The 57671-nt window shown below is 43.2% G+C and carries 46 protein-coding genes and 1 tRNA gene (2 of these 47 running past the window's edge); 37 read left to right on the top strand and 10 right to left on the bottom strand.

The window, feature by feature from the left end; genetic code table 11:
• Positions 1-1847, top strand: partial view of a monovalent cation:proton antiporter-2 (CPA2) family protein gene (locus tag AAEO56_RS07735; protein ID WP_341696455.1) — the 3' portion only. It extends 28 nt beyond the left edge of the window; only the last 1847 of its 1875 coding nucleotides appear in the window; its start codon lies off the left edge, out of view; the stop codon is at positions 1845-1847.
• Between the two features lie 64 nt (positions 1848-1911).
• Here the strand turns inward: AAEO56_RS07735 and AAEO56_RS07730 are convergent, their stop codons facing one another.
• Together AAEO56_RS07730 and AAEO56_RS07725 are read right to left on the bottom strand one after the other, a co-directional pair.
• The gene (locus AAEO56_RS07730; RefSeq protein WP_341696454.1) at positions 1912-2385 is read right to left on the bottom strand and encodes a GyrI-like domain-containing protein; all 474 of its coding nucleotides are present in this window, start codon (positions 2383-2385) and stop codon (positions 1912-1914) included.
• A gap of 64 nt (positions 2386-2449) precedes the next feature.
• Positions 2450-4405, bottom strand: coding sequence for an amino acid permease (locus AAEO56_RS07725; protein ID WP_341696453.1), 1956 nt, complete (start codon positions 4403-4405; stop codon positions 2450-2452).
• Between the two features lie 237 nt (positions 4406-4642).
• Here AAEO56_RS07725 and AAEO56_RS07720 point away from each other — a divergent pair, with 237 nt between their 5' ends.
• The 14 genes from AAEO56_RS07720 to AAEO56_RS07655 all read left to right on the top strand — a co-directional run bounded on the left by AAEO56_RS07720 (position 4643) and on the right by AAEO56_RS07655 (position 15766).
• On the top strand, positions 4643-5281 hold the full coding sequence (locus AAEO56_RS07720) for a peroxiredoxin (RefSeq protein WP_341696452.1): 639 nt from the start codon (positions 4643-4645) through the stop codon (positions 5279-5281).
• Between the two features lie 34 nt (positions 5282-5315).
• Positions 5316-5630: a thioredoxin family protein gene (locus tag AAEO56_RS07715; protein ID WP_341696451.1), complete on the top strand. Its 315-nt coding sequence runs from the start codon at positions 5316-5318 to the stop codon at positions 5628-5630.
• Positions 5611-5871, top strand: coding sequence for a DUF6952 family protein (locus AAEO56_RS07710; RefSeq protein WP_341696450.1), 261 nt, complete (start codon positions 5611-5613; stop codon positions 5869-5871). The genes AAEO56_RS07715 and AAEO56_RS07710 overlap by 20 nt, the downstream gene beginning before the upstream one ends.
• Positions 5872-5993: 122 nt before the next feature.
• Positions 5994-6329 (top strand): hypothetical protein, encoded by a 336-nt coding sequence (locus AAEO56_RS07705; protein ID WP_341696449.1) that lies wholly within the window; start codon positions 5994-5996, stop codon positions 6327-6329.
• 129 nt (positions 6330-6458) lie between these two features.
• Complete coding sequence (locus tag AAEO56_RS07700) at positions 6459-7280, top strand: alpha/beta hydrolase (RefSeq protein ID WP_341696448.1); 822 nt, start codon at positions 6459-6461, stop codon at positions 7278-7280.
• The gene (locus tag AAEO56_RS07695; protein ID WP_341696447.1) at positions 7280-7840 is read left to right on the top strand and encodes a helix-turn-helix domain-containing protein; all 561 of its coding nucleotides are present in this window, start codon (positions 7280-7282) and stop codon (positions 7838-7840) included. The genes AAEO56_RS07700 and AAEO56_RS07695 overlap by 1 nt, the downstream gene beginning before the upstream one ends.
• A gap of 82 nt (positions 7841-7922) precedes the next feature.
• Positions 7923-8669 (top strand): heavy-metal-associated domain-containing protein, encoded by a 747-nt coding sequence (locus tag AAEO56_RS07690; RefSeq protein ID WP_341696446.1) that lies wholly within the window; start codon positions 7923-7925, stop codon positions 8667-8669.
• Positions 8670-8837: 168 nt separating this feature from the next.
• Positions 8838-9338, top strand: coding sequence for a thiol peroxidase (tpx, locus tag AAEO56_RS07685; RefSeq protein WP_341696445.1), 501 nt, complete (start codon positions 8838-8840; stop codon positions 9336-9338).
• The gene (locus tag AAEO56_RS07680) at positions 9339-9713 is read left to right on the top strand and encodes a diacylglycerol kinase (protein ID WP_341696444.1); all 375 of its coding nucleotides are present in this window, start codon (positions 9339-9341) and stop codon (positions 9711-9713) included. It abuts the gene before it with no gap.
• Between the two features lie 35 nt (positions 9714-9748).
• Positions 9749-12262 carry a DNA translocase FtsK gene (locus AAEO56_RS07675; RefSeq protein WP_341696443.1) on the top strand — a complete coding sequence of 838 codons (2514 nt, stop codon included), beginning with the start codon at positions 9749-9751 and terminating at the stop codon, positions 12260-12262.
• Positions 12243-12914, top strand: a complete 672-nt coding sequence (locus AAEO56_RS07670; RefSeq protein ID WP_341696442.1) for a LolA family protein — start codon at positions 12243-12245, stop codon at positions 12912-12914. Before AAEO56_RS07675 ends, AAEO56_RS07670 begins: the two co-directional genes overlap by 20 nt.
• A gap of 6 nt (positions 12915-12920) precedes the next feature.
• Positions 12921-14396 carry an LptF/LptG family permease gene (locus AAEO56_RS07665; protein ID WP_341696441.1) on the top strand — a complete coding sequence of 492 codons (1476 nt, stop codon included), beginning with the start codon at positions 12921-12923 and terminating at the stop codon, positions 14394-14396.
• Position 14397: 1 nt separating this feature from the next.
• Positions 14398-15534, top strand: coding sequence for a 3,4-dihydroxy-2-butanone-4-phosphate synthase (gene ribB / locus AAEO56_RS07660; protein WP_341696440.1), 1137 nt, complete (start codon positions 14398-14400; stop codon positions 15532-15534).
• Positions 15535-15681: 147 nt separating this feature from the next.
• Positions 15682-15766: transfer RNA gene (locus AAEO56_RS07655), tRNA-Ser, on the top strand.
• Between the two features lie 198 nt (positions 15767-15964).
• Here the strand turns inward: AAEO56_RS07655 and AAEO56_RS07650 are convergent.
• From AAEO56_RS07650 to AAEO56_RS07620, 7 genes are all read right to left on the bottom strand, one after another.
• Positions 15965-17452 (bottom strand): zinc-dependent metalloprotease, encoded by a 1488-nt coding sequence (locus tag AAEO56_RS07650; protein WP_341696439.1) that lies wholly within the window; start codon positions 17450-17452, stop codon positions 15965-15967.
• A gap of 29 nt (positions 17453-17481) precedes the next feature.
• Positions 17482-18435 (bottom strand): hypothetical protein, encoded by a 954-nt coding sequence (locus tag AAEO56_RS07645; protein ID WP_341696438.1) that lies wholly within the window; start codon positions 18433-18435, stop codon positions 17482-17484.
• Positions 18436-18582: 147 nt separating this feature from the next.
• Positions 18583-19854 carry an O-antigen translocase gene (locus AAEO56_RS07640; RefSeq protein ID WP_341696437.1) on the bottom strand — a complete coding sequence of 424 codons (1272 nt, stop codon included), beginning with the start codon at positions 19852-19854 and terminating at the stop codon, positions 18583-18585.
• Between the two features lie 10 nt (positions 19855-19864).
• Complete coding sequence (locus AAEO56_RS07635; protein ID WP_341696436.1) at positions 19865-20806, bottom strand: FemAB family protein; 942 nt, start codon at positions 20804-20806, stop codon at positions 19865-19867.
• A gap of 3 nt (positions 20807-20809) precedes the next feature.
• Positions 20810-22279 (bottom strand): sulfatase-like hydrolase/transferase, encoded by a 1470-nt coding sequence (locus AAEO56_RS07630; protein WP_341696435.1) that lies wholly within the window; start codon positions 22277-22279, stop codon positions 20810-20812.
• Position 22280: 1 nt separating this feature from the next.
• The gene (locus AAEO56_RS07625; protein WP_341696434.1) at positions 22281-23663 is read right to left on the bottom strand and encodes a methyltransferase domain-containing protein; all 1383 of its coding nucleotides are present in this window, start codon (positions 23661-23663) and stop codon (positions 22281-22283) included.
• Positions 23644-23844 (bottom strand): hypothetical protein, encoded by a 201-nt coding sequence (locus AAEO56_RS07620; protein WP_341696433.1) that lies wholly within the window; start codon positions 23842-23844, stop codon positions 23644-23646. The genes AAEO56_RS07625 and AAEO56_RS07620 overlap by 20 nt, the downstream gene beginning before the upstream one ends.
• A 155-nt stretch (positions 23845-23999) precedes the next feature.
• On the opposite strand from AAEO56_RS07620, the gene AAEO56_RS07615 reads away from it, so the two are divergent.
• The 5 genes from AAEO56_RS07615 to AAEO56_RS07595 are packed head-to-tail and all read left to right on the top strand — an operon-like array spanning position 24000 to position 30013.
• A complete protein-coding gene (locus AAEO56_RS07615) occupies positions 24000-27668 on the top strand; it encodes a CARDB domain-containing protein (RefSeq protein WP_341696432.1) in 3669 nt (1222 codons plus the stop codon).
• 26 nt (positions 27669-27694) lie between these two features.
• Positions 27695-28117: an SMI1/KNR4 family protein gene (locus AAEO56_RS07610; RefSeq protein WP_341696431.1), complete on the top strand. Its 423-nt coding sequence runs from the start codon at positions 27695-27697 to the stop codon at positions 28115-28117.
• A 13-nt stretch (positions 28118-28130) separates the two neighbouring features.
• The gene (locus tag AAEO56_RS07605; protein ID WP_341696430.1) at positions 28131-28625 is read left to right on the top strand and encodes a hypothetical protein; all 495 of its coding nucleotides are present in this window, start codon (positions 28131-28133) and stop codon (positions 28623-28625) included.
• A 13-nt stretch (positions 28626-28638) separates the two neighbouring features.
• Positions 28639-29562 (top strand): hypothetical protein, encoded by a 924-nt coding sequence (locus AAEO56_RS07600; protein WP_341696429.1) that lies wholly within the window; start codon positions 28639-28641, stop codon positions 29560-29562.
• A 46-nt stretch (positions 29563-29608) separates the two neighbouring features.
• The gene (locus AAEO56_RS07595; RefSeq protein WP_341696428.1) at positions 29609-30013 is read left to right on the top strand and encodes a hypothetical protein; all 405 of its coding nucleotides are present in this window, start codon (positions 29609-29611) and stop codon (positions 30011-30013) included.
• A 26-nt stretch (positions 30014-30039) separates the two neighbouring features.
• Here AAEO56_RS07595 and AAEO56_RS07590 read toward each other — a convergent pair whose 3' ends face one another.
• Positions 30040-32193 (bottom strand): TonB-dependent receptor, encoded by a 2154-nt coding sequence (locus AAEO56_RS07590; protein ID WP_341696427.1) that lies wholly within the window; start codon positions 32191-32193, stop codon positions 30040-30042.
• 196 nt (positions 32194-32389) lie between these two features.
• Here AAEO56_RS07590 and AAEO56_RS07585 point away from each other — a divergent pair, with 196 nt between their 5' ends.
• The 17 genes from AAEO56_RS07585 to AAEO56_RS07505 all read left to right on the top strand — a co-directional run.
• Positions 32390-33562, top strand: a complete 1173-nt coding sequence (locus tag AAEO56_RS07585) for a hypothetical protein (protein ID WP_341696426.1) — start codon at positions 32390-32392, stop codon at positions 33560-33562.
• Between the two features lie 7 nt (positions 33563-33569).
• Complete coding sequence (locus tag AAEO56_RS07580) at positions 33570-34787, top strand: outer membrane beta-barrel protein (RefSeq protein WP_341696425.1); 1218 nt, start codon at positions 33570-33572, stop codon at positions 34785-34787.
• A 14-nt stretch (positions 34788-34801) separates the two neighbouring features.
• The gene (locus AAEO56_RS07575; protein ID WP_341696424.1) at positions 34802-35977 is read left to right on the top strand and encodes a hypothetical protein; all 1176 of its coding nucleotides are present in this window, start codon (positions 34802-34804) and stop codon (positions 35975-35977) included.
• A gap of 191 nt (positions 35978-36168) precedes the next feature.
• Entirely contained in the window at positions 36169-36543 is a 375-nt protein-coding gene (locus AAEO56_RS07570) for a VOC family protein (RefSeq protein WP_341696423.1), read from the top strand.
• A gap of 3 nt (positions 36544-36546) precedes the next feature.
• Positions 36547-36945 carry an SMU1112c/YaeR family gloxylase I-like metalloprotein gene (gene gloA2, locus AAEO56_RS07565; protein WP_341696422.1) on the top strand — a complete coding sequence of 133 codons (399 nt, stop codon included), beginning with the start codon at positions 36547-36549 and terminating at the stop codon, positions 36943-36945.
• A gap of 294 nt (positions 36946-37239) precedes the next feature.
• Positions 37240-37713, top strand: a complete 474-nt coding sequence (locus AAEO56_RS07560) for a hypothetical protein (RefSeq protein WP_341696421.1) — start codon at positions 37240-37242, stop codon at positions 37711-37713.
• 232 nt (positions 37714-37945) lie between these two features.
• Positions 37946-38491, top strand: a complete 546-nt coding sequence (locus tag AAEO56_RS07555; protein ID WP_341696420.1) for an IS1096 element passenger TnpR family protein — start codon at positions 37946-37948, stop codon at positions 38489-38491.
• A gap of 141 nt (positions 38492-38632) precedes the next feature.
• A complete protein-coding gene (locus tag AAEO56_RS07550) occupies positions 38633-39691 on the top strand; it encodes a nucleoid-associated protein (protein ID WP_341696419.1) in 1059 nt (352 codons plus the stop codon).
• A 144-nt stretch (positions 39692-39835) separates the two neighbouring features.
• Entirely contained in the window at positions 39836-41698 is a 1863-nt protein-coding gene (locus AAEO56_RS07545) for a BamA/TamA family outer membrane protein (RefSeq protein ID WP_341696418.1), read from the top strand.
• 150 nt (positions 41699-41848) lie between these two features.
• Positions 41849-42754 (top strand): ABC transporter ATP-binding protein, encoded by a 906-nt coding sequence (locus AAEO56_RS07540; RefSeq protein WP_341696417.1) that lies wholly within the window; start codon positions 41849-41851, stop codon positions 42752-42754.
• An 8-nt stretch (positions 42755-42762) separates the two neighbouring features.
• A complete protein-coding gene (locus tag AAEO56_RS07535) occupies positions 42763-43599 on the top strand; it encodes an ABC transporter permease (protein ID WP_341696416.1) in 837 nt (278 codons plus the stop codon).
• 19 nt (positions 43600-43618) lie between these two features.
• A complete protein-coding gene (locus AAEO56_RS07530; RefSeq protein WP_341696415.1) occupies positions 43619-45928 on the top strand; it encodes a choice-of-anchor L domain-containing protein in 2310 nt (769 codons plus the stop codon).
• 37 nt (positions 45929-45965) lie between these two features.
• A complete protein-coding gene (locus AAEO56_RS07525) occupies positions 45966-48287 on the top strand; it encodes a choice-of-anchor L domain-containing protein (RefSeq protein WP_341696414.1) in 2322 nt (773 codons plus the stop codon).
• Positions 48288-48306: 19 nt separating this feature from the next.
• Positions 48307-48813 carry a hypothetical protein gene (locus AAEO56_RS07520; RefSeq protein ID WP_341696413.1) on the top strand — a complete coding sequence of 169 codons (507 nt, stop codon included), beginning with the start codon at positions 48307-48309 and terminating at the stop codon, positions 48811-48813.
• A gap of 418 nt (positions 48814-49231) precedes the next feature.
• Complete coding sequence (locus AAEO56_RS07515) at positions 49232-50836, top strand: T9SS type B sorting domain-containing protein (RefSeq protein ID WP_341696412.1); 1605 nt, start codon at positions 49232-49234, stop codon at positions 50834-50836.
• 39 nt (positions 50837-50875) lie between these two features.
• On the top strand, positions 50876-54304 hold the full coding sequence (locus AAEO56_RS07510; RefSeq protein ID WP_341696411.1) for a T9SS type B sorting domain-containing protein: 3429 nt from the start codon (positions 50876-50878) through the stop codon (positions 54302-54304).
• 34 nt (positions 54305-54338) lie between these two features.
• Positions 54339-57671, top strand: partial view of a T9SS type B sorting domain-containing protein gene (locus tag AAEO56_RS07505; protein WP_341696410.1) — the 5' portion only. Its footprint extends 27 nt past the window's final position; only the first 3333 of its 3360 coding nucleotides appear in the window; its start codon is at positions 54339-54341; its stop codon lies off the right edge, out of view.

Here is a 57671-nt window from a genome sequence, read left to right as displayed (position 1 = left end):
TCATTTACCTTGCTTCGGCTGTAATCTGTGTTCCCATAGCCAAAAAGCTGGGGCTTAGTTCGATACTGGGCTACCTGTTTGCCGGCATTATTATCGGGCCCTATGTTTTAGGGCTTATCGGTCAGGAAGGCCAGGACATCATGCACTTTGCCGAATTCGGCGTGGTAATGATGCTGTTCCTTATCGGCCTCGAACTCGACCCACATAAATTTTGGCGCATGCGACGCATTATTGTTGGAATGGGTACCTTGCAGGTGGTGGGCACAACAGCCGTATTATTCATTGCCTGTTCGTTTGTGCTGCGTTGGGAATGGCAGGCTACACTCGCCATATCCTTAGCCCTTACACTTTCGTCTACGGCTATCGTAATGCAGACCATGAAAGAAAAGGGTCTCACAAAAACATCGATGGGGCGGTCTTCTTTTGCCATATTGCTGTTTCAGGATATTGCCGTAATCCCGATTATGGCTATCCTGCCGCTTCTTGCAGCCGGAGGAATAAAGAATGAGAACGTAAGTCAATCCCTCATTTCTAATCTGGACGGTTGGCTTCAGGCTCCTATTGTATTGGGTACTATAGGAATGGTTTACCTTGGCGGACGATTTATAATCATACCACTGTTGCACGTTGTGGCGCGCACCAGGCTACAGGAGCTTTTTACGGCATCTGCATTGTTGCTTGTCATGAGCGTTTCCTTCATGATGCAGCTGGTAGGCCTCAGCCCAGCCCTTGGCGCTTTCCTTGCCGGATTGGTATTGGCCAATAGCGAATTCCGCCATGAGCTCGAAGGAGATATAGCGCCGTTTAAGGGCCTGTTACTGGGGCTCTTCTTCATTGGAGTGGGTGCCTCCATCAATTTCCAGCTCATAATGGCCGACCCTGCCTTTATAATTATTTTCTGTACGATATTCAATATTATCAAATTCTTTGTGCTTCTGGCGGTTGGAAAAATCTATAAGAAAAGTTCCGACCAAAACATATTATTTGCCTTTGCCCTGAGCCAGGCAGGGGAATTTGGCTTTGTGATACTGGCATTTGCCACACAGCTCAACCTGATGGCTACCGCACTTGCCGACCAGATGATGGCGGTAATAGCACTAAGTATGATAGGGACACCATTCCTGCTGCTCATCAATGAAAAATGGATAGATCCCTTCTTTGGTGTAAAAGAGAAGCAGCCGAAAAACAATTATGATTCCATCGACGAGAAAAACGATGTCATTATTGCCGGGTTCGGAAACTTTGGGAGTACCATAGGCCGCCTGCTGAAGACCAACGGCATTCCGGCAACAGTTCTTGACATGGACAGTGACCGTGTGGACTCACTACGGAAAATGGGATTTAAAGTGTATTATGGCGATGCGTCACGACTGGAGCTGCTTAAAGCAGCGGGTTGTGAAACCGCTAAGCTTTTCATTGCCGCGATTGACAACCCAAGGGTAAACCTACAGGTTGTAGAAATGATCAAAAAGCACTTCCCTAACCTGAAAATACTTGCCCGGGCACGCAACCGCAGCGATGCTTTCGAGCTTGTGGATATGGGCGTGAATGATTTTTACCGCGAAAATATGTATAGTGCTGTGCACCTGGGTGTCGATGCGCTGGTGGAACTTGGGCACAGGCGGTATACAGCAACAAGGCAGGGCCAGCGTTTTATAAAGTATGATGAGCAGGCTATATTCCGACTGGCAGAAAAACGCCACGACAAGAAAGCCTTCCTGATGACCGCTATGGAAGAGATTGAAATGCAGGAGCAATTGCTTAAAAATGACCTCTATGCACAGCTTGGTGCCAATGACCATGCCTGGCAGAGCGCGGATTTACGGAAAGAGGCGGAGGAAGAGTAGTTTTCAGTCACAGTCGCAGTTTTCAGGTTTTAGTTCGGACTGCGACTGTGACTGAAAACTGAGACTATTTTACCGGTATCCATATCTCCTCTTCGGAATCCGGGTCTCCGTACGTATATTTCTCTCCTAAAATCTCAAAATGCGGACGGATATCCAGTACATATCCTGAAGCAGGCAGCCATTCCCTGAAAATGTAATTATAGGTTTCCGGCGCATCTTCAGCAGTGCCTTTATAATTGAAAACGGCATACTTTCCGCCATTTAATATAAATGCTTCCATCCCATCGGGAATAGCATCAAAATCAGTAACTTCCATTAATGCCCACTTCTCAAACTCAGCTTCCGGATTAAAATTGCTGAAAAAACCTGCACTGTAAATCTGCAATGAAAACATATCCGTACCGACAGCATTGGTTATCTCTTTACGGTGCGGCATAAAACTGCTCCAAAGCCGGAATGTAGTGTTTTTGGAAAAGGACATAGTGAGACGTTTGCCTAAAAGCTTTTTGGAAGGGATTATTTTTATTTCCGGTGTCATTATTTTTTAGCCACGAATTTCACGAATTTAACAAATTAGCCAGTTATGAAAACTGCGCCTGTGACTAAATTAAACTTGACTTATTAAGCTTGCTGTTCTTCCTGCTAAAGCCAAAGTAAATGGAAAGGCCTATAAGCAACCAGATCGTAAAATAAATCCAGTTCCACACGCTAAGCTGCGCCATCATGTAAAGGCAGCAGATAAGGCCAAGCAACGGTATGAGCGAAAGGTTTTTACGGAATGTCCATACCGACAGGAATACTAATGAAATAAGGAATATATACATTGGTATCTTATGTTTGAAAAGGTCGAAGCCGCTTTCGTATTTAAGCTCGTCGGCAATCGGAAGTTCGTCTACCAATCTTTGATAAGCAGCATCATCGTGCTCATACGTCCCCAGTATCTGCTCAAGGTCCTGGGATCCGGTCGCAACATCGCGTGCCAACAGAGAGTTGTATACTTCGGTAGTTTGCTCTTTGGTTAACGAGGTCACAATAGTCGACGGCGTATTAATCTCTTTCTCATTAGCAAGAAAAGCCATTGTTGCCTCTTTGTTGTAGGTAAAAGAAAATATAACACCGGCAATAAGCACTACCGGCATAATGAATTTGGCATTCACATAAGGCGTTTTAAATTTTCCCCTTGGCACATCGGGGCGATTCTGTAATACAAGTACACCGGCACATACAAGGACAAACGCAAACAATGTCCCTATACTGCACAGGTCAGTAACCATGGTTAGGTTCAGGAATAATGCCGGAACCGCTACTACAAATCCCGTTACTATTGTTGCGTAAGACGGTGTCTTAAACTTAGGGTGCACCCTGGAAAACTTTTTGGGTAAAAGCCCGTCACGGCTCATGCTCATCCAGATTCGGGGCTGCCCCATCTGAAATACCAACAATACGCTGGCCATGGCAATTACTGCACTTACGGCTATAATACCGCTCATCCATTTAAGATCGAGCTTTTCGAAAACAAACGCCAGCGGGTCACCAACATTGAGTTCGTTATAACGTACCATACCTGTAAGCACGAGGGCAATTATTACATATAATACCGTACAGATTATAATAGCCCACATCATTCCTTTCGGCAGGTCGCGCTGCGGGTTCTTGCATTCTTCGGCAGTAGTCGAGATAGCATCAAATCCTATATAAGCAAAAAATACCGCCGACACGCCTTTAAGCACCCCTGCTGCTCCGTTCGGTGCAAACGGGTCCCAATTGGCGGTATCTACATAGAACACGCCGACAGCGATAACAAGCAGGATAATGCACAGTTTTACAACCACCATCAGGTTGCTGGCGTTACGCGATTCTTTCATTCCTCGGTACACAAGGGCGGTAATGATTATGATTATGAATAATGCTGGAAGGTCGGCTACAAAATGGAATGAGCCGATAGTTGGTGCTGTCATCCAGGCGTTGTAAGCCTGCTGTAATCCGGCATCGAGGTTTGCGAAGCTCTTGCCGCCCTGCATCAGCGCGGTGGCATTGTCAAAGCCGTTTGATGCAGTGAGGTAATCCATTTGCACCCAGTCGGCCAGCGTGCCCAGGTGCCAGTCGTATCTTGAATTGAGCGTCGTGACGATGCCATCGAGCAGCCCTGTAAAATAATCGCTCCATGATATAGCAACGGTTATATTACCAATTGCATATTCCATTATCAGGGCCCAGCCTATTATCCAGGCGACAATTTCGCCGAAAGCCACATACGAATAGGTATAAGCGCTCCCGGAAACAGGCACCATAGAGGCGAATTCGGCATACGCAAAAGCTGCAAAACCACAGGCAAGGGCGGTAAAAAGAAACAGGAAGATAACTGCGGGGCCACCATCGGCACTTGCTTTGCCTATTGTACTGAAGATACCGGCGCCTATTATGGCGGCAATTCCGAAAGCGGCTAAATCCTTAACGGTAAGGTGCCTTCCTAACGAATCATGCCCATGCTCATTGCTTTCAACCTGCTTTAAAATGTCCTGTACGTTCTTTTTACGAAATAAGCTGTTTAACGCCATTGTTTTTATTTAAAATTCAAAATCCCTGCTATTTGCAGTAATAACAAATATAAAAACTAAATTGAAAAAAAATTGACAGCAATTTGGTTATTTCTTAAAATATTCTTAATTTAAATTTATATAAGAATTTTCTATACAACTATAGGCAATAACAATCAATATTGCCTATAGTTAAAACCTATTAATTCTATTTTTGTGATGTAAAAAATTAATCATTTAATCACTAAAATATAAATTATGTCATTAGTAGGAAAGAAATTCCCAAACATTGCTGTCGATGCTATCTCTGAAATGGGAGATAACCTGAGCATCAATATTTATGAAGAAGCGGTAAACAATAACAAGAAAGTGTTGTTGTTCTGGTATCCGAAAGATTTTACATTTGTTTGCCCTACAGAGCTTCACGCATTTCAGGCTGCCCTTGGCGAGTTCGAAAAAAGAAACACTATGGTAATTGGGGCTTCATGCGATACTAACGAAGTGCACTTTGCATGGCTTAACACCGCAAAAGACAATGGTGGTATAGAAGGCGTTACCTACCCTATCCTTGCCGATACGAACAGGAACCTTTCTAACATCCTTGGAATACTTGATATCGAGTCTACAGAATACAGCGAAGAGACTGACTCTGTAATCCTTACCGGATCTAATGTTACCTACAGGGCGACTTACCTTGTTGACGAAACAGGTAAAATTTTCCACGAGAGCGTAAACGATATGCCGCTTGGCCGTAATGTACACGAATACCTGAGGCTGATTGACGCTTATACCCACGTTCAGGTGAAAGGCGAAGTTTGCCCGGCTAACTGGGAAGAAGGAAAAGAAGCCATGACTGCCGACCGTAAAGGCGTTGCTTCCTACCTTGCTTCAAACTAATTAATTATTAACACCTTACTTACACATACTACCCATGTTACAGGAACTTGAGACAGATAATTTAGCGGAGATCGTTGCCGGAGAACCGGTGGTTGTGGTACAATACTCTGCCGGATGGTGTGGTAACTGCCGCATCATGAAGCCAAAATTTAAAAAAATGGCATCGGAACACGAGAATGTAACCTTTGTGATTGCTGATGCTGAAAATTTCCCCGAGTCGAGGAAACTGGCGAAAGTGGATAACCTGCCAACCTTTGCCACCTTCAGGAACGGCCAACTGGTAAACCAGGTACAGACGAATAAAGTAGAAATCTTAACCGACTTAGTCAATGAAGTTACCAGTAATTAAGCACCTTACCCAGTTTATTGAGGACAACGACCAGGATTATATTATAGAAACCCTGGAAGTACTCGAAGCGCTTACCGAAGTGCCTTCTCTTAAAGATGAAGAACTGGATGTAGTGGGAGAACTTATCTCCAACATGTATGGTGCGCTTGAAGTAAATAAAATGATAAAGGACGGTATGACCAAAAAGGAAGCGCTCAACAGTTTTATGATGCGTGTACTTGGCGCGATAGATAAAGAATAGTTTTTCATAATCAGGTTAATAGGAACGCTCCCGGAAACGGGGGCGTTTTTTTTGTTATCTATTCAAAAAATAGCTCATACTAAAAGCTTCGTACCTTTGCATCCTAACTAAAACTATTTATTATGGGACAGGCAAAGAAAATGCTAATGGAACAAGAAGAGCAAGAATTGACGCAAAATGAATTTACAGAATTTTTTGAAAGATTGCTTGTTAGAGAATATATTACTAATCTTAATATTAGCGGGATAGCTAAGCATTTAACCACAAAAGGTTATGATAGTCTATCAAAGGATCAATTAAGAGTACTACAGGATTTTACTGCTCAATTCAGAGAGAAGTATGAGTGTAGTCAATGCTATGGAACTCATATGTCGGGATTATTAGATTATCTTGAAGTCTTAGAGACAGGTTATTGTACAATTTGTGAAATTGATAGAGAAAATTATTTAAGAGACTGATTCTTCCATCTAACCCTATAATATTTTTACTTATAAGAAGAGCCGCTATGGTATTGCTAGTGGCTCTTCGCATAAGTTCTCCAACTAATTTACCTAAATTAGCTTAACTTCGTCGCTTTATAATTCAATATGAAAAACATATTCCTTGCAACAATAACATTTATCGCCTTTACTGCCAATTGCCTTGCCCAGCAGGATTTCATCAACCTTGCTTATGGAAAAGACAAACAGCAGACGCTTGATCTTTTCCTGCCTAAAGTGGTATCCGAAAAGATTCCTGTAGTCATTATGATACACGGCGGCGCATGGATGATGGGCGGCAAGGAGTATACCGACAAACGGGCCAAAGACCTGCGTGACCGCGGATTTGTAGTTGCCAATATCGATTACCGCTATGTGAGCGAAACGGTACATTGCAAAGAGCTTCTGGAAGATGTCGACAGTGCCGTTGACTATGTTCAGAAAGAAGGCAAAAAATATGGCTATACTACCAAACAGGTCCACATGGCCGGAATAAGCGCCGGTGCGCATTTGGCGTTGCTGTATGGGTATACTACAAAAAGGAAAGTAAAATCTATCAATGCGATATGCCCTCCGGTGCTGTTTGACAGCAGTGCACCATTTGGCAATATGAATGATCCGCTCATGAAAAATATTGAGCTGCTGGCTAATGCAAAATACACGAATAAACATACTCAAAGCGAAGAATTTAGGGATATTAGCCCTGCCCACCATATTAAAGACATTCCTACCCTGTTGATACATGGTGATAAAGACCATTTGGTGCCTTGGTGGCATTCCCAATTCCTGTTCAGCGAGCTGCAGGAAAAGAAAATTGACTCAAAATTCCTTACAATGAAAGGCAAAGATCATGATGCCGGGCTTAATGACCCTGACACTGAAAAACAGGCATATGATACAATATTGGGTTGGATCAATTCGCATAACTAATGCACCTCTTTATAAAGAACATGGTATGCCCGCGGTGTATTACCGCAGTGCGCAGCGAACTGGAGAAAGCCGGCATCAATGTGCTTTCTGTAGAATTGGGCGAAGCGGAGATAAAAAACGAACTCTCGCCCGAAGAGCTTCAGCATGTAGACAGATCATTACAGGCACTGGGATTTGAACTTATAAACGACCGCAAAAGCAGGATTATTGAGCAGATAAAAAACGGTATTGTGTACCTGGTACACCACTCTAACGAAACACTGAATACCAACCTCTCTGCCTGGCTGGCCGATAAACTGCATTACGACTATACTTACCTGAGCAACCTCTTCTCCGAAGTTGAAGGCACAACTATAGAAAAATACTACATTGCCCAGCGTATCGAGAAAGTAAAGGAGCTGCTGGTATATGATGAGCTTTCGTTGGCAGAAATTGCCGATGCCCTGGGTTACAGTAGCGCTGCCTACCTTTCGGGCCAGTTCAAAAAAGTGACGGGCCTCACTCCTACTTTTTATAAATCGATCAAAGAGAACAAGCGCCGGAAAATTGACGAACTGTAAAAGTCATAGTTATTCCTAAAGATTGCATAAGCGGTTATGATTTATAATGCTGAACTTTGCACTTCAAATTAATACAAAGACAATGCATCATATATATACTGTTTCCGGAATGACCTGTGATGGCTGTTCCGCCAAAGTGAGTTTTCTGCTTAAAAAAATACCCGGCGTAACTGATGTAGCTATTGACCTTGAAAAAGGTACAGCCGCTGTTACTATGGAAAACCATGAGCCTGTTGCCAAGCTCCAGGAGGCATTGAAGGATTACCCCAAATACCAATTATCGGAACAGGGACACCCCGATATGCCACCTGTAAATGTATTTGGAGAACAGGCCGAAGATAAAAAAAGCTGGGCAGCAACATACAAACCCATACTATTGATATTTGGCTATATAAGCGTGATTTCTCTGGTCACGGCCTCATCAGGAAACACATTTAGCATAATGGTATTTATGCGGGTTTTTATGGCGGGTTTCTTTCTTACTTTTTCGTTTTTTAAAATGCTCGACCTGAAAGGCTTTGCCGATAGCTACGCCATGTATGATGTGGTTGCCATGAAATTTAAAACCTGGGGATATATCTACGCCTTTACAGAGCTGTCGCTCGGACTCGCTTTTGCACTGGACTTTGAACCTGTGATTACCAATGCCGTTACTGCAGTCTTAATGACAGTGAGCCTTATTGGTGTATTGCAGAGTGTCCTAAATAAAAAGAAGATACAATGTGCGTGCCTCGGGGCGGTATTCAACCTGCCGATGAGTACGGTCACAATTATCGAGGATGGTTTGATGATCGCCATGAGTGTGGGTATGCTGGCGATGTATGTGTGATTTTTTTGCCACGAATTACACAAATTTCAAAAATTATTCCAGGCAACATATAACCTACTGCTTTATTGCATCACAAATCTTTAATGTAATTTGTGCAATTCGTGGCAAAAATCTTCATTGTTTTACATTGATAAATCCTTACTTTTGTTTTTATCTAAAAAAACACAAATGGCGAATATAAAATTAGGCGGAAACCCTGTTACAACTGTAGGCGAACTGCCGCAAACAGGAACTAAGGCCCCGGACTTTACCCTTGTAAAAGGAGACTTATCAAAAGCATCATTATCTGACTTTAAAGGTACCCGTTTGGTTCTGAATATCTTCCCAAGCATCGATACCGGTACGTGCGCCACGTCTGTAAGGAAATTTAACGAGCAGGCAAGTGATCTTGAAAACACAAAAGTGCTATGCATATCCCGCGATTTACCTTTTGCGCTTACCCGTTTTTGTGGTGCAGAAGGCCTTAGCAATGTAGTTACACTTTCGGACTTTAAAGATGGCAGCTTTGGTAAAGCGTATGGGCTTACCATAACTTCAGGTCCGCTTGATGGCTTGCTTTCGAGATCGGTAATAGTGCTTGACGAAGAAGGAAACGTAACATATACAGAACAGGTACCAGATATCAAAGACGAACCTGACTATGATAAAGCCCTCGCAGCCCTTAACTAAATGAAAGACAACCGATTTGTAAAAGGCAGGCTGAAAAGCACCGTATATTCCGTTAAAGGCGCATACAAACTCATAACGAGCGAGCACAGCATCATGGTGCAGTTCTTTATAGCTATCGCCATAACTATTGCAGGATTTTATTTTGAAATATCGGCAACGGAATGGATGCTGCAGACATTTGCCATAGGCCTGGTACTTGCCATTGAAGGCGCCAATACTGCCGTGGAAAAGATATGCGATTTTATCCATCCTGATTTCCATGAAAAGATTGGCTTTATAAAAGATATCGCGTCCGGGGCTGTGTGCTTTGCAGCCCTGGCAGCAATGGTTGTCGGCATTATAATTTATTATCCTAAAGTAGCATTGCTTTTTTAAATTTATTGATATTTTTACAGTCAAGAAATATGTAAATGGCAAGAAGCAAAAAAGAAACTACAGGTACGACAGAAAAACCGGCAGGAGAGAAGAAAAAATGGGGCTTATCACGCCAGCATAAAGTTTTGCTCGGGGTTTTGTTTTTCCTGTTTTCAGTAGCCCTGCTCCTTTCGTTCATTTCCTATTTCCTGTATTGGGAATATGACCAGAGCGAACTTTCGGCTTTTGGCGACCGCCAGCAACCGGTGCAAAACTGGCTGGGGAAATTAGGCGCTTTTTTAGCCGACCTGTTCCTATACCATGGGTTTGGCGTTGCCTCTTTTATACTGATACGCTTTTTCTTTTTAACAGGCGCTTACCTTGTACTGGACCTGCCTGTACGAAAACTCAAAAAAACATTATTCTGGGATCTGTACCTGGTTGTAATCGTTTCGATACTTTTCGGGTTCTTCAATACCTACCTTCCGGAGCTCGGAGGTGTAATAGGCTATGAAATGAACCTATTCATGCAGGACTACCTGGCAAGTACGGGTACACTCCTGATCCTTATTTTCGGACTATTTGTATTCCTTATATTCAGGGTAAAAATGTCTCCGGACGCTATCAAGCTGTTTTTTGAAAAAAGGCGGAAGGAAATCGAAGAAGTAATGGAATCAGATCCGGAGCAGGAGCAGGCACCCGATGCGGCTAGTATACCTGCACCTGCACCAGTATCCTATTCGGTAACAGCTACCGCTGCACCTGCATATATTGATAAGGAAGAGGAAGATGAGGAAGAGCCTGAACTAATACTAAGAACCGTAACACCTCCCCCTCCCGTTTCGCAGTTCGAAATCAACCGTGAGGCACTAAAGCCAACTATTGAACATTCGTCAGAAATAAACCTCGAGCCCGCAATAAAGACGAAACCGGCAGAATATACGCCTCCTGTACACGAGATCATTGAAACAGATGATGAGAGTTTTGTTATTGAGAAATTTGCCGAGGAAGATGTGGTTGAGGAAAACCTGGCAGCGAGGCTTGTAAAGGATTTTGGCGAATTTGACCCTACACTGGATCTTTCTAACTACAAATTCCCTTCGATAGAACTGCTTAAAGATTACTCGTCAGGCGGTATAACCATCAACCAGGAAGAGCTTGAAGAGAATAAAAATAAGATCGTTGAAACGCTTCGTAATTACAAGATCGACATTGCCCAGATAAAAGCGACTGTAGGGCCAAGTGTTACATTATACGAAATTGTGCCCCAGGCAGGTGTCCGCATTTCCAGGATCAAAAGCCTTGAAGATGATATTGCGCTTTCGCTTGCAGCCTTAGGCATCCGTATTATTGCGCCTATTCCCGGCAAGGGTACTATTGGTATTGAGGTGCCTAACCAAAACCCCACTACCGTTTCGATGAAGTCTGTTATAGGCTCGCCGAAATTCCAGGCTGCCGAAATGGAGCTCCCTATCGCTTTGGGCAAAACTATATCCAACGAAACATTTGTGGTCGACCTTGCCAAGATGCCCCACTTGCTGATGGCAGGAGCTACAGGACAGGGTAAATCGGTTGGGTTGAATGCAGTGCTTACCTCACTGCTTTACAAAAAGCACCCGGCTGAAGTAAAATTTGTTTTGGTTGACCCTAAGAAAGTAGAGCTGACCCTTTTCAACAAAATAGAAAGGCATTACCTCGCCAAACTGCCCGATGGCGGCGATGCGATCATTACAGATAATAATAAGGTTATCAATACACTCAACTCCCTGTGTGTTGAGATGGATAACCGCTATAACCTGCTCAAGGACGCATCCGTACGGAATATTAAAGAATATAACGATAAATTCCGCCAAAGGAAGCTGAACCCTGAGAACGGACACCGTTTCCTTCCTTACATTGTTTTGGTTGTGGACGAATTTGCCGACCTTATCATGACGGCCGGCAAAGAGGTTGAAACACCTATTGCACGTTTAGCCCAGTTGGCAAGGGCCATCGGTATCCACCTTATCATTGCTACACAAAGGCCTTCGGTTAACGTTATTACCGGTATTATCAAAGCTAACTTCCCTGCAAGGATAGCGTTCAGGGTAACATCCAAAATAGATTCGCGCACCATTCTTGATAGCCAGGGTGCCGACCAGCTTATAGGCCGTGGTGATATGCTTTATACACAGGGCAATGACCTTGTGCGGGTACAGTGTGCTTTTGTCGACACGCCTGAAGTTGAAAAAATAACCGAATTCATTGGCGCCCAGAAAGGATATCCGGATGCGTACCTGCTACCGGAATACTATGGTGAGGAAAGTGGCATTAATCTTGATATAGATATATCCGAAAGAGATTCAATGTTCAGGGAAGCTGCAGAAGTGATCGTAACCGCCCAGCAAGGGTCGGCATCACTGCTACAGCGAAAACTAAAATTGGGCTACAACCGCGCCGGAAGGCTCATCGACCAGTTGGAGGCAGCAGGTATCGTTGGCCCGTTTGAAGGCAGTAAAGCCCGTAATGTAATTATTCCCGATCTTGTTTCCCTTGAGCAATTTTTCAAAAATGAAGAAAACAACTTTTAGCATGCAACGGATTATCAGGATCATTACACTTTTTATCATAACCATCAGCTTACCGGGACAGGCACAGGAATCGGCAAAAGCAAAGGCGTTGCTCGACCAGGTGAGCGCCAAGGTAAAAAGCTACGAAAATATCTCAATAGACTTTAAATATTCTGTAAGCAATCCAAAGCAAAACCTGAACCAGGAAAGTAAAGGTACCGTTGTGCAGAAAGGCAACCAGTATGTGCTGAACTTTATGGGCATGACCCGTATATTTGACGGGAAGAAAGTGTACAATATTGTTCCTGAAGATGAAGAAATAACCATTTCCAAATATGATGACCAAAAATCGGATGAGCTCACGCCTTCAAAGATGCTCACCTTTTTCAATTCGGGATATAAATACTCGTGGGACATCCTTCAAAACATCAAGGGACGGAAAATCCAGTACATTAAACTAAACCCTTTGAGCGCTAAAGACGCCACCAAGGAAATACTTATAGGTATCGATACGCAGACGAAACACATTTTTAACTACATAAGGACCGAAAAGGATGGCACTAAAATGGTAATAACCATAAATTCTTTCAAAACAAACCAACCTTTGTCAAAAAATCACTTTACCTTTACCGAAAGTAAATATCCTAATTATTACATTAATAGATTAGATTAATTTCCGGTGAAAATTCTAGACCGTTACATCCTTACCTCTTTCATAAAGACGTTCGCGTCGGTATTTGTTATCCTGTTCTTCATCTTTATTTTGCAGGCGATATGGCTATTTATAGCAGAGCTTGCCGGTAAAGACCTGGACGCGGGTATCATTATGAAATTCCTTATATTTTACGCTCCTAAAGTGGTACCACTGGTACTCCCGCTCTCCATATTGCTGGCCTCTATCATGACTTTTGGTGACTTTGCCGAGAACTATGAATTTGCTGCCATGAAATCGTCCGGCATATCCCTTAGCAGGGCTATGAGAAGCCTTACTATATTTATATTCGGGCTTAGCATTGTTGCCTTTTTCTTTGCAAATGACATCATCCCAAAAGCGGAATATAAATTTATAAACCTTAGAGCCAATATTATTAAGCGAAAACCGGCGATGGCAATTGTGGAAGGTCAGTTTAATTCGATAGGTTCTTATAATATCAAGGTCGATAAAAAATCGGGCGAAAACGGAGAACACCTAACCGGTGTGACTATTCATAAACGGATGCCGGGAAACTCTAACGCGACAATAATCAGGTCTAAAAAAGGCCTTTTAAAAAGCAGCGAATCATCAAACCTGTTACAACTTGAACTTTATGATGGCTATTATTATGAAGATGTGACTACTAAAAATCCCATTGAACGTAAAAAACAGCCGTTCGCGAAAAGCAGCTTTACCAGGCAGATAATGAACATCGACCTGAGTATGCTCAACAACTCAAATACCGATGAAGAACAGATAGCGCAGACCAACAATATGCTTAACCTGAGCGAACTTAATTATACCCTGGATTCACTACAAGGCAATTATAATAAAGAGGCGAAAAATATTGCCCTTAACGTCGCGCAAAGGCCTAATATGGTTTTGACGGCTCCAAGGCCTTTACTGAACCTCCCCGGAAAGGACACATTAAAAGTGGTCACGAGAGACAGTATACCTAAAAAGCTAATTGAGATCATAACATCCAAAGATGATAAGAGAAAAATACTTGAAATTGCAACCAACAGCATTACCAGTGCCGAAAGCACAATCACTTCGGGTAAAGCAGGCCTGTTTGAAAGGCTAAAACTAATTAACAACCACTGGTTGGCGTTTTACGATAAATTTGTAATTGCCTATGCCTGCCTGCTTATGTTTTTTATAGGCGCGCCGCTTGGTGCCATCATCCGAAAGGGCGGACTTGGCTTACCCATCGTATTTGCCGTACTCATATTTATTATATTTCACTTTATCAATACTTTTGGAAAAAAGCTGGCACAGGAAAACGCTATCCTACCTTTTGTTGGTTCATGGATGTCTGCTTTTGTATTAACCCCTTTGGCCATTTTCCTGACCTATAGGGCGACCAATGATATGAATGTGACCATCAACTGGGACCCATTGATAGTGCCTTTGCAAAAAGTATTCAATAAAGTATTCAAAATAAAACCAAAAGATACTTAAAATGCAAGTTGAAGAACGCATACAGCTCAATACCATAGAGGAAGCTATTGAAGATATTCGCCAGGGTAAAGTGATTATAGTAGTAGATGACGAAGACCGCGAAAATGAAGGCGATTTTCTTGCTGCTGCCGACAAAGTTTCTCCCGAAATGATCAACTTCATGGCTACCCATGGCCGGGGCCTTATTTGTACTCCATTGACAGAAAAACGGTGTAAGGAACTTGATCTTCATGTTATGGTAACCCGCAATACCGACTCCATGCAGACCGCGTTTACAGTATCGGTAGATCTTTTGGGCAATGGAGTTACCACAGGTATCTCTGCGCATGACAGATCAAAGACCGTAGAGGCGCTAATGAATCCGGATTTGAAACCGGCAGACCTTGCACGGCCGGGCCATATATTCCCGCTTATAGCCAAAGAAGGCGGTGTTTTAAGGCGTACAGGCCATACAGAGGCAGCAATAGATTTTGCAAGGCTTGCAGGCTTTAAGCCCGCAGGTGTTATTTGTGAGATCATGAATGAGGATGGCAGCATGGCACGGCTTCCTGAACTATATGAGGTAGCTAAAAAGTTTGACCTGAAGCTGGTTTCAATTGAAGACCTCGTGGCATACAGGATGCAGCACGACAGCCTTATCCAAAAGAAAGAAGACTTTGAGATGGAAACCCGTTTTGGCAACTTCAGGCTGAGGGCCTATGTGCAGACAACCAACAAGCAGGTACATATAGCGCTCACAAAAGGAAGCTGGAACATAGGTGAACCCGTATTGACTAGGATTAACTCTACACAAGTAAATAATGATATCCTGGGGACACTTACCAACGATGCCGACAGGAAGCTTGACAATATGTTTAAACGCATTAATGAAGAGGGCAAGGGAGCTATTATCTTCATCAACCAGGAGATCTCCCCTTCAGAGCTGCTTACAAGAATTAAAGAACTGAAAGAACTACAACCGCAAGGCCTTTGCAAAGCGCCGCAGATAAAAATGGATGAAAGGGATTTCGGTATCGGTGCACAGATCCTGCATGATATAGATATTTGTAAAATTCGCCTGCTAACCAATTCAGGCCAGACAAAGCGCGTAGGAATGATTGGTTACGGATTGGAAATAACAGAATATGTAGAGTTTTAAGAGTGTTGTATTTTTCTTAATATTCGGACAATGAAATGTTTAAAAAGCACCCTTAAATAAATTAGATTTTTTACTGCAAATGTATTTGGAAAACCGAAAAAGGTTATTATATTTGCAACCGCAATGAGATAATCATTGTGACATACTGGAGAAATGGCAGAGTGGTCGATTGCGGCAGTCTTGAAAACTGTTGACTGTAACAGGTCCGGGGGTTCGAATCCCTCTTTCTCCGCTGAAAATTCAAACCCCGCAATTGTAATTGCGGGGTTTTCTTATTTAGTGGTAAATTGTTTGTAATTGAAAGTAGCAGGGAATGTTTCTTGTGGTGGCAGGGAAATATCTGGAAAAGTGGGATAAAAAATAACCGCCTATAATTATTTTAGGCGGTTTTCAAATTTAATGGATTATCAATTCACCTAACTATATCTGGCTAATTTTTAACCAGCTTTTTAGTTTGCTTTTTACCATCAGATGTACCAATAGTAACATTATAGATACCGTTGCTGTAGCTGTCGATAGCCACATCCGTGCTGATTGTTTTGCCTTCCGGAGCTCCGCTATACAAAATTTTGCCATCCATCGAAGTGATCACGATGCTTTGTATTTCCTGTGTACCAGTAATGGTAACAACACTGTTAGCAGGGTTTGGCGCTATATAGAACAGGTTGATCTTTTCATGAATTCCATTTTCCATGTCAGACAATGAACTTATCCTGGCACCGGAACCACGGCCGGCATCCGGGTCACAAGGACTAACTTTTGCTAAAAACATTCCTGATCCCGTACCTGTTTCAAAGCCCGGCTCTAAAAAAATTTCTTCTCCTGCATAGATGACCTGTATATTATCATTTAGGGTTGAAGAGGCCGTTATAGTATTTTGAACCCTATAACTTTCACTTGCTATAACTGGTAGCGAAATTAAAAGGTCTTCAAAACAATTAATGCATGCATTACTAGTCATGGCAAGCACCGATGGTACATTAGGATTTAAGTCAATATACTCCCTTATCCTGATGCCCTGGCCTACAGTAAAACCTGTACCACAAGGTTGATATGTATAACCCATCGGATTACCAACATCAGCCGGCGTAATCGCGAAAGGCACCCCAAGTTCATCTTCAAGATCACCCATGTATTCGCATGTAGAGGGATTAATAATATCAGTAGTTGCCACTCCATAAGCAGCTGCTTCAGAACTAAAGCCTGCCATAGCGGGTGTATCATGAATTAAATCTGCTTTAGTGAGTGCATTATAATTTATTACATCTGTAACATCTCTGGTTACATGCTCTTGAGTTGCTACGCTGGAATTAGTATTTCCCCAAGGGTGCATTAATCCAAAATCATGGGCGAGCTCATGAGCAAGAGTAATACCAGGTATCCACGTGTAATGTCCTAAAAGAGTGCCTTGTCTGAGAGCAATTTTATCAGAACCATAATTTGTAACTCCATTTCCGCCATTAATCGACTTCGGAAGATAAACATTAATACAATTGGCGATAACCTTATTATTTTGCACCGCATAATTCGTAATGGTTCCTAAACCAGCACCATCATATATATTAGTATAGTTAATGTTCCCGTATCCTTCTAAAACAAAACATATTCCCATCGGCTTAAAAAGCCGATTAGTCTTTTCCAAACTTATTAGTATATCATTTTCAGTTACTGTAAAATCTCCTGTTCCATCACTTTTGTTAATTATCCAAAAATAAATTTTAAAACTTATAGGAGGAAAAGTCTCCAGATATTCCAAATCATAAGAACCTGTAAATGCAGTAGTATTAAATGGACTGAAATAAACAGGTGGTAAATTTGCTGCTTCGGTTACAGTTCCACAATCAGTACCTGAAGGGCTCTGTGCTGTTGCAGTGATATAGCCAATAAAAACAAACAGAAGTATTAGTACGTTTTTCATAAATGAAAGTATTAATTTGAACGCTTATATTATTTCCTTTCAGATAAAGCCTGTACCATGATACTAAGCTCTTCGATTTGTTTGGCCTGTTGCTGGTTTATTTTGTTCTGCTCAATCGTATATAGCGTAAGCTCCTCAATTTTTTGAAGCAGTATTTTATTCATTTCCCCTAACTCAATACCATTGGTTTCAACCTGCGCCGCTGATGGTACATCTTTCAGGTGTCCATTATCGTTAATATGTTTTTCAACTTCTTCTAAGGTTGGAAGTTCATAAGTATCTTCAAAAACAAAATCTGCCCAGGTAGTATATACTTTGACTCTGTTAGCACGGATATTTCCGTTTACTGACAGTTTGTAAGTATCTGTACCGTCTGTAAAAGAGCTGGTGCCTATACCAAGTTTAGAGTCAGCTTTTGGAAGTACCACAGACATATCCGTTCCATTATTATCAATTACCCTAAAATTGGCTGTCTGCGTTTTGTCATATAATGTGAACTCAGAATTACCATCCTGCGATGCCCAAAACCTCAACCGTGTAACGTTATTTCTGTTATTAACCGAAAGCCAGGATGTAGGGGTACTATTCATGTTTGACTGCGGAAAGTCAAAAAACTGAAAAACCCGTTCCTGCGTTGTAACATCAGTTAATGTTCCCGCAGATAACACAGTAGATTCGAACGTCCTCGCGGCATTTGTTGCAAACGTCTGCCCATTCGCAGGCGACTTGGTAAAATAACCAACATTAGCTTTTATATTACCAATCACATCCAATTTTTGTGTTGGCGTCGTAGTTCCAAGTCCAATATTTCCCGTACCGCCGTTCATAAATAACTGTCCTGAAGTTCCCTGAAATGTTAGATTAAAGCCACCCAACGTAACTGTTCGGGTAGAATTCAAAGTTCCATTTCCAGTATAAATGGTTGTCTGTGCATAGGATGCTGAAAAAGCTAACAAAATAGCCGAAATAAAAATGTTTTTCATAATAAATTGATTGATTAATTAAATTAAAAATAATACTCATAACAACACCTTTAGTATTATTTATGTTAATTTTAAGTTAATCAATAAATTATTCACAAAACAAATGATAAATATTTAATTTTTGATTAGATATGACCTTTATAGAATTTAATTATATTTCTTCCTGAAATATACGACCAGCACCGCGAGATACACAAAATAAGTAAATGCATGTGCCATAACTGCACCTTCGCTTCCATAGATACTTATTAAGTATTTACTTGAAAAATACAGTACCACGAACGACATGATCTCTGTAATGATAAATGTCCGTGTCAGTTTTTTCGCAAACAATTCATAACCCAGAATAAGAGAACATACCTTAAAAAAATCTCCAAGTAATTGCCAGAAGAACAATTTTTCCATTGGAAGGAACTCTGCTGAAAACAGTATGCGTATAATAAAGTAACGCAGAAAATATATAGCAGCCAGGCCCAGTACAAAAACAGGGACTATACCTTTGTAATATTTCCTGAAAACAGTGCGCGTTTCGATATTGCTTTTTGACATAGACAGGTTCGGGAGAAAATAAACCGTAAGCAATGTTGTTACAAACATGAGGTAAAATGTAGATATGCGGCTTATAGACTCCCATAATCCGGCCTCGTTGGGGCTGAAATTATCCATAAGGTTGTTACGTATGGAAAGATATACTACCGGCCCAAATACAGCTGAAACAAGCGCCATTTGACTATAAGACAGAAGCCCTCTTAATATGGAATAATCAAAGTACCTCCAGCGTAAAAAAGGAAACCGTGGAAAAGTGCGGTACAAAAGGTAAAAAGAAAAAAGAAACAACAGTGCAGGATATAGTATAAGACCCAGAAAAGCTCCGGTAACCCCTAATTTCCATATCAGGAACGCCGACAGGATTACACCTGCTGCATTGCCCCAGATATTTATGCCTATCACCTGCTTGTATTTACCTAGTCCATTCAGGACCGCCATAAAGATAAGATTGCCGGTATACCATGGCAATGAGAAGGCAAGGACTTTAAATACCCACACATACTCGCCGGTACCAAATATCCATTCTTCCCAGTAACCTGAAAGCAAAAGCAAAATAGCACTCAGCAGGAGTATTGTAAAGAATATAGAAATAAAAATAGTTGCCAGCGTGCGATAGAGCTTCACGTTGTCTTTGCTGTTCTCGGCAGTATATTTTATGATGCCATTCTGGAAACCCAGTGTAGAAAAAGAATCGAGGCCGGTAAGAAAATTGCGGAGGTTGCCTGTCAGCGCCATACCCGCAGGGCCTATGAAAAGCGCTATCATTTTTGATGCCAGCAATCCCCCGGCAATACGCACAAGCACGCTTGCTGAATTGAGCGATGTAATTTTGAATAAAGGGGTTTTGAGTATGTTTTTTATATAATTCAACTTTATTTTTTTAAAGCACCAATGAATAATAATCATGGTTATAAACAGAACATCCCAACTCTTCTTTTTGTTTCAGCAAACCTTTGTTGTATGTCTTTCCCTGATCTTCATTTACGGTTCCCATATCAAAATAGCGATAACTGTCCTTGTACTTTAGGATAAGTGTAATGAAAAGATAATCCAGCGCCCGCATTTTCTCACCCTTTGAAGTAGTTGCCCCATATTGGGATTTTACAACATCTCCAGTATCAAATAGTGTTATACCTGCCAGTATTTCGTTATTATGATAAATGTTATACTGAATTATATTATTAGGAAACCTGTCATGAAGCAATTGTATTTCTTCTTTAGTATGTGCCGGACTTGCGTTGTGCTTTTCTTTTAGCCGTGGTATCAGCACACCATCCCAAAAAGCTTTAAAATTATTGTCTTGTCTTATTTCAAGGTCTTCCATGGCTATTTTCCTGAAATTTTTCATTTTGCTTTTAGATACGTTCAATGGCATCGAAAAATTTATAGCCAGGTTCATGTCCCGCCGGTAGAGCGATGCCCCATTTTTAAATAAGATATAGTCCATCTCATGAGTGGCCTCTTTGTGGTATATGGGGACAACCTGCTTTATTTTTAATATAGTACTACCTTGTTTTTTTAGCCATGCGGTAATTGTGTCAAAAATTTGCTCAATTTTATCAACGCCTATACTATCTGTCAATACAAGCCCACCATAGGTCAGTCCCTGGTGGGAATGAACCTCATCGCCCGTTTTGTTTGCTGGCAATACCGCAACGAGTTTCGCCCCTTCAAAAGCCATTAGCGAAAAGTCTTCAAACCTGTCATTATGGTATTCCATAAAATCCCTGTTGAAAAGGAATGTACCATTTTTTGACTTTTCTATAAGGTCGTTCCAGATACCGGAGTCGGCGTTACCATATTTTCTTACTGTATATACCATCAGTTACTGCTTTTCGCGTACTACTTTTCCATTCTGATCAATTAGCTCATAAACCCCATCCATAAAACTTTCGTAGCGGATATTATAGCTCGTGTCTTTTTCCAGATGGTTAAGGTACGAAGTATTTTCAGCAAGGCAGGAAAACAAAACCCTGAATACATTAACATTTGTCTTTAGTTTCTTATCATACTCACTGTGCTCAAGACCGTTCCATTTTATGGCCGCAAGGGTACCAAAGGTAGAGCGAACCAGGCTTTCATCTTTTGTGCTGCAAAATTCGTTATAATTCTCCATTCCTACCCAGCCCCCATGATCGGCAAGGATAATTATTACTGCATTGCTGTCATTCGCCTCTATAGTAGCTATTGTTTTCTTCAGCCAACCGTTTGCCTGCCTAATCTTGGCTATATACTCATCTCTTTCGGCCTTTTTGCCTGTACCGTCGAAGTGGATATGGTGCGGCAGTACTTTTTCAACAAAAACAAATTTCGGGTTACCTGTTTTATTCTTTACTACTTTTTCCAGATCGTAATAAACTTCACGCACAAGTTTATCACCTTTAGTATATAGTGGAATATCTTCTCTTTCGAAATTATAATAGTCATAATTGCCTTTGGTACGGTTTTGCCGCAAATATTCATCTTCAGCTAAAAAGAAAGAAGCATATCCGTTGCCCTTTAATACCTTCACAGCATTATTATCCATAATAGCCTCACGTGCATTTGGCATTTCTATAGAAGGAAATAATAAATAGTCAAAATAATGGTGCTTCATGGCAAATATCGAGGCATTTGAGGTAAGGCTCGCCGGATAATTGCTTCTAAAGCCATCGTACACCTTAAAACCGCTTCCTTCGAGCCAGCCGTAAAAATCATTCTGATAGGAATAAGGCGGTTTTTCCATAATTTGCTCACTCGCATAGCCATCGGGCTGTATCATATAAATATTGGGCTTGTGCCTGAATTTTATATTCAATATATCATCCTCCTGCTTTACCCATTGCATCGGCATTGTGTCTTGATAAATATGAATGGCAATCCTGAATACGGGAAACAATGCCATGACCAAAATCAAAACAAGAATACGCTTGTAGTGATTATGTAGCTTTAAAGACAGCAGGCACATAATGATCAAGAGACAAAGTAATATCTTTTTCTTAAATGTAAAGTACATGATGTAAGAAAGCAAAGCTGACGTAATAATTACAGGGAGCACGAAAAGAAGGTGCTTCCTGTAAGTTTTCAGCTTATCTATAACGCCGAAAATTATATAACATACAACCGTAATAAAAACAGCAGGAACGACATATAAAAGGAAGAAAAATCCGGTATGCTGCCATGTATTGACAGAAGGATAATTGTTGCTGTAAAAAAATAGGAAGGGATAAAAACCACTTATAAATCCTGCCAGCAAAGGGACATCTTTAGGGCTGTCCAAAAATATTTTAAACCTATTGCGCAGTTTTTCGAACATATTATTTCTTCTTTAATAAGTACATTGTCCTTTCGGTATTGGGTATCTGCTGCTTTTCGATAATATCAAAAAAAGCGGCGTAATCGTTCTCAAAATTAGGCTTGTTGTAATAATCAAAATGCCCGGCAAACTCACGCTTGCTCTTCAGCAGGAAATCCACCCACGAGTCGCCCCTGTCCGGAAATTCGATAATCAGGTAAGGTGTAAGCGATGCAAACATTTCTGCCGACATGGCAAAAGGCACGTTGCCGGTGAGCGATATGTGGTGTATCAATGCAAGGGCAAGCGCTACATCATAGTTGTTTTTCCTTATACGTTCCTGTAGCGGTGAGCGCTCCTCATTATTAAAGCCTATTCCCGGCGCCGGGTTCAGCAGGTCACTTACCAGTGGGAGTATATTTGATTCTTTATTTTGTAGTACCTGCAGGTAATTATAGTTTACCGCGTTAGGGTCGATATCGGTAACCAGCAGCTCATCGGCAATGTCTGCAAGCACGCGCGAAAATGTGCCATCGTTACCTCCAAGGTCAACCGCTTTTTTTGCATCTATGGCCTGGTACCACTTACGAACCAGTACCTTTTTATATTCAAAGGCGGCATCATCATAATTGGTAATCGAATAATAATCCTTCCACTCGGTATTTTCTTTCAGATCGAGGCCGTTTATAAAATTATAAAGCGAGTCGAGTATCTTTTCCTGCGATTGTTTCGATATCTTAATTTCTTTTCCGCTTCCGGGCGCTTCGTTGCTGTATTTTGCATCATACTTCGCAGTAAGGAAAATGTTAGTATACAGCACCGGATTAAATTTCGCGGTAAACGGCAACAGCTTTGCAGCCTTTTGGAGCGGTATGCCGTCTATGTATTGCTGGAGCAGCTTTAGCATATCATTCCCATAGTATTTTGCCAGTACCAGGGGTGCCAGGAAATGCATAAGAAACTGCTTGTAGGCCCGCCATGGCTCTCCCTCGTTATAGCTATCAAACGAAAGGCTGTCTACAAAAACAGGCTTGCCTTTATGGAACGTCACATTAAATGCGGTGGCATCTTTTAACGTATAGCCATTTTGGAGGCAGTATTTCTGTAGCTTGAGTGTATGCAGTGCCGCATGCTTATATTGGCTGAAACTCCATTCGTAGGGGTAAGAAAAGAACGGGATCATTTCAGGCTTTATAGTAATTGACGCATCAGTAACGTCTGTTTCTTCATGCGGGATAAGCAGCCCGGCATGGAAGAGCTTTTTGTAAAAACCGCTGTCGGTCAGTGAGCGGTACTGCTCAAAATAAAGGGGATTTACCTGTCGCAACAGCACGCCATCCTTCATCAGCATAAACCCCGAAGGATCCCTGAACGAAGCCGCATGCCTATTTGTTGTCTTCTGCATCCGTCTTGTCTTCAATATCAATATCGCCCATCAATCCGGTTTCCTGTTTCTTCCCGAAAAACGACTGTATACCAAACTTTATCCTTTTATAAAAAAGTAAAACGCCCGCACCAACTGCTGCCAGAGCCTGGGCTATAAGGGCACCAGTTCCGGGATCAAAATATAATGGTAGTATACTCATAACAATTTTTTATAAGGGGTAAAAATAGAAAATTAATCGGAAACCTTTCGTAAAGGTGTCCATTTATAACGCATATTATTAAATGCCGTTGTTTTAGTTAAAAAATTGGCTTTAAGCAAATAATTGTTAATTTTAAGCAAAAAAAGAAAATTGCCGTGAAACAAAAATTACTCACCTTACTACTGGCGCTGGTCACGTATAGTTCATACTGTCAGAACATAAGCCTTTACGAACAATTTAACGGCCGTTATGACTTTACTTTTGTGGGCAATACACTCAACCCGTCTGCAAATAACCTTACTGCTACGTGTACAATAAATACCTCATCATCTGAAAACCTCAATCTGAATGCAGGAGATAACATCATAGCCGCCTATCTCTACTGGGCGGGTTCGGGAGCAGGTGATTTCGATATAAAGCTTAACGGGCAGCCAATAGCAGCGGAACGCAATTTCCCTTTACAGGCGTTTACCAGTAATGACTGGCGCACTTATTTCAGCGCTTTTGCCGATGTTACAGCCCAGGTTCAGGCTACAGGGAACGGTGTTTATACTGTATCTGATCTCGACCTTACTGCTGTCGTGGGCGAAGATATGTTTTGCGAAGTAAAAACAAACTTTGGCGGTTGGGCAATCGTCATAATCTATGAGAATCCGGCGCTGCCCCTCAATCAGCTTAACCTGTACGACGGCCTGCAGTATGTTCCTTCCGCTATAGACATTACGCTTCCCAGTCTTAACGTTATTGACAATATTGGGGCCAAAATAGGATTTGTAGCGTGGGAAGGTGATGCCGACCTTAATGATGGGGAAAGTCTTTTTATAAATGGCAACTTACTAAGCAATGCCCTCAATCCATCGGATAACGCATTCAATGGTACCAATAGTATAACGGGCTCTACCACAATGTACAATATGGACCTTGATATATATGACATCCAGGATAACATCAATATCGGCGATGAAACGGCTGAAATAATATTGGAGTCGAATCGCGATTTTGTAATGATCAACGCCATTATTACCAAGCTGAACAGCCAGCTGCCCGACGCCACAGTAACTATAGATGACGTAGCTGCTGCCTGTTATTCGCGTGTAGTGAATGTCGATTATACGGTTTATAACGTGAACAGCACCGATGTGCTTCCTGCCGGAACTACGGTGGGTATTTATGTAAATGGCGACCTGGTGGCTACAACTGCAACCACTACAGAATTACCAATAGGCGGATCGGAAAGTGGTACTATAAACATTACCATCCCTGCGGGGGCGCCAAACGATTTTGAATTAATGTTTGTGGTTGACCATAATGGCGCAGTGACCGAAACCGATGAAACCAATAACAGCACTATTGTAAATGGTTCGCTGTTGATTATGCCGACACCCAATCCCGCCGATATTACGATATGCGAAGACCCATCTGCTCCCGGAACAGGTGTTGTTGACTTTTCTGAGTATACAGAATCCCTGAAAAATGAGCCTTCAGATACGGTAAGCTTCTTCCCTACTCTTCTGGCGGCACAAAATAATACCGGTGCCATTACCAATACGACTAACTATCCCATCACAACTTCCCCAACCACTATATATGTACGGGTAGAAAGCGCAGCAGGCTGTGTGGCAATAGGTTCTTTCCTTGTCATTGTTGATGACTGCCAGTTTCCCGATGCACGTGTGTTTATAAATACTATAGCGCAATCGTGCGACTCGCGTACCATTACAGTACAGTTTACCGTAACCAATACCAACAGCGTCGATGTATTACCAGCAGGCACTACAGTCGCGGCCTATGCTAACACTACGCTGCTTGGCATTACCACCACTACAGCCGATATCCCTGTTGGCGGGACACAGCCGGGAACAATTACAGTTACTATACCTGCGGGAATACCCCTGAATTTTAACCTGATCCTGCGTGTAGACCATAACAACCAGGTAGAAGAGATAAGCGAAAACAATAATACGGCACTCCTGGCGGTTACGCTTTGGGTATCGCCGGTACTGCTGCAGCCATCTAATGTTACTGCCTGCGAAACCTTCAATGGTTCGGGTATAGGGTCGTTTAACTTTTCAGGCTACCTGCAATCGCTTAAGAATAACCCGACGGATGTAGTTACCTTTCACCCAACGCAAATTGATGCGATAAACAATACGGCAGGAATAAGCAATCCCGAAGCCTATAGTGCCGCCAATAATACAGAAATATTTGTAAGGCTTACCGATGCACACGGCTGTTTTGACACCGCATCCTTTCGCCTCATCATCATCGACTGCTTTTTTCCCGATGGTGTTGTAGCTGTAACCAATGTCGCGCAAACATGTGACTCGCGGACAATAACCGTAAACTACACTGTAAGCAACCCTGCAAGCGGCGATGTATTACCCGCCGGAACACAGGTTGCCATTTATGCCGATACTACATTACTAACCGTTACCACAACCGCTGCTGCTATACCTATCGATGGCAGCCTCAGCGCGACAATAACGCTTACTATTCCGGGTTCAATTCCGTTAGGTTTTAACCTGCGGTTTGTTGTTGATGATAACGGCACCGGAGTTAGTTCGGTAGTGGAAACGATTGAAACCAATAATGCGTTTACACAGCCGGTCACTTTATGGGTTTCGCCTATACTACAAGAGCCTGCCGACATTACCGATTGCGAGACCAGCAACAATTCGGGCGTGGGTGAGTTTGATTTCTCAGCCTACCTGCAAACGCTCAAGAATAACCCAACGGATGTAGTAACATTCCATACCTCGCAGCAGGATGCCAACACCGGCGATAATGACATACCGGATCCCTCTGCCCACATTTCAAACGGGTTGGTGCAGGAAATTTATGTGCGCCTCGAAGATGTGAACGGCTGTTTCGACACGGCTTCATTTACAATTACCGCGGTAGATTGCTATTTTCCTGATGCTACAGTGACCATAGACGATGTGTATAAACAGTGTAACTCACGCATCATTCACGTGCATTATACCGTGTATAACACCGGCAGTGCCGATATCCTTCCTGCCGGAACCCCGGTAAGCATCTACGTGAATGGCGAGTTTCTGGAATATACCGAAACGCTCGAGGATATTGCCATTGGCGAAAGCGAGAGCAATTTTATACTCCTTACCATCCCTGTAGGCGTACCGCTTGGTTTTGACCTGACTTTCGTTGCCGATGACAGCGGCGATGGTACAGGCATTATTGTGGAAGCCGATGAAACCAACAACAGCTCTACACTGCCTGTAAACCTTGTGCTGTCCCCTGTATTGCAGCAGCCTGCCGATATCGTTGCCTGTGACAAAGGCTTCGGGCTGGCTACATTTGATTTCTCTGCCTATGAACAATCATTGAAAAATTACCCTGACGAAACAGTTACCTTCTACCTCACCCAGCAAAATGCCGACCAGGACCTTGACCGCATCTACAACACTTCACAGTTTGTATCGACCGAGAACCCGCAGCGTATTTTCGTGAGGCTCTTTAACGGTACCTGCCACACAACAGCCTCGTTCCTGCTGTCCACTAAAAAGTGTGCGCCTATTACGTTCAACTATGTTACTCCAAACAACGATGGCTACAACGACGGTTTCTTTGTAGAAGGGCTGCGCAATATCTTCCTGAACTTTAAAATGAGTATTTATAACCGTTGGGGTAACCTGATATGGACCGGCGACCACAGCAAAGCCGACTGGGATGGCGTTGCTGATGTAGAGAAAGTAGGCCCCGAAGGAACCACCGTTCCCGTAGGTACGTACTACTTTGTACTGGAACTGAATGAACCCGGTTACCCGGAACCTATTGTGGGATGGGTTTATGTGAGTAAGTAGATTGTTGGATTTTTAATTACAAGACAATGGATGAAATAATTGCCATGTTGATACATACAGGTGCAGCTTTAAAGCCAATGAAGGAAGATGAAATAGAAAGGATGGAAAAGCATGCAGGCAGAAAATTTCCGAAGACCTACAGAAAATTTCTTTCGACTATGAGTAAGGGAGCAGGAAAATTCATGAGAGGTTCAGATGTTTTTTATGACAGGATAGATGGACTAAAGGATGGAGCAAATGAGTTGCTTGAAGAAGATGGATTACCTCACCTATCTGATGATTGTTTCGTATTCTGGATGCATCAGGGATATCAAATAGCTTTTTTTAAATTTGATGAAGGTGATGACCCGACTGTATATTATTTTTTTGAAGGCTCAAAAGATTTTACCACGGAAAATTCTTTTACCGGTTTCTTACGGGCTCAGCTTACAATATCCGGGGATATCTAATTAACTAAGCTAAATGAATCGCTTTCTAAGTCTAATATTATTTTTCGCCCTAACATCCTGCACTAAAAAGGAAGTGCCTTTTGATATGTTCGTTTTTTCAGTCGGTTCCTACACCAAAGACTTTTCTGTAAAAATAGATAATAGCGATACCGTTTATTACCAGAACAGATTCAAAATGAAAACAGGTCGCAATTATTATGCTGTACCAAAAAAGGCCGACATGGATAGTTTGGTAGCTATCATAAAAAAGTTAGAATTTTCGCGTTATGACACCTTTTATTTGCAACAAAATTTAATGGATGGTGCCGGAATAAAGTTCCTAAAGAGAAAAGGAAAAACTGAAGATTGGGTTTATTTCTATGGTGATATAGACCCCAAAGATCTCAATGTCTATGCTAATAAGCTTTATATTTTAACCAAACGAATAAGTTTTAAGCCTTATTCAAAAAAAATCGATTTAGGCAACCTTAAATATGTGCAAATACCCGAAGTGCCATTTACTCCATAAAAAATGCTACCCAATGAAAATCACTGTAATCTTGATAGCCTTGTTATTTGCAAGCTGTGCACAACGCGTCGCAATATCAGGTACCGCCGTTGCGGAATACAGTAATGTGGTCGTATCTGTTAATGATACGCTGCGAAAACTGGCTTACGATGAATATAATGATAACCGTAAACAAATTGATGCCGTACTTAAGAATAAAAGATACACCGTAAAAACAGATCCGCAACATCAATTTAACATTAGAGCTAAGGAAACAGATTCAATATACTTTATAGCGCCCGGATATGTAACACAGGCCTTCCTGATGGCGGAACTTGTAAAACGCAAAAGTGTAAATATAACGCTAGGGGAATTACCTTGTGACACTGTAAAATGCAGGGAAGAACACCACAGGCTTTACGCTGTAGTAGCCAGTAAAATAAAACTTAAAAGGGTCAGGCGCGAAAACTGTCCGTATGTTATAACTTTAGATGCGCAACCTGAATATGATGCGGTTTATAATGTCCTCAAAAATGTTTATGGCGATTATGCTAATGATACCATCAACTTCACTTTTTACGAAAATTATGGGCATCATGATCTTGAAAAGTATAACACTGTTCTGCTGTACCTCGCTGACAACTGTGGCGAACTTGTAAGTGTTCAGGGAGAATTTTCAGATGTTTATCAAACAACTGACGGAAGATGGGCAGCACCTTATCGTCTATCGGATAAGCTTGCCGTAGGCTCAGCAACGGTAAAGCCGGAAAAGATCGATTTTGCAAAACCTTTAGAATATGACATCAAAAACACATCAAGAGAATGGATCGAGCAAATGTACCCTGCCCCCTATTATGAAGTAAGGGGAGACAAAGCCATCGCCATTTATGGAAACTATGCTGAAGATTTAGTTGAACTAAGAAAACAAACACTTTTAAAGAACTCTAATTTAAAATAAGAATAATGGCGACAATTTTTTGACTATTATCCCTATAGCAAACATCATGAAAACACTTACACTAATCTTCTCCCTCTTTATACTAACCGGCTGTAACGAAGTAACCGATATAAACATTCCGGGAACGTACCGTCAGGACAAAAGCATCACTGCCCCGGGTAAAAGCAAGCCCGCTGTTGAAGACCTTACACTACTGGAAAACCATACGTTTACACTGGCATCAAAAGACGGTTCTACGAAAAGTATAACCGGTGAATGGCAGGTAAAGGATTCCGGGTCTGGTGAGGCCAGTTCAGGAGGCTCAGAAGCGCAGGCTGTCGTGCTTTTCACTTATGACGGCAAAACTACCATAGGCGAGCTAAGGGCAAATATACTACAGTTCAGGGCACCGTATGGTTTCCATCCTGAGACTTTTGAGTATGTGCTGTATGTGAAAGCCAACGATAAATAAAATGCCGGCCTGCTTTTGCATGTTTCCTAAAGGTTATCCAGCTGATTGGACTTTTTATCATCACTAATCGTCCAGAAGAAACCTATGAAAAAGAAGCGGCTCGCCGGCTGCGTAACGGCCTGCCTTGCAAACTGCCCGTCGGCACCAGGATTATTGGCATACGCGTAGCCAAATATATTATCGGCCCCGGTAACGTTCGACACCGAAAAGTACAGTATCTTTTGAGCATCTACCAGGTAGGCCCAGCTAAGGCTCAGGTTGTTATAGCTGCCGGTCTTCCCGTTCATGAAAGCGGCTTCGTTGGGATTGTCATACGGCCTTCCGGAGTTGAAGGAATAGGTAGCCCCTATTTGCGACCTCAGGCTGGTAACAAAATATTTGCTTACAACCGAGAAATTATGTTTGGCGATATAGCTGGGTGTCACGCTATGCTCGTAGTTCCTGTAGTCCCTTTTGCTGTCGATATACGAATAGGATACCCAGTACTCCAGGTTCTTTATTAATTTGTTGTCCCTCCAGAAAAGGTCAAGCCCCCTGGCATATCCTGTACCGTTGTTATTAAACTGCGAATCGTACTCCACCACAGCAGTATTATATTTTACAAGATTATCATATTCTTTGTCATACAGCTCGGCCCTAAAGGTGCGCCCATTGCCATTATACATGTAATTAAAGATATAATGGGAAGTCTTTTCGTATTCGAAATTCTGAAAATATTTAAGGTAATCGACTTTTGGTGTCTGGTGGAAATCGCCATAGGCTAAGGAGAACTGGCTTTTGCCGCTTACCTTATAGGCAAGTGCCATGCGTGGCTCCGGCGCTCCTTTTCCCAGTACGCTTGCATGGGTAGCCCTGGCACCGGCTTTCACTGCAAAGTTTTCGGTGAAAATGATATCGGCCTCGGCATAAGCAGCAGCAATAGAATTAGTGTAGCCACTGTTGAATGTTGGGTTGCCGGGCTGGCGGTATTTTTCGCTGAAATCGGTAATGAAATAGTCGCCCCCAAAAGTAAGCCTGATATGGTCGCTGAATTTTTTACCGAGCTTCAGCTTCATGTGCGAGCTGTGTTCGCCATTGGTCAATTTATCGCTATCGAGTCCTATATTATTATGGCTATAGCCGTATGCCACACCGGTTAGTATCGTCCATTGTGTGCCGAACATACCTTTGTAGGAAGTATTTAAGTACAAATTATCATTAGCCATAGCTACGCGTACAGGCGCAATGCTGTTAATATCCTTTTGGTTAAGATCGAAAGTAGCATGGTCGAAAGCGCCATATACCTTCAGCATGCCGTTCTCAAATTTATAGCGGTACACTGTTTCGCCGGAAAGCGACCGGTACGGCTTGTTCCAGTCTACATTTTGGGGAACGGCTAATTGATAGGGCTTCAGGTCCATATAGGCAGCATTAAAGCTCAGGGAACTTTTCTCCCATTTTTGCGTGTGCCCAAGGCCAAGGCCCACGGTCATCAGGGAGACATCAGTTTGCTCCTGTACCGGTTCTTCTATCGTATTCAGCAAAAGTACGCTCGAGAGCGCCTCACCAAATTCAGCGGAATAGCCCCCTGTTGAGAATGTCATTCCTTTGAAAAGGAACGGTGAAAACCGCCCGCGGGTAGGGAGGTTATTGGCCGATGCGTTATACGGCTGTGCCACACGGATACCATCTACAAAGGTTTGGGTCTCGTCGCTTTCGCCCCCCCGTACAAACAGCCTGCCGCTCTCCCCTACGGTCTGCGTGCCGGGCAGGGTATTGAGCGCACCTATAATATCGCCGGCTGCACCTGCAGTTGTCACGATATCCAATGGGTTGAGCACATTTACCTTGCTGTTGTCGCCTGCATTGAAAGTGCCGGCAGAAATAACAACCGTATCCAGCGTATTAATGCTCTTATGCATTTTGAATGTAACGGGCTGGTAGCTTTCCACAACAATATCCTGCCTCAGGTCTTCAAGGGTAAGGGCGGTGATAATAAGTGCCTGTGTACCGGTTTCAGCAGTTTCAAAGGAAAACGTACCGTCAGCGGCTGTAGTACCGCCGTCATAAGTACCATCAATATAAATATTTGCCCCCGCAATAGGTTGGCCCTTATCATCTGTAACAGTACCCGATATTTTGGTCTGGGCTTCCATCAGCCAGCCTGCTAACAGAAATACGATTGTAATTATTGGTTTCATTGCTTTGGTTTTGTTGGGTCAAAATTGCAACAGGAATACCGGCTTTCATAAAAAAGGTTACCGAATTGCAGAATTTTGAGGATGAGTCGTTACAGGGAAAATTACATCGTGTCCCAACCTTTAGCATTAAAAAAACATCTTACAGGAAATATATAGAAAAAACCGCTATTTTCGCACCAACCAACGAGCTATACCAATGAACCTATTCCTGCGCCTGTTGCTAATTTTAGCAGCCCTTCCCTGTTTTTCCCAGATCAACTATGAATCCGGCTATTTTATAACCAACAACGGCATTAAAACGGAATGCCAGATAAAAAATCTGGCTTGGAAAAATAACCCGGCTGACTTTGATTTTAAGCTTACCCCTGAAGCCGAACCTCAGAAAGGATTGAAAAAAGGTGTTTCTGAATTTTATGTGAACGGCTACAAGTTTGTGCGATACGATGTCCTGATAGACCGTTCCTCGGCATCGCTGAGCCAATTGAGTAACCGCCCTGAACCGCAATGGCAAAAGGAAGTCCTTTTTTTAAAAGTGCTTGTTGAAGGAAAGATGTCACTTTATGAATATAAAGAGGAAAACCTTGTAAAATACTTTTACACTACAGCTAATGATGGTAAAGCCCAACAGCTTTTGTACCGTGAATATGAATCTGACGGATCGATACGGAAAAATAATGCTTTCCGACAGGATCTTTATAATCTTATGAAGGATTCCAAATCGCCCGGTGAATTCGAAAAGCTGAGGTACGAGAGAGAAGATCTTGTAAAATTATTTCGCAGCTATAATGGAGATACTGCATCTGCCACAAATCTTTCGGGAGCAACTAAAGGAGCCCTTCACATAAAGGTTACAGCGGGCGCAGCAATCGCTTCGTTAAAAGTTGATGCTGTTGTGCCCGGATATAATTATGATTTTGGCGGAAAAACCGTTTTTGATATAGGGGCGGAAGTGGAATATATATTGCCCTTTAATAATAACAAATGGGCTGTCTTTACAGCGCCCTATGTAGAGAGCTACAGTGCAGCCGGAACAAATCAGGCACACGCTATCAAAGTCGAATATACATCGGTTAATATACCCATTGGCGCAAGGCATTATATGTTCCTTAACGACAAATCGAAATTATTTATTAATGCGGCCTATGTACTGGGGATAAATTCCGGAGACTCTTATTTAGAATATAAAAGCAATTTTACCACGAAGCTGGATATTGGTAATTTCCCAAATTTATCGCTCGGCGCAGGCTACTGCTATGGGCCGTTTTCTGCAGAACTCCGATACGGCATTAAGAGACAGCTATTTAATTATTCCGGCCGAAATGCATCCTATACAACGCTTGGCCTGCTGTTAGGCTATAAACTCCTTTAAGTATATCATGAAAAAAGAACTTGTACTGTTACTATTGTTCATTACACTTCCCGGATTGGCACAAATCAACTACCAGCCCGGTTATTTTATAAGTAACAACGGCGCTAAAACCGAGTGCCTCATTCGCAATGTTGCATGGAAGGATGCCCCTGTGGAGTTTGACTATAAAGCCAATGACGGGGCTGAAACACAAAAAGGACAGATAAAAAATGTTTCAGAGTTTAGTGTGGATAATAGCTATAAGTTCATACGCTTTGATATATTAGTGGACTTATCGCCAAATGATATTAATTTTATGAGTATCAATAAAGAGCCTGAGTGGATAAAGGAAACCGCATTTTTAAAAGTACTTGTACAGGGAGACGCAACGCTTTATGAATATACAAGAGGAAATATAGTACGATTCTTTTACACTGCGAATGAGGTAACAGAACAGCTTGTATATAAGCCTTATAAAGTAGGTACTTCAATTGGATATAATAACAAGTTCAGAGGACAGCTATTTGAAGTAATGAAAAGTAAAATATCTGACCGGAAACGCTTTGAAAATATGAGGTATGAAAAAAATGTCCTGATAAAACTGTTTCTGGAATATAATGGAATGACTTTGGAAGAAGCCGGAAATTTCAGCTCAAAGCAAAATAAAACAGATTTCAATCTTAAAGTTACCGCAGGAGCTAATTTGGCCAAAGTAACTCTGGAACAGGAAACATTCGATGAAATACATACATTTAATTTCGACAGAAAAGCTATTTTTAGCGTTGGTCTGGAGGCAGAGCTTGTTTTTCCATTCAATAATAAAAAATGGTCTTTCTTTGCGAATCCGAACTATCAAAGCTACAATAATACCACCACTGTAAAAGACAATGTCCTGACACAACACTGGACCATCGAATACAGTTTTATTGAGATCCCGATAGGAATCAGGCATTACATGTACCTTGGGGACAAATCCAAACTGTTTATAAATGCAGGATATAATGTGGTCTTTGGCATGAAAGACAATAATATCTCCTATCATTATGATGGGCCAAACAGCATCGAATATGTCCGTAATGCAAAAGCTTCGAAATCATCAAATGTTGCATTAGGGGCTGGTTATAGTTACGATCGGTACAGTATAGAGCTACGCTATAATTTCAAAAGAGATATTATAGGAAATAAAGTCTATTGGTATTCTGAATATTCTTCTATTGGAATGATCATAACCTATAAATTATTTTAATATCACAATTTATAATGAAACAAATTTTATCCATAGTAGCTTTCTTTATGATATCGGCAGCCTTTGCACAAATCAACTACCAGCCCGGTTATTTTATAAGTAACAATGGCGCTAAAACAGAGTGCCTCATTCGTAATGTTGCCTGGAAGGACGCCCCTGTGGAGTTTGACTATAAAGCCAATGAGGGGGCTGAAACACAAAAAGGACTGATAAAAAATGTTTCGGAGTTTAGTGTTGAAAGCTATAAATTCAAACGCTTTCGTGCCAGTGTCGACCGGTCTTCCACGATCATGGACCAAATGAGTACCAGCGCCGTACCGGAATGGAAAACTGAAACGCTTTTCCTGAAGGTTTTGGTAGAAGGAAAAGTTACATTGTACCAGTATGAAGACGGCAATATTGTAAAATATTTTTTCAGCACCGGAGACCACAGCAACGCAGAGCAGCTGCTTTACAGGGAATACAAAGAGGATGGTGTTATAAATACAAATACCAAGTTCCGTCAGCAGCTTTTCAACCTGATGAGGGATAAATTAGCAGACACAAAAGACTTTGAAAATATCCGTTACCGGAAAGATGCACTCAGTAAACTGTTTGTAGAATATAATGGAGGCACCGGCGAAATGAAGGATCTCACAGCCACACAAAACAGGAGCAGCGTCAACTTTAAGATCACTCCGGGTATCAGCATGGGGTCGGTAACTATAGAGGACAGGCTGGGCAACGGTATAGAATTTGACTTTAAATCCAAACCCGTTTTCAGGATCGGCGCTGAAGTTGAATATATCATGCCATTTAACAATAACAAATGGGCTTTGTTTACCGACCCGAACATTCAATTCTACAAAAACGATGGCTCCCAGGGCGTTTATAACTGGACGATGCAATACAAATTCATCGAGCTCCCATTCGGCGCAAGGCATTATATGTTCCTGAACAACGATTCAAAATTGTTTATTGATATCGCATTTGCAGCCGTTTTAAATGTAGGCGACTGTTACATTCAGTATAATGAAGTGAAGCGCGGCATTTCGAAATCATCCAATTTTGCAGCAGGAGTAGGTTTTGCTCATAAACAATACAGTGCAGAAGTACGTTATGGGTTTGGGCGCGGCCTGACGGATTTGCATGATACGTGGGGCGCCACCTACAGTTCGGCAGGGCTGATATTGGGCTACAAGCTATTTTAACAGCATATTTAGTATTGGTTTTGGCGGCAAGAGTATCACAATGGTTATTTTTGTAACGAACTAAATTCAAAATATACCGCAAAATCTATCTACCCATATACCGTTTACAGCTTAGCAGCAACAAAATAATAATGCTCTATTTTTCTGCGGGATTTTGCATTTCGCTTTATATTTATAGAAATTTACAACCTATGAAAATACCGTCAACCTATCTTCCCGTAATGCCTTACCTCATCCTGGAGAAGGCTCCGGAATTTCTGGAATATGCCAAAAAAGTATTTGGAGCCAAAGAACAGATGATCGTTCCCGGCGAAGGGGAACGCAGCATTATGCATGGCGAAATAAGGATACATGATGCCGTTATTATGTTTGCGCAAAGCAATGACACATGGAAACAGAAAACAGGCGGGATGTTTTTATTCGTAGAAGATGTAGACAGCGTTTATAATGGAGGTATCGAACAAGGCGGCATATCCCTCTATGCACCTATGCAGCAGGATTATGGGTATTCGGCTGGTTTTGAAGACCCTTTTGGCAACCAGTGGTGGATAACCCAGGGAGCGTAAGGTATGCTGTCCATTTCACAAATACACCACATAGCCATCATCTGTTCCGATTATGAGGTATCAAAGCATTTTTACACCAAAATACTTGGCTTTACTGTAATTGCAGAACATTATCGCGAAGAGCGGCAATCGTACAAGCTGGACCTGGCAGTAAACGGAACCTATGCCATAGAACTTTTTTCATTTCCCGCACCCCCGGCAAGGGTATCACTCCCTGAAGCGGCCGGCCTGCGACATCTTGCTTTTGCTGTTGCTGATATAGACGAAACTATTGTGTGGCTAAGCAAAAACCACATTAAATCGGAACCGGTGCGGATTGATGAATTTACAGCAGCGCGCTTTACCTTTATAAGCGACCCGGACGGACTGCCTATCGAATTTTACGAAACTAGCCCCGCCTAAACCATATACTGCCACTCATTGTAAATATTCATAGGGTTTTAAGACAGGGATTGAAACATAATTTAAAGTTCTCATTTGTTTTAAATGGCAACAGTCACTATAAATTAACTACAATAAAAAACATAAACTTTTGATATAAAGTAAGTTAATGTAATTTTTATAAAATAATTGAAGACAGCAATATGCTTTTGGCAAAACATTGGCATTTACTGGCATCATAGTTGCTTATTCTTGTACCGGACAGGAATAATTCCTGTTTTTACACAAAACTAATTCAAACTTTAATCAATTTTTATGAAAAAAATTATGTTATCCGCTGTTGTAGCTGCATCTTTCCTTATTTCCTGCAGTTCAGATGATGCTGAAAAAACGACGACCAACGGATTTTCCAACAATCCTGTTTCAGGTGTTGTTTACAGCCAGAGTTTTACAACGGGCGGCGGAACTGCCAATCCGGTGACATCTAACGGAGAAGATGTGCTTTACATACATCTTAGCCGTACAGCAATGACGTGCGGCGCTGATACAGATACCCCTATCTGGATCATTGTACCTGCTGAAGTAGGCAGCTATACATCTGAGACCGGAGCAAGCGTACAATTTAGTGATGATGCTACAGAGAGTTTCGAAGGCGGTTTTGGCGAGCGTGTGGAAATTACTTCCATAACCGAAAATACCGTTAAAGGAAGGGTGATAAGCGAAGGCTTTGATAAAGCCGAAAACAGCATTAACGGTACGTTTGAAGTAAATTTTTGCGGTATCGACTAATACAACAGTAACTGGTTTATAGCCAGGCCTTACAAGCAGCCCCGGAAGATATCTTTCGGGGCTGTTTATTTTAAACGGTAGCGTAGTACGTTTATCTAAGACCCTAAATCTCAAACTCCATGGCATCAAAAAGTTTAGAATTTGATATTTGTGATCCGTTGCTTATTGGAAATTGGAATTTGATATTTGGAATTTTAAATCTTACCTTTGGCCTAATTAAAACAGTACGTTTATGGTTTATAAATTTAGGGTTATACTCGACACGGAAGAGGATATTTTCAGGGATATTGCTATCCTTGAAGAAGATACACTGGAAGACCTGCATAATGCCATAGTGAACGCTTTTGGCTTTGACGGGCTTGAGATCGCTTCGTTCTATACCTGCGATGATGAATGGATACAGGATGAGGAAATACCGTTGTTTGACACAGGTGATACTCCGGGAGAGCAAAAAACCATGGCCGATTACATCCTTAGCAGTACACTGGACAGGGATAACAACAAAATCATATATGTGTATGATTTCCTGAATATGTGGACCTTCTTTGTGGAGCTTGCCGCTATTGAGGAACCCGAAGCAGGCGTCACCTACCCTGACCTGCTTTTCGTTCATGGCGTGATGCCGGCTACCGCTCCTGATATGGCTTTTGGGGCCGATGGTGTTGATGACGACCTGTACGGAGAATTTGATGATGATTACGACGAGGAAGACATGGACATGTTTGACGACGACCATAATATGGGCGACCTTGGCCTTGATGACCATAATTGGAATTAAGCTTTTTGAGTTGCAAAGTTACAAGGTAACAAAGTTGCAAAGTTTTAAAAGCCATTCACATATCCTATTTATATAATTAACCAAAACAGTTGCAGACAACTTTGTTACTCTGCAACTTTGATACTTTGCTACTTACAAAAAATGATCAACCTATTCAACACGCACATTGAAAGCCTCTCGGTACACCGTGTGGGCAACAAGAGCCGCAACGAGGCTATTTTTTTATCAGAACAGCCTTATGGGCTTAATGATGAGATCGTTCCGCTATTGAAGGAATATTTCTTTAAACCTTTCAGGGACAAGGAAGAGAATTATTTCCAGTTCGCACACGATGTGCATTTGGATTACCATGACATGTACAACTTCGCTACCGAGATATTTACCAATCCGGAATCGGTGCATGAAGTGTCGAAAAAAATAACAAAGCACCTTTTTGAGCAGTCAAACCACCCCCACATCAAGAATGGCGAGGTTTATATAAGCTATTTTACACATCTTACTATCGACAACAATCCGGTTGATGCTATAGGTATCTTTAAAAGCGAGATAAAAACGGATTTCCTTCAGTTTGAGGAAAAAGGTACCAACCTTGAGATCATGCTACAGCAGGGCGTTAACCTGAACAAGCTCGATAAAGGCTGTATCATCTTCAATTACAAAAAAGAAGACGGTTATAAAATACTCACCATAGACAGCAACCGCTATGATGCGCGCTACTGGCTCGAGCATTTCCTTTCGGTAGATGCATTCCAGGACGAAAACTTCATCACTAAGAAATACCTGAAATTCTGCCAGGACTTTGCGAAGGATGTCGTGCTTCCTGCCGAAGACAAAAAAGAAGAGGTAATGTTTATGAACCGTTCGGTAAACTATTTTGCCAAGAACGACGATTTTGAGGAGACCAACTTCCTTAACGAAGTCCTTGACAACCCGGACCTCATCCCCGAATTTAAGAACTACAAGGTTGAGAAAGCGCCGAAATACAGCATTGAAGACGTGACCTCCTTCCCTATTGCCAATGCAGCTGTAACAGATGCCCGCAAAAAAATGAAGAACGTAATCAATCTGGATACCAATATTCAGATAAAGCTGGACTTCATCAATCCCGAAAGTGCCGAGAAATTTGTAGAAAAAGGCTGGGACGAGGAAAAACAGATGTATTATTACCTGGTTTACTTCAATAAAGAAGAGAAAAGCTAATATGAATTCCATAATATAATTGAGAGGCCAGCCATGGCCTCTTTTTTATTGTTAAAACATTCGTAAAAAAATAAAGCCTTTACCATTTTAAGTTTTTGTTAGGTTTATATTTCCTAATTTTCAAAACTAATTTATTTAACAGGAATGACCTTAAAAATAAAGCTGCTGCTGTTACTGGCATTTATAGCTGTTGGCCCCATGGCGGCGCAGGTTACTCCTGTGAAAAAAGACACCGTGAAAGAGAAACGGGACCAGATGTACCAAAATCTGGAAGATTATTCCAAACGTAAGAAATTCACCAAATTCCTGCATAAGCTTATTTTCAGGTCGGTGCAAAAACAGCAGCCGTCGCAGCAACGGAAAAGGACAAAAAGCAAAGCTCCGGAAATGACGGTTACATATGATAAATTTGAAGGGAAGATCGTGCGCAAGATTAATGTGGAAACCTTGGATCCTTTCGGATATTCTATAAACGACCCAAACAAAAAGCCGGATGCCTGGCTTGAAAAATTTGGCAACGGAATCCACCTGAAGACCAAGCAGCTCACCATAAAAAATCTGCTGCTCATTAAGCGGAACCAGCCACTTGACTCCTTATTGGTACAGGAATCGGAGCGCCTTATTAGGAGCCAGCGGTATGTGAGGCGGGTCGTAATCAGGCCTGTGCCTGTTGCGGGAAGCAAAGATTCGGTAGATGTAGACATCAGGGTGCTGGATTCGTGGAGCCTTATCCCGAATGGGTCGGCCTCTACATCAGGTACCACACTGGAGCTTACGGAGCGGAATTTCTTTGGATTGGGCCACGAATTCCGCAACGAATTCGACAAACGTTTTGCTACAGGGCAAACCGAATACCTCGCACGGTATACCATACCCAATATTATGAATACCTACATTACCTCTACCATAAACTATCAGATATGGGCGGGTAATAACTCCCTGAAGAGCGTGGGTGCAGAACGTAATTTCTTTTCGGCCTATACCAAATGGGCCGGTGGAATATATGTAGAGTCGCGGCAGGAGCGGGATTCGCTGCCCAATGCGCAGCAACAATGGGCCATGCAGGATTACCGGTCGGATGCGCAGGATTACTGGGCAGGGTATGCGTTTAAAATATACAAAGGCGATACGGAAGAAGCACGTACAACAAGGCTCGTAACCACAGGCAGGTTCTTTAATCGCTACTACAAACAGCGCCCCTCTATAGAATATGACTCTGTAGGTTTCTATGGCAATGAAAAGCTCTACCTGGCCAGCATCGGTTTAACTTCACGGAAATTTGTACAGGATAAATTCCTCTTCAATTACGACATCGTAGAGGATATACCCATAGGTAAGGTATATTCGCTTACCGGAGGCATACAGGATAAAGGCAATGAACGGCGGATATATCTGGGCGGGCGGTATGCCTTTGGTAACTATTACGACTGGGGTTACCTGAGTGCCAACATTCAGGTAGGGTCTTATTTTAGTGGGAATCGTACCCAACAGAATACCCTCAGGCTTGAAGGATTGTACTTTACCGATATCAGGGACTGGGGACGGTGGCGTTTCCGGCATTTTATAAAACCGGCGCTAATTTTTGGCGATAACCGCATTCCGATATTTACCGACCAGCTTAACCTAAGCGGCGACAATGGCATATCAGGGTTTGACATCCGCAGGCCGCTGGGCACCAAAAAAGCACTGCTTACCTTGCAGACACAGGGTTATTCGCCATGGAATGTGTTCGGGTTCCGCCTGAACCCTTTTGCGAATTTTACAATGGGCGTGATAGCCGATGAAAATACCAACCTGTACGAAAGTAAACTTTATACAAAGTTCGGGCTTGGGTTGTTAATTTACAATGACTACCTTGTATTTAACAGCTTCCAGTTATCCTTTGCCTACTACCCAAGCATTCCTGGACAGGGTACAAGTATTTTCAGGACCAACACCTTTAAGAATACCGATATCACCCTGCCGAATTTTGAGGTTGGCAGGCCGGTCGAGGTGCCCTATCAGTAATTTTTGATATTTTATTTTCTATGGTTCCTTATCCCCTGTCGGTCATCTTTTATCTCTAATCCGTCCTATTCATTTTTATCTTTTTTGCATTTTCCGGTAACAAAACCTGTCGGTCCTCGTCATAATGTTACAACCGATAAATCAATTACTTTGGAAACCATTTTAACCATCAATAACCTCGACAAAAGGTTTGGGAAAGTACACGCTGTAAAAAACGTGTCTTTTGAAATAAAAAGAGGCAATGTATATGGCATCCTGGGCCCTAACGGCAGCGGAAAATCGACTACACTTGGCATCATACTAAATGTAGTAAACAAAACTTCCGGCGATTACAGCTGGTTTGGGGGACAGCTCGAAACCCACGATGCCCTGAAAAAAGTGGGAGCCATTATAGAGCGCCCTAATTTTTATCCTTACATGACTGCCTATGACAACCTTAAACTGGTATGTACCATTAAAGGCGCACCACTCCGCAAAATAGACGAAAAGCTGGAACTTGTAGGCCTCCTTGAAAGGAAGGACAGCAAGTTCAAAACTTTTTCACTGGGTATGAAACAGCGCCTTGCCATTGCCTCTGCCCTGCTCAATGACCCTGAAATACTGATACTCGATGAGCCTACCAATGGCCTTGACCCCCAGGGTATCCACCAGATAAGGAACATCATCAGGGATATTGCGGCCACCGGAACGACTATACTTCTGGCCTCCCACCTGCTGGATGAAGTGGAAAAAGTATGCAGCCATGTAGTGGTACTGCGCCATGGGGTAATGCTCTATGCCGGAACCGTACATGGAATGTTGAGCAGCGAAGGCTTTTTTGAACTGCAGGCCGATGACAATACTATCCTTAAAAACCTGCTGCAACAACACACATCTGTAGAAAGGTTTGAAGAGATCGAAGGCAAGCTGACGGTTTACCTGAAAGGCCCGCTGGAACCCGGCGAGCTTAACCGCTACCTTTTTAATAATGGGGTAACGCTTAACCATCTTGTAAAAAGGACCAACAGCCTCGAAGAGCAGTTCCTGCTGCTAACCTCTAACCAACCTTCAAACTAACCATCACCATGAAACGACTTTTAAGTATAGAACTCCAGAAATTGTGGAAAAACAGGGCCAGCAGAGTGCTCATCCTTTCCTATTTTATCCTTTTATCTTTCATAGCTCTTATAGCATCTATAAAATTTACGCTTTTCGGGGTGGAATTCAGGATAGCCGACCAGGGCATATTCAATTTTCCTTACATCTGGCATTTTAATACCTGGGTAGCCTCGATAGGCAAATTTTTCCTTGCCGTAGTTATTGTCTCGATGATGGCAAACGAATACACTTACGGTACGCTTAAGCAAAACCTTATAGACGGGATGAGCAAGGAAGAATTTATCAAATCGAAATTTTTGGCCGTATTCCTTTTTGCCGGCGCCTCGACTGTTTTCATATTCCTGCTGAGCCTTGTACTGGGCTATAGCTTTTCATCATACGATGAGCCTTCCATAATATTTACCGACCTTGATTATATAGCCGCATTTTTCCTTAAGCTGGTTGCCTTTTTCTCTTTCTGCCTTTTTGCAGGGATATTGATAAAACGTTCGGCATTTGCAATAGGCTTTATTGTGGTGTGGTTCTTTTTCGAAAAGATATGCCAGCTGCTTATAGGTTGGGGAACCGATACCTATGACGGTATCCATGGACCACTCCGGTTTTTCCCTTTGGAAGCTATGAGCAACCTTATCAAGGAGCCGATAAGCAGGTTTCAGGCTTACAAGGCCATTGAAGGGCAGGTATCGGGCGCTGAAACCGCTAAAGTGTATGCCGTTCAGTGGTATGAAATGCTTATCGTAACAGGATGGACCATTTTCTTTATGTTAATGTCGTACAGAATTTTGAAAAAGAGAGATCTATAATAGTATCTTTGCCGATGCTATGAAAACACGTATTGCATATCTCTTTGCACTTCTTTTTTCCCTCACTGCCACCATGGCATCGGCACAAAACATTCAGGTTAACGATAATTATACAGCACAGCAGCTTACGGATGCACTGGTGAGCAATTCCTGCGCGCAAGTGAGCAACATAGCTGTAAACGGCTGGTCGGGAGGTTCAGGCAGTACTAGCTTCGGCTATTTTACAGCAGGGACGTCGGGCTTTCCTTTTGCCAATGGCATCATACTAAGCACAGGATTTGCGGCATCGGCACCGGGACCTAACAATTCCCTTCTAAGCGAAGGCAACACATCGTGGGGCGGCGATCCCGACCTGCAACAGGCGCTTGGCGTGAGCGGCACGATTAACGCAACGGTACTGGAATTCGATTTTGTCCCTTTTACAAGCCACATCAGCTTCGACTATATTTTCGCTTCAGAACAATACCTCACCAGTATAAATTCGCCGAACCAATGTAATTATACCGATGGTTTTGCCTTTTTGCTAAAAAAAGCAGGATCCACCGATCCCTACCAGAACCTTGCTGTTATCCCGGGAACAAATACTCCTGTAAAAGTAAACACGGTGCGCGGCCCCGGCGTATGCCCTGCTGCCAATGAAGAATACTTTGACAGCTTTAATCCCACTAACGCTCCTGTGAATTATAATGGGCAGACTGTTATAATGACGGCAGAATCGGATGTAGTGGCAGGAACCACCTATCATATAAAGCTCGTAGTGGCTGACCAGGGGAATAACCTGTATGATTCGGCAATCTTTTTGGGCGGCGGCAGTTTTGATGCTACTTTAGATATTGGCCCCGACAGGCTGCTGGCCACCGGTAACCCTTTATGCAACGGCGAAAACTTCCCTATAGATGCTACAAACCCTGCGGCTACAGCCTACCAATGGTATAAAAATACCAACCCGATTGCCGGGGCAACAAATGGCAGTTATACCGTTACCACACCGGGCGACTACAGTGTAGATGTGACGTTTAGCGCCACATGTACGGCAACCGGCGAAATAAGGCTGGAGTATGCCCCACCACTTGTTTTGGGTAGCTATAACCTGTTGCAGTGCGATGACAATAACGACGGCCTCACGACCTACAATCTTGAACAGGCCGGTGAACTTGCCGAAAACGGCGACCCCGATTTGCAGGCGCACAGCTATTACCTTTCGGCCAGTGATGCACAGGACGCAGTCGATGCCATAGAAAACACAACTGCTTTCCAGAATACCATACCAGACCAGACAATTTATGTGCTTGTAGAAAACAGGTACGGATGTACGGGTATAGCAATGGTTAAGCTTTCAGTATCGGCTAACACCGTAACCAATCCGGCTCCACTGGAGGAATGCGATACCGACGGTACTGACGACGGCTTATTTAAATTCGACCTTACTGATACCGCCAACGATATACTGGCGGGTCTTCCGGCAGGGCTACAGCTTATATTTTATCCATCGTATAATGATGCCCTTACCTTTGAAAACGCCATTACAGCACCCGAAGCATTTACCAATACTATAGCAGACAGCCAGTCGGTCTATGCCCGCATCTTCAATGCAAGCGATTGCTACGGCATTGCGGAGGTGCAGCTGATCGTACATTCTTTTGGCAATGGCTTTGCCGATGAGGACGTGATCTTATGTGATAATACTACCGAGACACTGGATGCCGGAAGCGGCTATACTTCCTATAGCTGGGATACCACCCCGGTACAGGCCACACGCAGGATTACAGTAGATGAACCGGGTGATTATACCGTAACCGTTACCAACACTTTCGGTTGCGAAGGAAGTAAAACCTTTACTGTTTTACCATCCGGCAGGGCAACAGATGCCACTTTTGATATTAACGATTTTACCGGCAACGATAATACCATCACCGTAAACCCTTTTGGAACAGGCAGCTACGAATATTCCCTTGATGGGTCAGACTATCAGGACAGCCCGGTGTTCGACCACCTCCCGGCCGGCGAATATACCGTTTATATCAGGGATACCAACGGCTGCGGACCTGTATACCGCGAAAGCCTCTTTATTCTTGATTATCCCGTTTTCTTTACGCCAAACGGCGATGGGATAAACGATACCTGGAGGATACCTTTCAGCTACTACCGCCCGGGTATTTTTATAACTATTTTTGACCGTTATGGCAAGATCATCACGGGCTTTAAAGGGTACGAACAAGGTTGGGACGGCACGTACAACGGCAGGCCGTTGCCATCAACCGACTACTGGTTCCTTATCGAGTTGGAAAATGGCAGAAAAGTAAGGGGCCATTTTGCAATGCTGCGATAATTTAGCCTAATTTTGATCCAATTTTACTTTTTGATCTATGAAATTTACCACCAATATAATTTCGGGGCTGCCCCTTGCATTACTTCTCATGTTTTCATCAGCTGCCCTGGCGCAGGATCCTATACAAGTGGTAAATAACTTAACAGATGAACAACTCGTAAATGCGCTGGTAGATAATGGCTGTGCCAACATAAGCAATATAAGGATATCCGGATCGGGCGGAAGCGCAGCACAAAGAAGCTATAGTTACTTTACATCGGGCACGGATTTCCCTTTCGACAGCGGCATCATACTGAGTACCGGCTACGCTATGGAATCGCCGGGGCCGAACACTGAAATACTGAGTAACGGCACCGATGGATGGGCCGGCGATAGTGACTTGGAAGAGGTACTGAACATCAGCAACACCCTGAATGCCACAATAATGGAATTCGATTTTGTCCCTGCTACCAATCATATCAGCTTTGATTATATATTTGCCTCCGAAGAGTATACCTCCTGGGGCGAACAGCAGTGGTGTGATTATAGCGATGGTTTTGCCTTTTTGCTAAAGCAGGCCGGAAGCGCCGACCCTTATCAGAACCTTGCTGTAATTCCGGGCACAGACACTCCTGTAAAGGTGACAACGGTTCGCGGGCAGGGTTTTTGCCCGGCGGCCAATCCGGAGTATTTCGGTGCCTTTAATGGCTCCGATTCCCCGACCAACTACAACGGGCAAACTGTGGTGCTTACAGCAGAATCTGATGTTATTGCCGGAACCCTTTACCATATAAAGCTTGTTATAGCCGATCAGGGCGACACATTATATGATGCCGCGGTATTTTTGAAAGCAAAAAGTTTTGGGAGCGTGGTGGATTTAGGCGAAAACAGGATGATTGCAAATGGTAATGCCCTGTGCGAAGGGGATGCGTTATTGCTTGATGCCAGTATCCCGGGAGCTACCGGTTATCAATGGTACCGGGACGGGCTGCCTGTAGCGGGAGCTACGAATGCCCTTTATAGCGTTACCACCGCCGGTGCGTATAGCGTTAAGGCGCAACTGACACCTACCTGTTATGCAAATGGCGAAATTAGGATTGAATATAACCTGCCGATTGAGGACGAGCCTTTCTTTTTTAACCAGTGCGATGACGATGACGATGGGCTTACGGGCTTTTACCTTTTCCGCGTTGGCGGCGAGCTGACCAGGACCCGTGTAGAAATCATGGACATTAACGTGATATCATGGCACCTGACGGAAGCCGAAGCACAAACCGGGGAAAACGACCTGTTGGGCAATGGGCTTATGACCCCTTTTTATAATACCGTTCCCAATCAGGTAGTATACGCCCGGGTACAAAGCGATGCGGGGTGTATCGCTATTGTGGCGACAACCTTATCTACACCTTCATTTAGCGCACCGGCACTGGCACCCATTGAAGTATGCGACGACAACGGCCTTTACACCTTTAACTTCACACAGCTTACCGCCGACATCCTGGCAACAGCGCCTTCAGGAACGTGGGTGCACTATTTTGAAACTTATGAAGATGCGCGCAGCTACTCGTTTGCCATACAGACACCTTCGTCTTATACGAATACCGTTTCAGGAGGGCAAACCATTTATGTAGGGCTGACCAACCTGGACGGCTGTGTTGCCATCATGCCGCTACAGCTTATCGTGCATACTTTTGGCGAAGGCCTTACTGATGAAGAACTGACTTTATGCGCCGATACCTCGGAGACTCTGGATGCAGGCAGTGGCTTTACTTCCTACAGCTGGGATACTGATCCTGTACAAACTACAAGTACAATTACAGTCGATGAACCCGGAATCTATACAGTAACCCTAACCAACACCTTCGGTTGCGAAGGCAGCAAGACTTTTACCCTCACACCATCGGGGCGGGCGAAGGATGCTACATTTGAAATAAACGACCTTACAGGAAACAATAATACTGTTACGGTGTCGCCTGTTGGGCCGGGAACCTATGAATATTCCATTGACGGTATTGATTATCAGGAAAGTCCGGTTTTTGATCAGCTCACAGCAGGAGAATACACTATTTATATAAGGGATACCAAGGGTTGCGGGCCGGCATATTCGGAGCGTGTTTTTGTACTTGATTATCCTGCCTTCTTTACCCCGAATGGCGATGGAGTTAACGATACCTGGAGGATACCTTACAGTTACAACCGCCCCGGTATTTTTGTAACAGTATTCGATCGTTACGGCAAGATCATTAAAGGCTTTAATGGCTATGAACAGGGATGGGACGGCACGTATGATGGTAAACCATTACCCGCTACCGATTACTGGTTCCTTATCGAACTGGAGAATGGCAGGCAGGTAAGAGGGCACTTTGCGATGTTGAGATAATAAAATTGATTCATTAACTATGGCAAGAAGATTGGAATTATATGTTGATAAAGAAAATGGCGATGCTCCTGGTTTTTTAACAAATTTTGATGACTACGGCGTTATACTTTACTATGCTTTTACTGTTAACCGGGAAAAGGCCATGTTGCTCTATAAGGCAATGGTAAATGAATATCAATACGCATTAGGTTATGGTCTGCCACTTAATGATCTTACAGATAGTAACATAAACGTGTGTTTACCCATTGATCAGATTCCAAATGTAATATCTTTTATCACTGATGATATACTTCCCTCTTTAAATATCCTGCCGCTGGAGCTTAATATGATTGATGAATGGAATATTGGACAGGATTTAGAAGCATTTCTAATGAATCAGGGCAGTTTTTTCGACAATTTCAATATTGACGGAATAGATGTTGACAATTATGCCGTGTATTATTTTATTGGGGTATTTAATCAATTGTTGGATTTTTTTAAGGAAGTATTGGTTTGGGGAATCAAATACAAAGTTGAAATAGCCTAATAATGAATAACATCCCGCTCCGCAAAGTCTCTGACTTTGTGGGTGTGTTCAAAGGTCTCTGACATTTACTGTGCATGTCAGAGACATGCCAACGCTTCCGCAAAGTCAGAGACTTTGCGGAGCGCCGGACTTTGCGGAGAAGTAAGCCTCCAAATACAAAACTACCCCTCCCCTTAGCCCCGACCGTAGCGATATCCTGCGGAGGCACGGAGCAGATAAAGCGAAGGGCGGGACGAAGTATAGCAATAAGCGCTTAGATTACTGCTTCTGGCTACCCTGCTTCAAAGTATGCATTCTCGATGAAACTACTGCATTTCTAAACGTAGGGCGCTACTTAATAAATCATGTTAAGAAATACACCCTCATTTTTAAATGGTAAGGCAATGTAAATTATATTTACAAAAATTTTTGCTTTGCTATGAAATTCACCCTTACTATATTAACACTGCTTTTCTTCCTCACAGCCAGCGGGCAGAACGACTGCTCCGATGCACTTATCGTCTGCGGGAATATGGGGTATGACGGCCTTACCGCCAACGGCCCCGGGCGGCAGGAACTCAATAACTCAAACACCTGCCAAAGCTTTGAGAATAATAGCATCTGGCTCGAACTGCACATAAAGACAGGCGGAACCCTGGGTTTCACGATAACACCCGGCAACCCGGATATTAACGTTGATTTTGATTTCTTTATTTTTGGGCCGAATGTTACCTGCGGCAATATAGGCCAGGCCATACGCTGCTCTACCACTAACCCTGAATTTGCGGGATCTGCAAGCAATCTTACCGGTATGAACGATAGCGAGACCGACACCGCTGAAGGACCCGGCGAGCTGGGCAACAACTTTATCCGGTGGCTTACCGTGCAGGATGGCGAATCGTACTTCCTGGTAATCGACAGGCCCATAGGCGCAAGCGACTTTTCGATACAATGGACCGGGACAGCTTCTTTTCACGATACCCCGGTTTTCAATAATCCGGACAGCATCTCTCTTGACCTTAAGCAGTGTGATGATGACGGCATCGACGACAAGATCTCGCTGTTTGACCTTACTACACACCAGGCAATGCTTTTGGATACACAAACAGACGTTGCCCTTACATTTTATGAAAACCAGAATGATGTAATTACGGGTAGCAATCCGATTACCAGTCCGGGGGCGTATGCCAATACTTCCGCGCTACAGACGATATACACCCGTATGACCAATTCGATTACAGGGTGTTTTAACAGTACCGCCTTTACGATAGAAGTCATCAACCCGATTGTGGCAGGGCAGCCTGTTGACCTCTATCTGTGCGATTTTAATGAGGATGGGAAACAGGAGTTTACGCTATCCCAAAATGATACAGCAATAAAAGACGGAGGCCTGAATATGATGGTAACATATTATAGTACACTTGAAGATGCCGATAACAAAACCAATCCTATTCCTGCGCTTTACACCAACGAGGTTCCGTATACTGCCGAAACCATTTGGGCAAGGCTGGAAAATATAAGCGGCTGCTTTGGGTATGATGTGGTATCGTTTACAATCAATATCATACCGCTGCCGGAGATTGTTTATAAGCTGGATATCGTGGATTTCCGCGACAGCGAAAACGCGATTACCGTTGTAATGCCTGACCCTGAATCGTATGAATTTTCGATTGATGGCGGCGGGTTTAGCGACAGCTTTGTTTTTGAAAACCTGGAGGCCGGCCCGCATGTTGTTTTTATCAGGGCAAAAACAGGGTGCAAAACCATTCATGAAAACGTGGTGATACTCAATTACCCAAAATACTTCTCACCCAACGGCGACGGGCTGCACGACACATGGCGCATTCCGTACCTTTCGCTGCACCCGCAGGCAAGTGTTACCATCTTTGACAGGTATGGTAAAGTGATCGATGGCTTTAGGGGCGAAAACCCCGGATGGGATGGAAATCTGAACGGAAAAGCTTTGCCCTCAACCGATTATTGGTTTGTACTGGAACTCGAGAACGGTAGAAAAATTCAGGGGCATTTTGCAATGCTACGATAGTTTTTCATAAATTTATAAAAAAATTAACACCCGAATGCTGTGAAAAGTACCTTCAGGAGATGGCTTTTGGCACTCATCCTGCTCCCATTTGTACACCTGAACGCCCAGACAGACTGCCCGGACGCTATAATTGTGTGCGGAAACGCGACTTACTCGGGGCTGAATGCCACGGGTGTGGGAACGCAGGAACTAAACATCCAGAACGCATGTTCCAGCCAGGAGCATAATAGCCTGTGGCTGAAGATACTGATTAAAGATGGCGGCACATTAGGGTTTATACTCACTCCCGAAAACGACAATCTTGTAGTTGATTTTGACTTTTGGGTTTATGGGCCAAATGTAACGTGCGGAAATCTTGGTACGGCCATCCGGTGCTCTACCACAAATCCCGGCGCGGCAGGGCTTACCTCCAATATTACAGGGATGAACGGTACGGAAACCGATGTATCCGAAGGGCCAAATGGCGATGGGAATGCATGGATCAACTGGATTGAGGTGAATGATGATGAAATTTATTACCTGATAATCGACCGGCCGCACGGCGAGGCTAATTTTTCGATGCAATGGACAGGAACGGCTACCTTTCACGAGATACCGGTATTCTACAATCCTGATGCTATTCCCTTGGAAATAGTTCAGTGCGATGGCGATGGCGTAAATGACAATTCTACCGCGTTTGACCTTACTGTATTTGAAGAAATGTTCATTGGCAGCCAGACCGATGTTGCCATTACCTATTACCTCGACAGCAACGGCATGCTTACCGGGGAAAATCCATTGGGCAACCCTTCGGCATACGCCAATGTGTCCAGCCCGCAAACCATTTACATGCGCATGACCAACCCTGTCACGGGCTGCTTTGACACGGAAACCCTCACTATAAAGCTTGACCATGACCTGCCTGCAGGCGAACCTGTAGCATTGTCGCTTTGTGATACTGCCGGTAACGGGTTCAGGGAATTTAACCTTGCACAAAATAATACGCTAATAAGCAATGGCAATGCAAATACATCGGTAACGTATTATGCTTCGGAAGCAAATGCCCAAAACAAGGTGAGCCCCCTCCCTGCCCTGTACCAGAATGCCACGGCCTATACCACACAGACCATTTGGGCAAGGGTTGAAGCGACGAGTGGTTGTTTCCGTTATGGCATTACCTCTTTTACCATTAGTATGCTGCCTGTACCTGAAATGCTGCGTACGGATGACTTCCTGCCCAACGTACCGCTAACGATCATAAAATGTGACGATGACAACGTTGATGATAATGCAACTGCTTTTGACCTTACCGTTTTTGAAGAAATGCTGAAAGGCGCCCAACCCGATGTGGCCCTCACCTATCATATTCAAAACAGCGATGCTGAGACGGGTAATAATCCTTTAGAAAATCCGGAGAATTATAATAATGTCGCAAACCCGCAAACGATTTATTTGCGGATGACAAATTCTGTTACCGGATGTTTTGAAAGGGAAACACTCACTATAAGCATAGACCACAGCCTGCCTGTAGGCACACCGGAAACGTTGCTGCTATGCGATACCGATGGCGATGGCTTTGGGGAATTTGACCTGACACAAAATGATGAGCCTGTAATAAACGGCATGCCCAATACCGCAGTGACATACTTCGCATCGGAACAAGATGCTGAAAATAAAAATAACCCGTTACCCGGAAGCTACCAGAACGAGAATCCCGATGTGGCACAAACGATATGGGCACGGCTTGACACCACGAGCGGCTGCATACGCCACGGCATCACTCCTTTTACCATAAATATCTACCCGGTTCCGGAAATGCTGCGTAACGAAGACCTTCCTCCGGGAACGCCGCTTGAAATTGTTGAATGCGATGATGATGGTAATGATGACGGTTTTACAGCATTTAACCTGAGGGTATTTGAAGATATGCTTATTGGCACGCAGAACGGTGTGGCCCTGACCTATTACCTGGACTACAATAATGCCCTTAATGGTGTACAGCCTGTAGATAACCCGCAAGCCTTTGTGAATACATCCAGTCCGCAGACGGTTTACGCACGAATGACCTACACTGCAACCGGGTGTTTTGTTACCGAAAACCTCACTATCAGGACTGATGTGGACATGCCCACGGGCATTCCTGCTGCACTTGCGCTGTGTGATGATGCTAACAATGGCGTTAGGGAATTCGACCTGACACAAAATGATGACGCGATAAGTAACGGGGACGAAAATACGGTTGTTACTTACTATGCTACCAAAGAAGATGCTGAAAATGAAACAAACCCGCTGCCGGGCCTCTATCAGAATGAAGCGCCTTACACAGCACAAACCATTTGGGCAAGACTTGAAGGTAATGACGGATGTTTCCGCTACGGTATAACCTCTTTTACTATTAGTGTGTACCGACTGCCGGAAATGATGCGAAATAACGAATTTCCCGTTGGTACACCCCTGCAAACAACGCAATGCGACAGCGATGATGCAAACGATATTTCTACGACGTTTGACCTTACTGTTTTTGAAGACATGCTGGAAGGCAGCCAGGCTAATATAACGTTCACCTATTACCGGACTGCCGATGACATGCTCACAGGTGCAAATCCTATTGGTACACCGCAAAACTACCGAAATACCTCCAATCCGCAGACGGTCTATATCAGGATGACCAATTCGGTAACAGGTTGTTACACTAATGAGACTCTTACCATCGTAATAGACACGATGATTACTACAGGTACGCCTGATAATTTATTTAAATGCGATAACGGCACAGGACTCGCTGTTTTTGACCTTTCGCAGAATAATGCGTTGATAAAGGATGGAAGGCCCGGAAGTGTCGTGAATTATTATGCTTCCGAAGAAGATGCCGAAAGCCAGCAAAACCCACTGCCTTACTTTTACCGGAACCAACAGCCCTATGCTAGCGAGACAGTATGGGCAAGGCTATCGGGTACCGATGGCTGCTACCGGTATGGTATAGCCCCATTCTCTATAAATATCCTGCCCGTGCCTGAAATAAACTATGCGGTGGATGTTAAGGACTTTACCCAAAACAGCAACCGCATTACCCTATCGATGACAGAAGCCTCTATTACTGATTATGAATTTTCTATAAATGGCGGGGACTTTTCAGTTGAGCCTTTTTTTGACGGGCTTGAGCCGGGTGTTTACAAGATCAGGATACGCTCTAAAGATGGCTGTAGTGACACTGAAACATTGGTACCTGTGCTGAATTACCCTAAATTCTTCACCCCGAATGGCGACGGTATCAACGAGGTATGGAACGTGTTTTTTATTTATTTTTTCCCGGACGCCACCGTGAATATTTTCGATAGGTATGGCAAGCTCATTAAAAGTTACCTTGGCAAGGAAATGGGATGGGATGGTACCTATAATGGTTACAGGCTCCCATCTACCGACTACTGGTTTGAAGTAGTGTTTACGAGTGGCAGGAAAATAAAGGGCCACTTCTCTATGATTCGATAAAATTAAGTTTACTATTGGCGGTTATTTGTTTGATATGAAAAAGTTTGTCCCTCTGCTATTGCTCTTGTTTTCCTTAAGTGTATTTGCCCAGAAAGAAGCTAATAACTGGTTTTTTGGCAGGCTGGCAGGCATCCGTTTTCTTGATGACGGGTCTGTCGTGGCGCTGAGCGGAAGCCAGATAGATACCAATGAAGGGTGCAGCGCGATATCGGATGCTGATGGCAACCTATTGTTTTATACCGATGGCCGTAATGTGTGGGACCGAAACCATGTGAAGATGCCTAATGGCAATTATAATGCGGGTACGGGCCTTATGGGCGACCCATCGAGTACGCAGTCCGGCATTATCGTCCCGAAGAAAGGCGACCCGAATACGTATTACATTTTTACCGTAGATGAGCCGCATCATGAAAATGCACAGGTGTATCCCGCGCAGTTTAATAGTATTTATTCGGACACTAACCTTGGTGTACCCGAGACAGATGACGGTTTTAATAACGGCCTTAATTACTCTGTGGTCGACCTTTCTGTTACAGGCTCGAATGGCAGCATAGGTGATGTTGTGACACGCAACAGGCATCTTATAACCTACGATCCCACTGTTTTAAATGAAATAAAATACAAATGCTCTGAAAAAATAACGGCTGTAAAAAACAATACCGGCACCGGGTTTTGGGTAGTCACTCAGTTTATTGATAAATTTTATTCCTTTTTTGTAGACGGGGCCGGAGTTAATGAAACACCTGTAATTTCCCAGCTCGACCCTGTAGTGAATACCGACGGCTACCGGCGTAGTGCCATAGGATACCTCAAAGCAGCGCCCAATGGGAAAAAACTGGCTGTTGCTCACAACCAGCGCGGGACAATTACCGGTGGCACAGCACAAAACGGGGCAGTTTACTTATACGATTTTAATAACTCCAACGGCATCGTTTCCAATGCGGTAATGGTAAGCAATAATTCAGTACCGTATGGAATCGAATTTTCTCCGCAGTCAAAAAAACTCTACGTTACCTATGATGCTACTCCCACTGTAGCGGGAGGTTTACATCAGTATAACCTTGAAGCTGCCGATGTAGGAGCTTCTGATATATTCATTACAGCCCTTAGCACTAATGCAACTGCACTACAACTGGGGCCTAACGGAAAAATATACAGGGCAGTAAACGGCGCATCTTTTTTGGATGTAGTAAACGCACCTGATGAAAACGGGCTCGCCTGTAATTTTCAGGATAACGCTGTATCGCTTGGCTCGGGTAGAATTGCTATTTTCGGACTTCCCCCATTTATAACATCCCTGTTTTCGGCAAATGTACTTATTGCCAATGCCTGCCTTGGCGATACTACCGAATTTTCGCTTAACGCTGCCGGTACGTTCCAAACCGTATCCTGGGATTTCGGTGATAGTGCTGCACCATCGTCAGAATTGGCGCCTACACATGTCTATGCTTCACCGGGTGACTATAATGTAATAGCGACCATAACCAACCAGGGCGATGTGTATACCATAGTCGAGGATGTAACCATTTATGCGATACCGGTAGCTAATACCGCCCCAGCCATTAATGAATGCGACCCCGAAAATGATGGGGTTGAAGTATTTAATCTGGCTGCAAATAACGCTTCAATATTAGGAACGCAGATCGCTACCACTTTTGAAGTGAAATATTTTGCCTCGCAGGAAAATGCCGATGCCAATACCAATGCCCTTAATGCAGCAGCCTATACCAATATTTCAAATCCGCAGACTATTTATGCACGCGTACACCAAAGGTCTAATACAAAATGCTATAGCACTACCTCTTTTGAGATAAGCGCAACGGCTGCCCCCTTGTTAAATACTAACAAATTTTCCATTTGCGACGACAACACTGACGGTGATGATTCCAACGGCAAAGCTACTTTTGATATGGCAGCCGTTACAACTGCGTTGGTGCAAAACAGTTCGCAATACACGACCACCTATTATGCCAGCCAGGCAAATGCCAACACGACAACAAGCGCGCTGCCTGCACAATTTTATAATACGGTAAGGGACGAGCAAGTGGTATATGCGCGTATTGTAAATAACACCTTTACTAATTGTGTTACCGTCCTGCCGATTACCCTTACAGTAAATCCCTTGCCTGATGCGATAACTACCGCCCGTTTAGTACAATGCCTTAACCCAAATGGTGCCAACCTGTTTAACTTAACACAGGCTGATGCCGAAATTTCAGGCGGCAATGCGGGGATCAGCGTGAGCTACTACCCTACTACAACCGATGCAGAAGATGGCACTAACGAAATAACGACACCTTTTACCAATACCACCAGCCCGCAGGTAATTGCAGCCCGTGTGGTCGTAACAGCAACTGGCTGTTTCCGAATCTTACCTTTAACACTGGAAGTGACAACCGATATACTGCCCGCCATACCAATGGAACGCTGTGACGATGATGGCAGCGAAGACGGTTTTGCAGAATTTGACCTTGCGTTAACGGGGGTTGGTGCAGGTGCAGACAGTGTGCTTTATTACCCATCTGTAACCGATGCGCTGCTGGAGCAAAATGCCATACCCGCAGTATTTACAAATACCACCATCAACCGCCAGATGGTGTATGCCCGCGTAGAAAACGACAACGACTGTACGGCGCTCCAGCCATTATATCTTATAGTACGGCCAATGCCAAATATCGACATTGACGACACCGCCATTGTTTGTCTTAACACTCATGACTTTATTCCTATCGATGCAGGGGAACTGGACAATCTCACCCATTATACCTTCCTGTGGTCAACCGGTGAGACAACGCATACCATATTTGTAAACCAGCCGGGCACCTACACGGTAGAGGTTACCAATATCACCAATATTTCAGGCTGCTCAAAAACGCGTACCATTACCGTTGTACCAAGCGATGTAGCCGTATTTGACGCAGTTGTTGTAGAAGACCTTCGCACAGATAACACCATTACCGTGCTTGTACACCCCGGCAATAATGTAGACACCTCCTACCTCTACAGCCTCGACGCACCAAATGGGCCGTGGCAGGAATCGAATTTCTTTGACAACGTAACTGCGGGAATACATATAGTCTATGTGTATGACACGAATGGCTGCGGCGTATCGCTACAGGGAGTAGCAGTACTCGCAATCCCGAAATTCTTTACCCCGAACGGCGATGGCATCAACGATACCTGGGACATCATAGGTGTAAATACATTATTCTATGAAAACAGCAAGATCTATATCTTCGACCGTTATGGCAAGCTGCTTGCAGATGTAAACCCCAAAGGCCCGGGCTGGGACGGTACATACAACGGACACAGGCTTCCTGCCACCGACTATTGGTTTGTAGTAACCCTTGACGACGGAAGGACTGTG

The sequence above is a fragment of the Flavobacterium arundinis genome (genome assembly GCF_038289855.1).
In the GTDB taxonomy this organism is placed as follows: domain Bacteria; phylum Bacteroidota; class Bacteroidia; order Flavobacteriales; family Flavobacteriaceae; genus Flavobacterium; species Flavobacterium arundinis.
This window is presented reverse-complemented; position numbering and strand designations above follow the sequence as displayed.

Bases quoted from the DNA above. Each gene is read 5' to 3' on its own strand.
- AAEO56_RS07605 (WP_341696430.1), top strand. From the start codon at position 28,131: ATGAATCGCTTTCTAAGTCTAATATTATTTTTCGCCCTAACATCCTGC.
- AAEO56_RS07720 (WP_341696452.1), top strand. From the start codon at position 4,643: ATGTCATTAGTAGGAAAGAAATTCCCAAACATTGCTGTCGATGCTATC.
- AAEO56_RS07585 (WP_341696426.1), top strand. From the start codon at position 32,390: ATGAACCTATTCCTGCGCCTGTTGCTAATTTTAGCAGCCCTTCCCTGT.
- AAEO56_RS07645 (WP_341696438.1), bottom strand. From the start codon at position 18,435: ATGAAAAACATTTTTATTTCGGCTATTTTGTTAGCTTTTTCAGCATCC.
- AAEO56_RS07690 (WP_341696446.1), top strand. From the start codon at position 7,923: ATGCATCATATATATACTGTTTCCGGAATGACCTGTGATGGCTGTTCC.
- AAEO56_RS07715 (WP_341696451.1), top strand. From the start codon at position 5,316: ATGTTACAGGAACTTGAGACAGATAATTTAGCGGAGATCGTTGCCGGA.
- AAEO56_RS07580 (WP_341696425.1), top strand. From the start codon at position 33,570: ATGAAAAAAGAACTTGTACTGTTACTATTGTTCATTACACTTCCCGGA.
- AAEO56_RS07675 (WP_341696443.1), top strand. From the start codon at position 9,749: ATGGCAAGAAGCAAAAAAGAAACTACAGGTACGACAGAAAAACCGGCA.
- AAEO56_RS07680 (WP_341696444.1), top strand. From the start codon at position 9,339: ATGAAAGACAACCGATTTGTAAAAGGCAGGCTGAAAAGCACCGTATAT.
- AAEO56_RS07625 (WP_341696434.1), bottom strand. From the start codon at position 23,663: ATGCAGAAGACAACAAATAGGCATGCGGCTTCGTTCAGGGATCCTTCG.
- AAEO56_RS07550 (WP_341696419.1), top strand. From the start codon at position 38,633: ATGATCAACCTATTCAACACGCACATTGAAAGCCTCTCGGTACACCGT.
- AAEO56_RS07525 (WP_341696414.1), top strand. From the start codon at position 45,966: ATGAAATTTACCACCAATATAATTTCGGGGCTGCCCCTTGCATTACTT.
- AAEO56_RS07635 (WP_341696436.1), bottom strand. From the start codon at position 20,806: ATGGTATATACAGTAAGAAAATATGGTAACGCCGACTCCGGTATCTGG.
- AAEO56_RS07705 (WP_341696449.1), top strand. From the start codon at position 5,994: ATGGGACAGGCAAAGAAAATGCTAATGGAACAAGAAGAGCAAGAATTG.
- AAEO56_RS07620 (WP_341696433.1), bottom strand. From the start codon at position 23,844: ATGAGTATACTACCATTATATTTTGATCCCGGAACTGGTGCCCTTATA.
- AAEO56_RS07670 (WP_341696442.1), top strand. From the start codon at position 12,243: ATGAAGAAAACAACTTTTAGCATGCAACGGATTATCAGGATCATTACA.
- AAEO56_RS07575 (WP_341696424.1), top strand. From the start codon at position 34,802: ATGAAACAAATTTTATCCATAGTAGCTTTCTTTATGATATCGGCAGCC.
- AAEO56_RS07555 (WP_341696420.1), top strand. From the start codon at position 37,946: ATGGTTTATAAATTTAGGGTTATACTCGACACGGAAGAGGATATTTTC.
- AAEO56_RS07560 (WP_341696421.1), top strand. From the start codon at position 37,240: ATGAAAAAAATTATGTTATCCGCTGTTGTAGCTGCATCTTTCCTTATT.
- AAEO56_RS07590 (WP_341696427.1), bottom strand. From the start codon at position 32,193: ATGAAACCAATAATTACAATCGTATTTCTGTTAGCAGGCTGGCTGATG.
- AAEO56_RS07545 (WP_341696418.1), top strand. From the start codon at position 39,836: ATGACCTTAAAAATAAAGCTGCTGCTGTTACTGGCATTTATAGCTGTT.
- gloA2 (WP_341696422.1), top strand. From the start codon at position 36,547: ATGCTGTCCATTTCACAAATACACCACATAGCCATCATCTGTTCCGAT.
- tpx (WP_341696445.1), top strand. From the start codon at position 8,838: ATGGCGAATATAAAATTAGGCGGAAACCCTGTTACAACTGTAGGCGAA.
- AAEO56_RS07710 (WP_341696450.1), top strand. From the start codon at position 5,611: ATGAAGTTACCAGTAATTAAGCACCTTACCCAGTTTATTGAGGACAAC.
- AAEO56_RS07700 (WP_341696448.1), top strand. From the start codon at position 6,459: ATGAAAAACATATTCCTTGCAACAATAACATTTATCGCCTTTACTGCC.
- AAEO56_RS07730 (WP_341696454.1), bottom strand. From the start codon at position 2,385: ATGACACCGGAAATAAAAATAATCCCTTCCAAAAAGCTTTTAGGCAAA.
- AAEO56_RS07595 (WP_341696428.1), top strand. From the start codon at position 29,609: ATGAAAACACTTACACTAATCTTCTCCCTCTTTATACTAACCGGCTGT.
- AAEO56_RS07530 (WP_341696415.1), top strand. From the start codon at position 43,619: ATGAAAACACGTATTGCATATCTCTTTGCACTTCTTTTTTCCCTCACT.
- AAEO56_RS07725 (WP_341696453.1), bottom strand. From the start codon at position 4,405: ATGGCGTTAAACAGCTTATTTCGTAAAAAGAACGTACAGGACATTTTA.
- AAEO56_RS07520 (WP_341696413.1), top strand. From the start codon at position 48,307: ATGGCAAGAAGATTGGAATTATATGTTGATAAAGAAAATGGCGATGCT.
- AAEO56_RS07515 (WP_341696412.1), top strand. From the start codon at position 49,232: ATGAAATTCACCCTTACTATATTAACACTGCTTTTCTTCCTCACAGCC.
- AAEO56_RS07600 (WP_341696429.1), top strand. From the start codon at position 28,639: ATGAAAATCACTGTAATCTTGATAGCCTTGTTATTTGCAAGCTGTGCA.
- AAEO56_RS07630 (WP_341696435.1), bottom strand. From the start codon at position 22,279: ATGTTCGAAAAACTGCGCAATAGGTTTAAAATATTTTTGGACAGCCCT.
- AAEO56_RS07610 (WP_341696431.1), top strand. From the start codon at position 27,695: ATGGATGAAATAATTGCCATGTTGATACATACAGGTGCAGCTTTAAAG.
- AAEO56_RS07695 (WP_341696447.1), top strand. From the start codon at position 7,280: ATGCACCTCTTTATAAAGAACATGGTATGCCCGCGGTGTATTACCGCA.
- AAEO56_RS07650 (WP_341696439.1), bottom strand. From the start codon at position 17,452: ATGAAAAACGTACTAATACTTCTGTTTGTTTTTATTGGCTATATCACT.
- AAEO56_RS07570 (WP_341696423.1), top strand. From the start codon at position 36,169: ATGAAAATACCGTCAACCTATCTTCCCGTAATGCCTTACCTCATCCTG.
- ribB (WP_341696440.1), top strand. From the start codon at position 14,398: ATGCAAGTTGAAGAACGCATACAGCTCAATACCATAGAGGAAGCTATT.
- AAEO56_RS07535 (WP_341696416.1), top strand. From the start codon at position 42,763: ATGAAACGACTTTTAAGTATAGAACTCCAGAAATTGTGGAAAAACAGG.